54 protein-coding genes (1 of these 54 running past the window's edge) are annotated in these 56,128 nt (G+C 65.5%); 25 read left to right on the top strand and 29 right to left on the bottom strand.

Annotation, left to right across the window (positions count from 1 at the left end; all coding sequences use genetic code 11):
• Window positions 1-164: 164 nt before the first annotated feature.
• Complete coding sequence (locus AB4Y94_RS07650) at window positions 165-1,031, bottom strand: DUF4097 family beta strand repeat-containing protein (RefSeq protein ID WP_441726985.1); 867 nt, start codon at window positions 1,029-1,031, stop codon at window positions 165-167.
• A gap of 210 nt (window positions 1,032-1,241) precedes the next feature.
• On the opposite strand from AB4Y94_RS07650, the gene AB4Y94_RS07645 reads away from it, so the two are divergent.
• Window positions 1,242-1,586 (top strand): UBP-type zinc finger domain-containing protein, encoded by a 345-nt coding sequence (locus AB4Y94_RS07645; RefSeq protein ID WP_441726983.1) that lies wholly within the window; start codon window positions 1,242-1,244, stop codon window positions 1,584-1,586.
• Window positions 1,587-1,601: 15 nt separating this feature from the next.
• On the opposite strand, the gene AB4Y94_RS07640 is transcribed toward AB4Y94_RS07645, so the two are convergent.
• A complete protein-coding gene (locus AB4Y94_RS07640) occupies window positions 1,602-3,275 on the bottom strand; it encodes an FAD-dependent oxidoreductase (protein WP_441726981.1) in 1,674 nt (557 codons plus the stop codon).
• A 133-nt stretch (window positions 3,276-3,408) separates the two neighbouring features.
• The gene (locus AB4Y94_RS07635; protein WP_441726979.1) at window positions 3,409-5,106 is read right to left on the bottom strand and encodes a BCCT family transporter; all 1,698 of its coding nucleotides are present in this window, start codon (window positions 5,104-5,106) and stop codon (window positions 3,409-3,411) included.
• A gap of 133 nt (window positions 5,107-5,239) precedes the next feature.
• Here AB4Y94_RS07635 and AB4Y94_RS07630 point away from each other — a divergent pair, with 133 nt between their 5' ends.
• Window positions 5,240-5,908, top strand: coding sequence for a cob(I)yrinic acid a,c-diamide adenosyltransferase (locus AB4Y94_RS07630; RefSeq protein ID WP_441726977.1), 669 nt, complete (start codon window positions 5,240-5,242; stop codon window positions 5,906-5,908).
• A 26-nt stretch (window positions 5,909-5,934) separates the two neighbouring features.
• On the opposite strand, the gene AB4Y94_RS07625 is transcribed toward AB4Y94_RS07630, so the two are convergent.
• The 3 genes from AB4Y94_RS07625 to AB4Y94_RS07615 all read right to left on the bottom strand — a co-directional run bounded on the left by AB4Y94_RS07625 (window position 5,935) and on the right by AB4Y94_RS07615 (window position 9,861).
• Window positions 5,935-6,819: a hypothetical protein gene (locus AB4Y94_RS07625; RefSeq protein ID WP_441726976.1), complete on the bottom strand. Its 885-nt coding sequence runs from the start codon at window positions 6,817-6,819 to the stop codon at window positions 5,935-5,937.
• 256 nt (window positions 6,820-7,075) lie between these two features.
• Window positions 7,076-8,458 (bottom strand): LLM class flavin-dependent oxidoreductase, encoded by a 1,383-nt coding sequence (locus AB4Y94_RS07620; RefSeq protein WP_441726974.1) that lies wholly within the window; start codon window positions 8,456-8,458, stop codon window positions 7,076-7,078.
• Between the two features lie 83 nt (window positions 8,459-8,541).
• On the bottom strand, window positions 8,542-9,861 hold the full coding sequence (locus AB4Y94_RS07615; RefSeq protein ID WP_441726973.1) for an HNH endonuclease family protein: 1,320 nt from the start codon (window positions 9,859-9,861) through the stop codon (window positions 8,542-8,544).
• 195 nt (window positions 9,862-10,056) lie between these two features.
• Between AB4Y94_RS07615 and AB4Y94_RS07610 the strand changes: the two genes are divergently transcribed.
• From AB4Y94_RS07610 to AB4Y94_RS07570, 9 genes are all read left to right on the top strand, one after another.
• Window positions 10,057-10,881: a nuclease-related domain-containing protein gene (locus AB4Y94_RS07610; RefSeq protein WP_441726972.1), complete on the top strand. Its 825-nt coding sequence runs from the start codon at window positions 10,057-10,059 to the stop codon at window positions 10,879-10,881.
• 465 nt (window positions 10,882-11,346) lie between these two features.
• Window positions 11,347-12,090, top strand: a complete 744-nt coding sequence (locus tag AB4Y94_RS07605; protein ID WP_441726971.1) for a FadR/GntR family transcriptional regulator — start codon at window positions 11,347-11,349, stop codon at window positions 12,088-12,090.
• Window positions 12,091-12,200: 110 nt separating this feature from the next.
• Window positions 12,201-13,058 (top strand): 2-keto-4-pentenoate hydratase, encoded by an 858-nt coding sequence (locus tag AB4Y94_RS07600; RefSeq protein WP_441726970.1) that lies wholly within the window; start codon window positions 12,201-12,203, stop codon window positions 13,056-13,058.
• Window positions 13,055-13,852 carry a 2-keto-4-pentenoate hydratase gene (locus AB4Y94_RS07595; protein ID WP_441726968.1) on the top strand — a complete coding sequence of 266 codons (798 nt, stop codon included), beginning with the start codon at window positions 13,055-13,057 and terminating at the stop codon, window positions 13,850-13,852. Before AB4Y94_RS07600 ends, AB4Y94_RS07595 begins: the two co-directional genes overlap by 4 nt.
• The gene (locus AB4Y94_RS07590) at window positions 13,849-14,685 is read left to right on the top strand and encodes an ABC transporter permease (protein ID WP_441726966.1); all 837 of its coding nucleotides are present in this window, start codon (window positions 13,849-13,851) and stop codon (window positions 14,683-14,685) included. The genes AB4Y94_RS07595 and AB4Y94_RS07590 overlap by 4 nt, the downstream gene beginning before the upstream one ends.
• The gene (locus AB4Y94_RS07585) at window positions 14,685-15,539 is read left to right on the top strand and encodes an ABC transporter permease (RefSeq protein ID WP_441726963.1); all 855 of its coding nucleotides are present in this window, start codon (window positions 14,685-14,687) and stop codon (window positions 15,537-15,539) included. Before AB4Y94_RS07590 ends, AB4Y94_RS07585 begins: the two co-directional genes overlap by 1 nt.
• 16 nt (window positions 15,540-15,555) lie before the next feature.
• Window positions 15,556-16,350: an ABC transporter ATP-binding protein gene (locus tag AB4Y94_RS07580; protein WP_441726961.1), complete on the top strand. Its 795-nt coding sequence runs from the start codon at window positions 15,556-15,558 to the stop codon at window positions 16,348-16,350.
• A gap of 59 nt (window positions 16,351-16,409) precedes the next feature.
• Window positions 16,410-17,426, top strand: a complete 1,017-nt coding sequence (locus AB4Y94_RS07575; protein WP_441726958.1) for an ABC transporter substrate-binding protein — start codon at window positions 16,410-16,412, stop codon at window positions 17,424-17,426.
• A 156-nt stretch (window positions 17,427-17,582) separates the two neighbouring features.
• Window positions 17,583-19,055, top strand: a complete 1,473-nt coding sequence (locus AB4Y94_RS07570) for an aldehyde dehydrogenase (protein ID WP_441726955.1) — start codon at window positions 17,583-17,585, stop codon at window positions 19,053-19,055.
• A 939-nt stretch (window positions 19,056-19,994) separates the two neighbouring features.
• Here the strand turns inward: AB4Y94_RS07570 and AB4Y94_RS07565 are convergent.
• From AB4Y94_RS07565 to AB4Y94_RS07535, 7 genes are all read right to left on the bottom strand, one after another.
• Window positions 19,995-21,095: an ABC transporter permease gene (locus tag AB4Y94_RS07565; protein WP_441726952.1), complete on the bottom strand. Its 1,101-nt coding sequence runs from the start codon at window positions 21,093-21,095 to the stop codon at window positions 19,995-19,997.
• Entirely contained in the window at window positions 21,092-21,976 is an 885-nt protein-coding gene (locus AB4Y94_RS07560; protein WP_441726949.1) for an ABC transporter ATP-binding protein, read from the bottom strand. Before AB4Y94_RS07560 ends, AB4Y94_RS07565 begins: the two co-directional genes overlap by 4 nt.
• 85 nt (window positions 21,977-22,061) lie before the next feature.
• The gene (locus tag AB4Y94_RS07555; protein ID WP_441726945.1) at window positions 22,062-22,829 is read right to left on the bottom strand and encodes a response regulator; all 768 of its coding nucleotides are present in this window, start codon (window positions 22,827-22,829) and stop codon (window positions 22,062-22,064) included.
• Window positions 22,826-24,094 carry a sensor histidine kinase gene (locus AB4Y94_RS07550; protein WP_441726943.1) on the bottom strand — a complete coding sequence of 423 codons (1,269 nt, stop codon included), beginning with the start codon at window positions 24,092-24,094 and terminating at the stop codon, window positions 22,826-22,828. Before AB4Y94_RS07550 ends, AB4Y94_RS07555 begins: the two co-directional genes overlap by 4 nt.
• 248 nt (window positions 24,095-24,342) lie before the next feature.
• On the bottom strand, window positions 24,343-24,537 hold the full coding sequence (locus tag AB4Y94_RS07545) for a tautomerase family protein (RefSeq protein WP_441726941.1): 195 nt from the start codon (window positions 24,535-24,537) through the stop codon (window positions 24,343-24,345).
• Window positions 24,537-25,442, bottom strand: a complete 906-nt coding sequence (locus AB4Y94_RS07540) for a VOC family protein (protein ID WP_441726939.1) — start codon at window positions 25,440-25,442, stop codon at window positions 24,537-24,539. Before AB4Y94_RS07540 ends, AB4Y94_RS07545 begins: the two co-directional genes overlap by 1 nt.
• Window positions 25,442-26,140 carry a class II aldolase/adducin family protein gene (locus AB4Y94_RS07535; protein ID WP_441726937.1) on the bottom strand — a complete coding sequence of 233 codons (699 nt, stop codon included), beginning with the start codon at window positions 26,138-26,140 and terminating at the stop codon, window positions 25,442-25,444. The genes AB4Y94_RS07540 and AB4Y94_RS07535 overlap by 1 nt, the downstream gene beginning before the upstream one ends.
• Before the next feature lie 92 nt (window positions 26,141-26,232).
• Here AB4Y94_RS07535 and AB4Y94_RS07530 point away from each other — a divergent pair, with 92 nt between their 5' ends.
• From AB4Y94_RS07530 to AB4Y94_RS07515, 4 genes are all read left to right on the top strand, one after another.
• The gene (locus AB4Y94_RS07530) at window positions 26,233-26,817 is read left to right on the top strand and encodes a PadR family transcriptional regulator (RefSeq protein WP_441726934.1); all 585 of its coding nucleotides are present in this window, start codon (window positions 26,233-26,235) and stop codon (window positions 26,815-26,817) included.
• 95 nt (window positions 26,818-26,912) lie between these two features.
• Window positions 26,913-27,707 carry a hypothetical protein gene (locus AB4Y94_RS07525; RefSeq protein WP_441726931.1) on the top strand — a complete coding sequence of 265 codons (795 nt, stop codon included), beginning with the start codon at window positions 26,913-26,915 and terminating at the stop codon, window positions 27,705-27,707.
• 65 nt (window positions 27,708-27,772) lie between these two features.
• On the top strand, window positions 27,773-28,825 hold the full coding sequence (locus AB4Y94_RS07520) for an NAD(P)-dependent alcohol dehydrogenase (protein ID WP_441726928.1): 1,053 nt from the start codon (window positions 27,773-27,775) through the stop codon (window positions 28,823-28,825).
• Between the two features lie 263 nt (window positions 28,826-29,088).
• On the top strand, window positions 29,089-29,328 hold the full coding sequence (locus AB4Y94_RS07515; protein WP_441726925.1) for a hypothetical protein: 240 nt from the start codon (window positions 29,089-29,091) through the stop codon (window positions 29,326-29,328).
• Window positions 29,329-29,372: 44 nt separating this feature from the next.
• Here the strand turns inward: AB4Y94_RS07515 and AB4Y94_RS07510 are convergent, their stop codons facing one another.
• Window positions 29,373-29,627, bottom strand: a complete 255-nt coding sequence (locus AB4Y94_RS07510) for a Txe/YoeB family addiction module toxin (protein ID WP_441726922.1) — start codon at window positions 29,625-29,627, stop codon at window positions 29,373-29,375.
• Window positions 29,624-29,869 (bottom strand): type II toxin-antitoxin system Phd/YefM family antitoxin, encoded by a 246-nt coding sequence (locus tag AB4Y94_RS07505; protein ID WP_441726919.1) that lies wholly within the window; start codon window positions 29,867-29,869, stop codon window positions 29,624-29,626. The genes AB4Y94_RS07510 and AB4Y94_RS07505 overlap by 4 nt, the downstream gene beginning before the upstream one ends.
• 109 nt (window positions 29,870-29,978) lie before the next feature.
• Here AB4Y94_RS07505 and AB4Y94_RS07500 point away from each other — a divergent pair, with 109 nt between their 5' ends.
• Window positions 29,979-31,538, top strand: coding sequence for an HD domain-containing phosphohydrolase (locus AB4Y94_RS07500; protein WP_441726916.1), 1,560 nt, complete (start codon window positions 29,979-29,981; stop codon window positions 31,536-31,538).
• A gap of 79 nt (window positions 31,539-31,617) precedes the next feature.
• On the top strand, window positions 31,618-32,418 hold the full coding sequence (locus AB4Y94_RS07495) for a hypothetical protein (protein ID WP_441726913.1): 801 nt from the start codon (window positions 31,618-31,620) through the stop codon (window positions 32,416-32,418).
• Here AB4Y94_RS07495 and AB4Y94_RS07490 read toward each other — a convergent pair.
• On the bottom strand, window positions 32,367-33,383 hold the full coding sequence (locus AB4Y94_RS07490) for an NADP-dependent oxidoreductase (RefSeq protein WP_441726910.1): 1,017 nt from the start codon (window positions 33,381-33,383) through the stop codon (window positions 32,367-32,369). The genes AB4Y94_RS07495 and AB4Y94_RS07490 overlap by 52 nt on opposite strands.
• A gap of 542 nt (window positions 33,384-33,925) precedes the next feature.
• On the opposite strand from AB4Y94_RS07490, the gene AB4Y94_RS07485 reads away from it, so the two are divergent.
• Window positions 33,926-34,555, top strand: a complete 630-nt coding sequence (locus tag AB4Y94_RS07485) for a hypothetical protein (protein WP_441726908.1) — start codon at window positions 33,926-33,928, stop codon at window positions 34,553-34,555.
• 10 nt (window positions 34,556-34,565) lie between these two features.
• Entirely contained in the window at window positions 34,566-35,303 is a 738-nt protein-coding gene (locus tag AB4Y94_RS07480) for a hypothetical protein (protein ID WP_441726905.1), read from the top strand.
• A gap of 579 nt (window positions 35,304-35,882) precedes the next feature.
• Here AB4Y94_RS07480 and AB4Y94_RS07475 read toward each other — a convergent pair.
• From AB4Y94_RS07475 to AB4Y94_RS07440, 8 genes are all read right to left on the bottom strand, one after another.
• Window positions 35,883-36,890, bottom strand: a complete 1,008-nt coding sequence (locus tag AB4Y94_RS07475; protein ID WP_441726904.1) for a phosphotriesterase family protein — start codon at window positions 36,888-36,890, stop codon at window positions 35,883-35,885.
• A gap of 75 nt (window positions 36,891-36,965) precedes the next feature.
• Window positions 36,966-38,099 (bottom strand): substrate-binding domain-containing protein, encoded by a 1,134-nt coding sequence (locus tag AB4Y94_RS07470; protein ID WP_441726901.1) that lies wholly within the window; start codon window positions 38,097-38,099, stop codon window positions 36,966-36,968.
• Between the two features lie 48 nt (window positions 38,100-38,147).
• Window positions 38,148-39,239, bottom strand: a complete 1,092-nt coding sequence (locus tag AB4Y94_RS07465) for an SIS domain-containing protein (RefSeq protein WP_441726898.1) — start codon at window positions 39,237-39,239, stop codon at window positions 38,148-38,150.
• Window positions 39,236-40,009, bottom strand: a complete 774-nt coding sequence (locus AB4Y94_RS07460) for an ATP-binding cassette domain-containing protein (RefSeq protein ID WP_441726895.1) — start codon at window positions 40,007-40,009, stop codon at window positions 39,236-39,238. The genes AB4Y94_RS07465 and AB4Y94_RS07460 overlap by 4 nt, the downstream gene beginning before the upstream one ends.
• A 7-nt stretch (window positions 40,010-40,016) precedes the next feature.
• Window positions 40,017-41,252 carry an alanine racemase gene (locus AB4Y94_RS07455; RefSeq protein WP_441726892.1) on the bottom strand — a complete coding sequence of 412 codons (1,236 nt, stop codon included), beginning with the start codon at window positions 41,250-41,252 and terminating at the stop codon, window positions 40,017-40,019.
• Between the two features lie 14 nt (window positions 41,253-41,266).
• Complete coding sequence (locus AB4Y94_RS07450; protein ID WP_441726889.1) at window positions 41,267-42,238, bottom strand: ABC transporter permease; 972 nt, start codon at window positions 42,236-42,238, stop codon at window positions 41,267-41,269.
• Window positions 42,235-43,188, bottom strand: coding sequence for an ROK family protein (locus AB4Y94_RS07445; protein ID WP_441726886.1), 954 nt, complete (start codon window positions 43,186-43,188; stop codon window positions 42,235-42,237). The genes AB4Y94_RS07450 and AB4Y94_RS07445 overlap by 4 nt, the downstream gene beginning before the upstream one ends.
• A 5-nt stretch (window positions 43,189-43,193) precedes the next feature.
• The gene (locus AB4Y94_RS07440) at window positions 43,194-44,345 is read right to left on the bottom strand and encodes a substrate-binding domain-containing protein (RefSeq protein WP_441726884.1); all 1,152 of its coding nucleotides are present in this window, start codon (window positions 44,343-44,345) and stop codon (window positions 43,194-43,196) included.
• Between the two features lie 217 nt (window positions 44,346-44,562).
• On the opposite strand from AB4Y94_RS07440, the gene AB4Y94_RS07435 reads away from it, so the two are divergent.
• The 4 genes from AB4Y94_RS07435 to AB4Y94_RS07420 all read left to right on the top strand — a co-directional run bounded on the left by AB4Y94_RS07435 (window position 44,563) and on the right by AB4Y94_RS07420 (window position 49,637).
• A complete protein-coding gene (locus tag AB4Y94_RS07435; RefSeq protein ID WP_441726882.1) occupies window positions 44,563-45,789 on the top strand; it encodes an ROK family protein in 1,227 nt (408 codons plus the stop codon).
• 251 nt (window positions 45,790-46,040) lie between these two features.
• Window positions 46,041-46,187, top strand: coding sequence for a hypothetical protein (locus tag AB4Y94_RS07430; RefSeq protein ID WP_441726879.1), 147 nt, complete (start codon window positions 46,041-46,043; stop codon window positions 46,185-46,187).
• A 268-nt stretch (window positions 46,188-46,455) separates the two neighbouring features.
• The gene (locus tag AB4Y94_RS07425) at window positions 46,456-46,815 is read left to right on the top strand and encodes a hypothetical protein (protein WP_441726877.1); all 360 of its coding nucleotides are present in this window, start codon (window positions 46,456-46,458) and stop codon (window positions 46,813-46,815) included.
• Between the two features lie 107 nt (window positions 46,816-46,922).
• On the top strand, window positions 46,923-49,637 hold the full coding sequence (locus AB4Y94_RS07420; RefSeq protein WP_441726875.1) for a UvrD-helicase domain-containing protein: 2,715 nt from the start codon (window positions 46,923-46,925) through the stop codon (window positions 49,635-49,637).
• A 283-nt stretch (window positions 49,638-49,920) separates the two neighbouring features.
• On the opposite strand, the gene AB4Y94_RS07415 is transcribed toward AB4Y94_RS07420, so the two are convergent.
• Complete coding sequence (locus AB4Y94_RS07415; protein WP_441726873.1) at window positions 49,921-51,117, bottom strand: type II restriction endonuclease; 1,197 nt, start codon at window positions 51,115-51,117, stop codon at window positions 49,921-49,923.
• A gap of 158 nt (window positions 51,118-51,275) precedes the next feature.
• Entirely contained in the window at window positions 51,276-52,547 is a 1,272-nt protein-coding gene (gene dcm / locus AB4Y94_RS07410; RefSeq protein WP_441726870.1) for a DNA (cytosine-5-)-methyltransferase, read from the bottom strand.
• Window positions 52,548-52,841: 294 nt separating this feature from the next.
• Here dcm and AB4Y94_RS07405 point away from each other — a divergent pair, with 294 nt between their 5' ends.
• A complete protein-coding gene (locus AB4Y94_RS07405) occupies window positions 52,842-54,374 on the top strand; it encodes an HNH endonuclease (protein WP_441726867.1) in 1,533 nt (510 codons plus the stop codon).
• A gap of 58 nt (window positions 54,375-54,432) precedes the next feature.
• Entirely contained in the window at window positions 54,433-54,891 is a 459-nt protein-coding gene (locus AB4Y94_RS07400; RefSeq protein WP_441726864.1) for a very short patch repair endonuclease, read from the top strand.
• Here AB4Y94_RS07400 and AB4Y94_RS07395 read toward each other — a convergent pair.
• The 3 genes from AB4Y94_RS07395 to AB4Y94_RS07385 form a co-directional block, all read right to left on the bottom strand.
• On the bottom strand, window positions 54,867-55,376 hold the full coding sequence (locus AB4Y94_RS07395; RefSeq protein ID WP_441726862.1) for an NAD(P)H-binding protein: 510 nt from the start codon (window positions 55,374-55,376) through the stop codon (window positions 54,867-54,869). The genes AB4Y94_RS07400 and AB4Y94_RS07395 overlap by 25 nt on opposite strands.
• A gap of 303 nt (window positions 55,377-55,679) precedes the next feature.
• A complete protein-coding gene (locus AB4Y94_RS07390; protein WP_441726859.1) occupies window positions 55,680-56,048 on the bottom strand; it encodes an SRPBCC family protein in 369 nt (122 codons plus the stop codon).
• Window positions 56,041-56,128 carry the end of an ArsR/SmtB family transcription factor gene (locus AB4Y94_RS07385; protein ID WP_441726856.1) on the bottom strand. The gene runs 290 nt beyond the window's last position, so 88 of the gene's 378 nt are visible here — the last part of the coding sequence; its start codon lies beyond the right edge, outside the window; it ends in the stop codon at window positions 56,041-56,043. The genes AB4Y94_RS07390 and AB4Y94_RS07385 overlap by 8 nt, the downstream gene beginning before the upstream one ends.

The raw sequence follows: 56,128 nt of genomic DNA, 5'->3' as shown, positions 1-56,128 counted from the left end.
CGGCACGCCGGCATCCGGCCCACCAACGGCTAACCGGTGCATGCCCCTCGCACTCCGTGAGGTGCCAGCAAGTCCCGGTCGCGGGCATCCGTGACCAGGACTTGTTGGCACCTCATCTGAACGGTCGGGGCTCGGCGATGCGAGATCACACTCGCAGCCGCTGGCTACCGGCCGAAGGGCACGATGGTGACCGACCCATTGGTGGTGCGGGCCACGATGGTGCGGGGAGAACCGGGGTCGGAAGGGACGGCATCCGTGTGGACTCCACCATTCGTCGTGTCGGTGTCCAGGGCGTACGCCGTGCCGTTGTCCGGCACAACGATGTGGATGGCACCGTTCGTGCTCGACGCCTGTGCACTCGTCGGCGCCTCGGCGAACTGGAGCTCGACGCCGCCGTTGGTGGTGTCGGCGAGAACGTCGGTGGAGGCCGAGTCGTGCACCCGAATCGCGCCGTTGGTGGTGCGCAGGGCGACCTGGCCGACCGTGCCGGTGGTCTCGATGCGTCCGTTTTCGGTGGTGAAGTCGAGGTCGCCGGTGAGGCCCTCTGTCGTGATCGAGCCGTTGTCGCCGCGCACGGTGACGGCGAGGTCGGCCGGCACGTTGATGTGAAGGGTGACGCCGCAGCGGGCGAAGAGGAACCAGCCGCTGGGGCAGCCGCCGGTAATGCGGGATTCACCGTTGACCGTGGTCAGGCGGAGCGTTGGCTTGCCGCCCGCGTAGCTTCCGGTCATGGTCACGTGCACCTGGCCGTCGCTGCTCGGCGCGAATTCGAGCGCCGCGTTCGGCACGTTGACGGAGACGGACGTCCCGGCCACGGCCTGCTCAGCGGCCGCGGCGGTCGCGCGGGTGAAGACGCTCAGGCTGACCGCGACGGTGCCGACCACGAGCGCGATCACGAGCAGGGGCACACCGATGAACAGGAGCGCCTTGCCCAGGGTGCGGCCGGGCCGTGTGGGCGCCAGGGCCGGGGTCTGTCCGGGCGCGGGCGCGGGTGCGGATGCCGGTGGTTGCGGGGGGATGCTCGTGGACATGATGTTCGGGGTCTTCCTATGCGGTGGTGGGGTGCAGTTCCCTGCGTATGAATTCAGCGTATGAGCCGCGGACTTCCGGTCGACAGGGGGCGGGCACACCGGTATTCGGCGGGTAAACCCCCGTACATGTTCAGGCCCCGCGAGCGCCGTGAGCCTCGGCCACGGCTCACCTTCCGGTCGTAGAATCGACGGCACGCCGGAAGGAGAATTGTGAGCGACAGCGTGATCGACCCGATCGTCGCCCCGTCGGGCACGGGCTGCGTCGAGTGCCTGGAGCACGATGGTTGGTGGTTCCACCTGCGGCGCTGTGCTACCTGCGGGCACGTCGGCTGTTGCGACTCGTCGCCGATGCAGCATGCCAGCGCCCACGCGGCCGAGACGGGGCATCCGCTGGCCCGGTCGTTCGAACCGGACGAGAGCTGGTTCTGGAACTACCAGACCAACGAGTTCGCCGCCGGTCCTGAGCTGTCGCCGCCGGCCCACCGCCCGCGCTCGCAGCCGGCGCCCGGGCCCGCCGGCCGGGTGCCGTCCGACTGGAGAAAGCACCTGCACTAGACGCTCCGACATCGTTCAGGTGGTGCGCGTGCCCATCGCCACATGCACGGATGCGACGGCGCTGGCACCTTCGCCGACCGCTGCTGCAACGCGTTTCATCGACCCTCGCCGAACGTCTCCCGCGGCGAAGACGCGCGGAATGCTCGTCTCGAACGGCAGCGGCGACCGGCCCAATGCTGACCAGGCGTCGCCGAGATCACTGGGCTCAAGTTGCACGTCGGTCTTGATGAACCCGTTCTCGTCGGTCGCAATGTCGGCCAGCCAGGTGCTGGCAGGGTCGACGCCGATGAAGCAGAACAGACCCCGGCAGGCCTTCCGGTGCACGCCGCGGGAGCGGTCGGTGATCGTGATCCCCTCCAGCGAGGTGTGACCTTCAAGGCGCGTGACCTCCGCGGATTGATGAATCGTCACGCGCGGTTCCACCAGCAGCCGGTCGACCAGGTAGCTCGACATGCTGGCGCGGATGTCGGGGGCCCGGACCACCAGGCTCACCTCGCTCCCGCGCGAGGCGAAGAGCAGGGCCGCCTGCCCCGCTGAGTTGGCTCCGCCGACGACCGTGACCGGACCCGCGTCGATCAGCCGCGCCTCCAGCTCGGTGGCCGCATAGTAGATTCCGGTTCCGACGAAGTCGTCCCAGCGGTCCAGCGCCAGCGACCGGTAGTGCGCTCCCGTCGACACCACAATTGCGTGGGCGTGCAGTTCAGCGCCGCCTTCGAGGAGGACAGCCATCCGTTCACCGTCGACGGAAAGGGCGATCACCTCACACGGACTGTAGATCCTGGTGCCGAACTTCTGCGCCTGCACCGTGGCCAGACCGGTCAGCTCGCCGCCGCTGATGCCGTTCGGAAACCCGAGGTAGTTCTCGATCCGTGAGCTCGCTGCCGCCTGGCCGCCCGGACCGATCCCGTCGAGCACGACGGTGGTGAGGCCCTCCGACGCCCCGTACACGGCCGCGGCGAGTCCGGCGGGACCACCGCCCACCACGACCAGGTCCACCTCTTCGTTGTTGCCGATCGGCAGGGACAGGCCCAGTCGGGCGGCGATGAGTCCCGGGGTGGCGTTCCTGATCACGTCGTCGCCGATCAGCACGGCGGGGAAGTCGGCGCTCTCGACGCCGGCTGACGCCGCGAGCGCGAGACCGGAAACCGATTCGTCGTGGAGCCACAGGTACGGCAGCTCCAGGCGCAGCAGGTAGGACTTCAGTGCGAAGCCGCCCGCCGACCACGGGCTGCCGATGACCTCGATGCTGCGTGCGGCGGGTCCGTTGCGGATGAGTTCCCTGCGGGTGCGGAACGCCCGGAGCAGCAGGTCGGAGAGTTCCGGATCCTCTGCCATCAGCTGGCGGAAGCGCGCGGGGGAGATTCGGTGGATGCGCCCCGGGTGGCTGGCCCGAGCCGTCAGGTAGACGGTTTGCCCGGTCAGGAGACTCAACTCGCCGAGGAACCGGCCGGCTCCATGCCGGGCGACAAGTTCTTCCGGCGCGTCCCGGGTCCGCTCGCGCACAACCTCGATTTCACCGGAGTCAACCAGAACGAGGTCGTAACTGAGGTCGCCGCTTCGGAACAGGACATCGCCGGTCTCGACGTCTTCCGGCGACCCGTATGCACGCATCCGGGTCAGCTGGGCGTCGGTCAGCTGCGGGCTTCCCGGGATCGGACCGGTCGCCGGGGCGAGTTGTGGCATGGTCATGGTCGTTCCTCCTCCGCACGTTGGGCGGGAACTGCCAGTTCGCGTACCGAACTGCGGGGATTTTCGCCACGGATGCGCAAAAGGACCGATTTTCGGCCCGGTGGAGTGAGAATCCCAGCGGTTATGTACACGGCTACGTGCCGTCCCCGTCCAGCGGGGACGCGGCCGCTTCGGCCGCCGGGCTCTCCGCGGTCGGATTCGTGAACGGGACCGCCCCGAGCGCCTCCGAGGAGGTGCGGACCGGCCCGAGCGTGCGCTGCCGCAGCGGATCACGGCGCAGGTCGACATAGAGCGAGACGCACAAGCCGATGATGATCAGCACGAACGGGCTGGCCGCCAGGATGGTGAAGGTCTGCAACGCCCCGAGCCCGCCGACGAACAACAGCACGGCGGCCACGGTGCCGGTGAGGACCGCCCAGAAGATCACCAGCGGCTTCCACGGCTCCTTTCGCCCGCGGCTGGAGAGCGTGCCGAGCACGAGAGCGCCCGCATCCGCTCCGCTGACGAAGAACACCGCCGTCAGCACCATCACCACCAGCGCCGACCCGATGAAGAACGGGTACTGCTGCAATGCCGCGAAGAATCCCGCGGCCTCACTGCCGGTGCCGGCGATGTCAACGCCGTTCAGTTGCAGCTTCAGCCCCGCCCCGCCGAAGACAACGAACCACAGGATGCTGACCGCGGTGGGCACCAGAAGCACCCCGAGCACGAACTCGCGGATGGTGCGGCCGCGAGAGATCCGGGCGATGAATGTGCCGACGAACGGGGTCCAGGAGATCCACCAGGCCCAATAGAAGATCGTCCAGCTGGCCAGCCAGCTTCCGCCGCCGAAGACCGCGGAGTGGAAACTCATCGGGACCAGGTTGGCCAGGTACGCCCCGACCGATGATAGCAGCAGGTTCAGGATGAACACCGTCGGGCCGACCACGAAGACGAACACCACGAGCACCGCCGACAGCACCATGTTCGTGTTACTCAGCCACTTGATGCCTTTCGCCAGCCCGCTCGCGGCGGAGAACACGACTCCAACGGTCAGCACGCAGATGATGATGATCGGCAGGGTCGTCCCCGGGTCGTCGCTGAACTTCCCGGTGGTGAGCAGTGACACCCCGGCCGCGATCTGCAGCGCACCCAGCCCCAGCGAGGTCGCCGAGCCGAACTTGGTGCAGATGATCGCCAGGATGTCGATCGGCTTGCCCCAGCCCTTCGTCTCGATCCGCTCCTTGCCGAACAGGGCCTGGAACGGGGCGCTCATCAGGTTGCCCCGGCCCATCCGGTAGGTCGAGTAGGCGAGGGCCAGGCCGACAACGGAGTAGATCGCCCAGGGATGAAGCCCCCAGTGGAACAACGTGTACGCCATGGCCGCGTTGGCCGCATCCGCACTGTTCGGCGCCGCGTCGACGAACGGGGGAGGTGACGCCAGGTGGGTGACCGGCTCGTACACCCCGAAGAACATCAGCCCGATTCCCATCCCGGCGCTGAACATCATGGCCACCCAGGAGAGCGTGGAGAATTCGGTGCCCTGTCCCTCACGGGAGAGCGGGATGCTGCCGTACCGCCCGAACGCGAGCACCAGGGAGGAGATGACGAAGCCCGATGCCCCGAGTATGAACAGCCAGCCCGCGTTGCTCGTGACCCAGCCGAGAGCGGATGCCGCAGCGTCGCCCACCGGCTTGGTGAAGACCACGCCCAGCACACACACCACCAGGATGATCCCAGCGGATACGCCGAAGACGGTTTTGTCGACCGTCGCCCAGCCCGTTCCGCCGGGTTCGCTGACCGCATCCCCCAGGGAGGACCCGATTCCCTCGTCAGGCTGACCCCTCGACATGTCGCTCCTCGCTGATCGACTACTCGCCGATCGAACACTCCCGGTCACGGAAAGGCGCCGGGGTGCGCGAAGAACCTGCCCGCGGCATCCTTCACGCTACGCGGATGACGGGGCCATTACTATAGTTGCCGCTATGGCTGAACTCGACGATCCCGGATCGGCTGAACCGGCCCTGTACACCGGCCGGGGGGATTCCGGGCGCACCACCTTCGGCCGCCACGGCGAAGTCGCCAAGACCGACGTGCGCGTCGCCGCCTATGAAGACTGCGACGAGGCGAATGCGGCGGTGAGCGTCGCGATGGCGGTGGGCGGCTTGCCCATCGAGGTGACGTCGACCCTCGCCAGCGTGCAGAATGACCTGTTCGACCTGGTCGCGGACCTGTCGGTTCCGCTCGACGATCCCGTGCCGGCGACCGCGCGCATCCGCGAATCACACCTGACCCGGCTCGAGCGCGCGGTCGACCACTTCGCACAGGAAGCGGACGACCTCAGCGGTTTCGTGCTGCCGGGCGGCACGGTCGCCGCGGCCCTGCTCTACCAGGCGCGAGCCGTTATCCGCAGGGCCGAGCGAACGGTGTGGGCCGCCGTCGAGGCGCACCCGCAATCGGTCAGCCCGTGGGCCGCGCGGTACCTCAACCGGCTGTCGGCGCTGCTGTTCGTGCTGGCCCGCGGCGCCAACGCCGAGCACGGCGACGTGCGGTGGGTGCCGGAGGCGTCGGCGCGGGCGATGGCGCAGGAAGACGTCGGCGATGCGGGTCCGGCAGCGGCGCCAGACTCGGATGGTGAGGCAGCCCCGGCCTAGTCGAGTCTGTGCCCGAGCAGGCCGCGTCAGCCCACTTTCGTCAGCGCGGTCATCGACATCGACGAGGACTGCCCGTTCTGGCAGGTCTGGTAGAGCAGGTCGAAGCCGCGCGGCAGGTCGGCGGTGGTGGCCGTGTCCTGGTTGAGCATCGCCACGATGCCCTCAACCCGGTACGTGCCGGCACGCAGCCCGGTCAGGGTGATCAGCGTTCCGGGATCGTCGGGAAAGTCGCGCCCGCCGCACGACCAGTGTTCGGCGATGGTGGGCACGCCGCCATAGCGGGCGGTGAGGTCCACGGAGCCGAGGCAGGCGTCCAGTTCGGGATACCAGCCGGCGGCATGCACGTGGTTGGTGTAGCGCTCGCGAAGAATGCGATCCTGTTCGGCGGTCCAGGCCGCGACGGCGTCGGTGACGGCCTGCCGCGGCCCGGCGAGGTCGGTGGCGACGGCAGCGAGATCCTGGGCGGCCGGGAATCGCAGCGCGGCCAGTCGGCCGGCCGCCTCGCGGAGGGGGATGCCCGCCGACAGCAGGCCGTCGTCGGGGACGTGCGCGGCAGCATCCGTTGCCGTCTTCAGCGCCGTTATGGTGGGGCGGATGCGCGCGGTCGCGTCGTCGATGGCGGTCGCGAGCGTGAGCCGCGGTTCCTCGGTGAGCACCTTCCCGGCGCTGTCCGCGAGCAGCCGCTGGGCGTCATCGATCGCTGCCCGGGCGGAGGCGGCGACGGTGGCGGACCCCGCCTGGCGGCTCGCGAGCCCGGCCGAGGCCGAGGCGTACTGGGCCTGGGCGGTGGCGCGGAGCGCGAGCAGCGTGCCGAAGCAGACGAGGACGGCCGTCACGGCGAGGGCGGCGACCAGCAGCGCCCGGCGGCGGCGAGAGCGAGCGCCGACGATCGGCGGCTCTGGCTGGGGCATCACGGTCGGTCAGCGGATGTTGTTGGGACGGTCTTCATGGTCGGGTCTATCCTCGCAGACCGCGACGCGCTTCTTTGAGCGTTGCTGGGGGCGTGCGTGACACCTCGAACAGAGTGTCATGCAAACGTGTGCATGGCAACAACTCTCACGCGACCTTTGCCCACCGGGCCGGTCGCGTAGGGGAATCCTGGTACCGATTGGCGTGCGGCACAGGTGCCAAACGGCGTGCGGTGACCGCCCGAAAGGGCGAGCGGGATCAGACCCGAGTCGCCGCACCCAACCGGTATCGGGCGCCGTGGTGCTCCTCGGGCAGGCGGTCGCCGCGCCCGTGCAGCTTGTTGCGCAGGGTGCCGGCGACGTACTCCTCCGGGTAGGCGCCGCGACGGCGGAGCTCCGGGATCACGAACTCCACAATGTCCTCGAACGTGCCCGGCGTGATCGCGTAGGCGAGGTTGAAGCCGTCGACATCGGTGTCTTCCACCCATTCCTGCAGGTGGTCGGCGACCTCTTCGGGCGAGCCCACGATGAACGGCCCGAGCCCGCCGATCACGCCGAGCTTCGCGATGTCGCGGACCGTCCACTCGGAGCCGTCATCGTTCGCCGCCTGGAAGTTCGCCACCGCCGACTGGATGGCGTTGTTCTTCACATTGCCGATCGGCTCGTCGAGGTCGTACTGGGAGAGGTCGATGCCCATCCAGCCCGACATGAAGACGAGGGCGCCTTCCTCGCTGGCGTAGGAGAGGTACTCCTGGTGCTTGGCGTGTGCCTTCTCGCTGGTCTCGTCGGTGATGATCGTCAGCAGCGTGTAGATCTTCGCGGAGTAACGGTCGCGACCGGCCTGCTCGAGCGCATCCCGGATCTTGCCCACGGTCGCGGTGAGGCCGGACTTGGTCGACGAGGCCACGAAGATCGCCTCGGCGTTGCCTGCCGCGAAGGCGATGCCGCGCGGTGACGCCCCGGCCTGGTAGATCACCGGCGTGCGCTGGGGGGACGGCTCGGACAGGTGGATGCCCGGCACCGTGAAGTTCTTGCCGTAGTGCCCGATCTCATGCACCTTGCTCGGGTCGGTGAACACGCCGGTTTCCCGGTCGCGGATGACGGCGTCGTCTTCCCACGAGCCCTCCCACAGCTTGTACAGCACCTCGAGGTACTCGTCGGCGACGTCGTAGCGGTCGTCGTGTTCCAGCTGGTCCTCGTGCCCCATGTTCCGGGCGGCGCTGGGCAGGTAGCCGGTGACGACGTTCCACCCGACGCGACCCTTCGTCAGGTGGTCGAGCGTCGACATCCGTCGTGCGAACGGGTACGGATGCTCATACGCGGTTCCCGCCGTCACACCGAATCCGAGGTTCTCGGTCACTGCGGCCATGGCGGAGACGAGCAGGATCGGGTCGTTCACCGGCACCTGGGCGCCGTGCCGGATCGCCGCCTCGTTTGAGCCGCCATAGACGTCGTAGGTGCCGAGAACGTCCGCGATAAAGATGCCGTCGAAAGTGCCCCGCTCGAGGAGCTTGGCCAGTTCGGTCCAGTAGGAGAGGTCCTTGTAGCGCGAGGACTGGTCAAGCGGATGCCGCCACATTCCGGACGACTGGTGGGCGACGCAGTTCATGTCGAAGGCATTGAAGCGAATTTGTCTGGGCACCCAACCATCCTGAGGCCCGGCGTTCCGCACCGCTACAGCGCCGCCATTTCGCGTAACAAACGGCTTGGTCCACTGGCGCATGGTTACTGCTGGTGCCACCTCGCGCGGTCGGGGCTGTTAGGCGTCGTCCCGCAAACCATTGCGGTGCCCTTCGAGGTGACGCCCGTTGCGCCTGATGGAGCGCAGAAAGCTCCGGGATGGACGACTCCCGGCGCCGGGGCTGGTGCGACAGGGGCCGGCGCCGCGGGTGCCGGGGCGGCCGGAGCGGGCGCTGGAGCTGGAGGTGCTGGTGCCGGCTCGGGCACGATGACCGGCGCAGGCACCGGCGCCGCGACCACCGGCGCCGGCGGGGGTGCGAACGCCGACGTCACGGCCCGTTCGTCCGGGCAGGCCGAGAGCACGCGGGCCATCGCGTCATGCTCGGCCGGCGCCACCCAGAGACCGTAGGTTGCTTTCACAGAAACCTGACGGGAGACGTAGGTGCATCTGAACGCCTTGGCAGCGGGAAGCCACGTGGCCGCGTCGCCGTCCCCCTTTTGCGCGTTCGCTCGGCCATCGGCAGCCAAGAGGTTCAAGGGATCGTTGGCTAGCGAGATTCGCTGTGCCTGGCTGAGCTGCTGTGCGCCGGTCTGCCAGGCGTTGGAGAGTGACACAACATGGTCGATCTGCACGAGCGTTGAGGTGTCGTTGCCGCGCACAAAGTCAACGATCTTGCCGGTGTATGGTTCTGCGAAGCTGCCGCTCAGCACCTTGCATGGCCCAGAGCGCACCACAGCGGTGAGGTCGCGGGCGAGGATGTCGTTGCGGGTGTCGCATCCGTTTCGGTCGACGTCGAGCCACGCCGTGCCGAACACTGCCGTGCGCGCGTAGCCGGTCTTGGGGGCCTTGCCCTTCACCGGCAGAGTGGCGAGCAGGGCCAGTGCGGTTGTGTCCGTGACCGACTTGTCAAGGACCGCTACGGCTGGCGCTTCGCTCGGTTCCGTGGCGGTTGCTGGATCGACAGGTGACTCGTCGGTGAATGCGACGGAGGCATCCGGTGCGGACGTCGGCGTCGGGGTGGGGCTGGGCGATTCCACGGCGGGGATAGCGGCGACGACATCCGCTTCATCGGCACGGCTGCTCGCGACGAACGACGCACTGACGACAGTGACGATCATGCATGATGCGAGCGTGATCGCCGCGACTCGCCGCGACGCCAGGCGTGCCCATGAGCCACGACCGGTGGCGAGCGCGTAGACGCTCGTGACAACGCCCACCAGTGCTGCCATGAGTATGAGGCCGGCGACGCCGCCGGATGCCGTCCCGCCGATGATCAGAAGAGCCGCCACCACAATCATCGCCAAGGTCAGCGGTTTGACGCCCCGAGGCGCGGAAGCACGATCTGTCGGTGCAGGGGTTTTCACGAGAGACTCCTTCAGAATGCACGATCATGCAAACGTATGGGAGTTGTTCGGTGGGAGACCAGACCCAGTACGCGTGTCACGCAATGCGCTGGGGCGGGCCGTCGCGTGTCTTCCTGGTGCTACTCGTAGCGGCCCGTTCTGGGGCTGCAGCCCATCCCACCGCTCGGGCTAAGTTCGACACGGAACGGGGGATCCATGTACATCGACGCGCCAAGCATGCGGAAGCAGCTGCCCGCCCAGGCGGTCATCGAGGAACTCCTGCGGCAGCACAGCACGACCCTGCCCCGCTCCGGCTTCGGCCGGTTCTTCGGCTACTCGCCGCTCGCCGCAGACAGCGTCAGCTGGTACCAGGGCGCCAAGGGGGAGATCGTCGTCGGCGAGATCCTCGCGAGGCTCCCTCCGGAGTGGACGGCGTTCCACGCCCTCCCGATCGGGAAGAACGGCTCCGACATCGATCACCTCGTCATCGGCCCCGGCGGTATCTTCACCATCAACACCAAGCATCACGCCGGCAAGTCCGTGTGGGTGGCCGGACGCACCCTGATGGTCTCCGGGCAGAAGCAGTCCCACATCCGCAACGCCGACTACGAGGCCGGGCGGGTCACGAAGCTCCTCCGGCAGCGGATGCCGCAGCTCCCGTCCGCGCAACCGGTACTCGCCATCGTCAACCCCAAGTCCCTGAAGATCAAGGCCAGGCCCGACCAGGTCAAAGTCCTGGACGCGACGGCGCTCCGCCGGTGGCTGGTGGGGCACCGGCCGATGCTGGGCCGCGCCGAACTCGACGAGCTCACGGCGCTCATCGACGACCCCGCCACGTGGCCGCCGGCATTGTTTCCGCCGACCATCGATGCACGGGCACAGTTCGACGTGCTCGACGTCGAGGTGCGCGCAGCCTACATCCGGCGGACCCTCTGGAAACTGTGTGCTTCGATCGGCGCCGGCGCTGCGGTCATCCTCGCCGGGCCGCCGATCATTTCAGCGGTGATCAGCGCATACATCGCAGCCGTGGTGGGCCCATGACTCCGACGCGAGCGGCCTGATGGTTGAGGGATTATTCAACGGGACAAGCGGGAGTCGCCCTTCCCGGTGGAACTGATCCGCCTGGTGGAACTGAGCCGCGACCAAGGGTCGTGCGTACCAACCCCAGCCCCTTCGGTGAGGTGTCGGATTCCGTGGTCTGCCCGAAGTGCGGCCGTGCAGAGCCCGCACCCGTTCATAACTCCTGCATTTTCGCGCGGGGCTGCCCAACGAGCCCAGTTTTCCGGGCCCTTCCGTCCCCAGGGCGACCGTTTTGCAGGAGTTATGAACGGGGTCGAGGGGGCAACCACGCCCAGGCCCTGCGCCCGGTGGGTAATTCCTGGGATTTCGGCTTGGAATTGCGCGCGACCGCGGAAATACGCGGGGCGGCGGCGAGACACCCGCGAATTCCGAAGGGCCGCTAAATAGTCTCCTATTCAGCATGTTCAATGCTACGATTCGTCAACCATGATTGATTCCCTCGACGGCGGTATCAGCCTCACGTTCGACCGGGTGAGCACTGATCGGGTGTCACGAGCCGAGTCGGTTGCCCACCAGGTCAGCGAGCTGATCTCGCGGCAGAACGTGCAGCCCGGAGCCCGGCTGGGCCGCAAATCCGACCTGCGTGACCAGTTCGGCGTCGCAGCCTCGACCCTGAACGAGGCGATCCGACTGCTGGAAAGCCGTGGCCTGGTCGAGGCGCGTCCCGGCCCCCAGGGCGGTATTTTCGTCGCGAAGCCCACCGCTCAGATTCGACTCAGCCATCTGATCCTCGGGCTCGACGCCACCTCTCTCTCGATCGCCGACGCGCTCGAGATCCGCAACGCGCTCGAACTCCCGCTGGCCGCGCATGCCGCTATCCACGCGGATCGGGAGGGCCTGGCCCGCCTGGAGCGCATCGTTCGCCGGATGGGCGAGTTGCAGGACGACCCGGCCGAATACCTGCGGCAGAATTGGCAGCTGCACGAGGCAATCGCCCTCCTGTCGAGCAATGAGATGCTGCGCACCATCTATCTCTCGCTGCTCGACACCGCCCGGCACTCGCTTCGCGACGTCGCGCCCGACGCGCACTTCCGCGAAGCCTGGCAGGAGAATTGGGCCCTGCATCGTGAACTCGTCGATGCGATTGCCTCAGGCAGCCCCGGGCGCGCGCGCATCGCGGCCGAGCGTCACGCCCCGTACGCGGAACGGCTCAACGACACCATCGCCTGATCGGCCCCCGTACTGGGAGGCCCTATTGTTATCAACATATTCGACATGATGAATAATATGGACTAGCGTAATCCGGAACGCAGCCCGCACCACGACAACGAGGTCAGCACTTGAACGACATTGAGTACTCCACCGCAGACATCGGCACCCTCGCCGATGCCCTGCTCGAGGCATACGCAACGGGCCAGCCGGTGCGCCCCCTCACCGAGGCCCACCCCGACCTCCGGCTCGAAGACGCCTACCGGGTCCAGTTGCACCAGGTGGAGCGGTGGAAGCAGCAGGGCCGCGTCGTCGCCGGCTACAAGGTCGGCCTCACCTCGCTCGCCATGCAACGCCAGCTCGGTGTGGACCAGCCCGACTTCGGGCACCTGTTCCGCGACATGATCCTCGACGGCACAGGCTCGGGCCTCGACGCCGGCGCCTTCATCAGCCCCCGGATCGAACCGGAGATCTCCTTCGTTCTCAAGCACGACCTCCGCGGTCCCGGCCTCAGCACAGCGGATGTGATCGGTGCCGTCGATTACGCCATCGCGTCGCTCGAGATCATCGACTCCCGCATCGCCGACTGGAAGATCCAGCTCTCGGACACCATCGCCGACAACGCCTCCTCCGGCGCGCTGGTGCTCGGCACCCGCCCGGTGCGGCTCGATACCGCAGACCTCGGGCTCGCCGGCTGCGTGCTCGTGAAGAACGGCGAGGTCGTCGCGACCGGTGCCGGAGCCGCCGTGCTCGGCGACCCGATCAACGGCGTGCGCTGGTTGGCGAACATGCTCGGCTCCCTCGGGCAGACGCTCGAGGCCGGCTCGGTCGTGATGGCCGGCTCGATCACCGCCGCCGTCCCCGTCGCCCCCGGAGACACCATCACCGCCACGTTCGCCCACCTCGGTTCGGTCAGCGCTCGTTTCGCTCCGGCAGCGGCAGCGGCAGCGGCAGCAGCATCAGCAGCATCGACGGAGGTCGCAGCATGACGACAACAGACTGGTCGACTGAGAAGGTCGCCGACATCCTCCTCGACGCCGAGGCGACCCGCACCGACCGCGGCCGCATCACCGACGAATGGCCCGGCCTCGACCTGGAGACCGGCTACGCCGCCCAGCGTGTGCTGATCGAGCGCAAGCAGGCCGACGGCCACACGATCGTCGGCGTCAAGCTCGGCCTCACCTCTCGTGCCAAGCAGCAGCGGATGGGTATCGACTCCCCGTTGACCGCCGTGATCACCGACAAGATGGTGCTCGAAGCCGGCGTCCCGATCGCGCTCGACGAGCTCATCCACCCCCGGGTGGAACCCGAGATCGTCTTCGTGCTCGGCGAACGCCTCGAGGGCCCCGGCGTGACCGCCGCCTCCGCGATGCGCGCCGTCGCGTCGGTGCACGCCGGCCTTGAGGTGATCGACAGCCGATACCGCGACTTCAGCTTCGCGATGCCGGACGTGGTCGCCGACAACGCCTCCAGCGCTCGGTTCATCGTCGGCGCGACATCCGTCTCACCGGTCGGACTCGACCTCGCCCTGGAAGCCTGCGTGCTGCGCATCAACGGCGCCGTCGTCGACACCGCGACCGGCGCCGCCGTGCAGGGTCACCCGGCAGAGGCCCTCGCCCTGGCCGCAAACGCCCTGGCCGCCCGCGGTGAGGCCATCGAGGCCGGGTCGATCGTGCTCACCGGCGGCATGACCGACGCCGTGTTCATCCACGACGGGGACGAGGTGTCCGTGGAGTTCACCACGCTCGGCCGGATCGTAGCACCCGTGCGGAGGTCAGCATGAGCACCGACACCCGCACCGAGACCAGCACCGGCACCCCTACCGTCGCCACCCTGCCCGTGCGCCGCCGCGTAAGCCCCAAGGTCACCCGCGGCCTGACCGGCGTCGCGGTGCTGCTGGTGCTCGCCGAATCGGTGTCCCGGTTCGGCATCGTGCCGGCGAACATCCTGCCGCCGATGTCCCGGGTACTGCTGGACACCGCCGGGCTGCTGGTCGACCCCGAGTTCCTCGGCGACGTCGGCGCCACGCTCACCGCATGGGCGATCGGCCTCGGCCTCGCGATCATCGTCGCCGTTCCGCTCGGGCTGGTGCTCGGCTCCTTCCGCATCGCCTACGAGGCGTCGTCGGCGGTGGTCGAGTTCATGCGGCCGATCCCGTCGGTCGCCCTCATTCCGCTGGCCATCCTGGTGTTCGGCCAGGGCGCCGACATGAAGATCGCGCTCGTGGTGTACGCCTCGCTCTGGCCGATCTTCTTCAACACCGTCTACGGCGTGCGTGATGTCGACCCGGTCGCCAAGGAGACCGCGCGCACCTTCCGGCTCGGCCGGATCGGCATCCTGGCCCGGGTGAGCCTGCCGTACGCGGCGCCGCTCGCCGCCACCGGTGTGCGCATCTCGGCCGCAATCGCCCTGATCGTGACGATCAGCGCTGAGCTCCTCGCCGGTTCGGCCAGCGGCATCGGCTCATACATCCTGCGGATCAGCTCGGGCGGCGGTGACACGTCGCTCGTGTTCGCCGGGACCATCGTCGCCGGGCTCATCGGCGTCGTGGTGAACCTGGTGCTCGTCGCCATCGAGCGGAAGATCTTCGCCTGGAAGAAGGAGGGGGTGGCGTAATGGCGCTCACTGCACCAGTGACAACGGCCAACCGGCCCCGCGGAACCGAACAGCAGGCCGCCCGCCGCCAATGGTGGGGACGCTTCGCCCTGCGCTGGATCGTGCTGGCCGTGCTGATCACAGTCTGGCAAGTCGCGACCGTCGCGTTCCCCTCCCCGTTCTTCCCGCAGCCGATCCGCATCTTCGAACGGGCCGCGCTGCTCTGGCTTCCCGGCGCGAACGGGATGCTCACGCCGAGCATGCTGAACGACGTGTTGCCGAGCCTGGCCCGCGTGCTCCTCGGCTTCGGCATCTCGGTGGTGGTCGCGATCACCGTCGGCACCGCGATCGGGCTCAGCCGCAAGTTCGGCGACTACGTCGACCCGATCATCCAGTTCCTGCGGGCGGTTCCGCCGCCGGCGCTGCTGCCGATCTTCCTGGTGCTCTTCGGCACCGACGACCAGATGCGGGTCATGCTGATCGCCTTCGGCACCGCCTGGCCGATCCTGCTGAACACCATCGAGGGCGTTCGGTCGATCGAGGAACTCAAGTACGAAACCGCCACGGTGTTCCGCATCGGCTTCGTCGGCCGGCTCACCCGGATCGTGCTGCCGGGCGCCGCGCCGAAGATCCTCGCCGGAGTGCGCACCAGCCTCTCGCTCGGGCTGATCCTGATGGTCATCTCCGAGATGGTCGCCGCCTCCAGCGGCATCGGCTTCTCGATCGTGCAGGCCCAGCGCGGCTTCGGGTTCCTCGACATGTGGGCCGGGATCGTGCTCCTCGGCATCATCGGCTTCCTTCTCAACACGCTCCTCACCGTCGTCGAGCGCCGCATCCTCGCCTGGCAGCGCAGCTCCGGTCGCGAAACCGCCTAGTCCGTAAGGAAGAAACATGCTCAACGTCACACACCTCACCCACACCTACGGCACCGGCGCGAAGGCGCACCTCGCGCTCAAGGACATCACCTTCACGGTCGAGCCCGGCGAGCTGGTCTCCATCGTCGGCCCGTCCGGCTGCGGCAAGACGACCCTGCTGCGCACCATGGCAGGGCTGATGCGGCCCACCGGCGGCGACCTCACCTTCCTCGGCGACCAGATCACCTCGGTCCCCGAGGGGCTCGCGATGGTCTTCCAGGACTACCGCGGCTCGCTGTTCCCCTGGCTCACGGTCGAGGCGAACGTGCGTTTCCCGCTCACCCGGCTCGGCCTCAGCAAAGCGGATGTCGACGAGCGCGTCGGCGAGTCACTCACAGCCGTCGGCCTGACCGGCTTCGAGGACCGCTTCCCGTCGCAGCTGTCCGGCGGCATGCAGCAGCGGGTCGCGATCGCCCGCGCCCTCGCCTACCGCCCGAAGATCCTGCTCATGGATGAGCCGTTCGCCTCTGTCGACGCGCAGACCAGGGAAGACCTCGAAGACCTGGTGCTGTCGGTGAAGAAGAAGTTCAACATGACCATCCTCTTCGTCACCCACGACATCGACGAGAGCGTTTACCTGGCCGACCGCGTAGTCGTGCTCTCCAAGCCGCCGACGTTCGTCGTCACCACCCTCGACATCCCGCTTTCCGCCGATCGAGACCAGATCGAGACCAAGGAAGACCCGGAGTTCATCCGGCTGCGCGGTGAAGTCGCCCGCCTCATCCGCCACCCGAAAAACGACGACGTGGCCGCGGTGGCCGACGTCGCCTAACAGCGCAACACCCCAACACACGCACCACCATCACGCACCGCACCATTCAAGGAGGAACCGTGCCCATCACATCCGAAACAATCAGTCGTAAGAAGACCTGGCTGGCCATCATTGCGGCATCCGCTCTGACGCTCGGCCTCGCCGCGTGCTCCGGCGGCACCGCGGCGGCCCCCGCCGACGCGGCGGCCCCGGCCGGCACCGGCAAGCCGGAGACCACCGACCTGCTCGTCGGCATCACGCCGGTCGCGGACCAGGCATCCGTGTTCATCGCCATCGCCGAGGGCTTCTTCAAGGAGGAGGGCCTGAACGTCACCGCCCAGCCCGCCCAGGGTGGTGCCGCCGCGGTTCCGGCCATGATCGCCGGCGATATGCAGGCCGCATTCGCGACCTACCCGTCGTTCCTGCTCGCGCAGAGCGGTGGAATCGGCATCAACATCGTCGCCGAGGGCGTGCGTGGCAACGAGGAGAGCAACGGCGTCTTCGTGAAAGCGGATTCCGGCATCAAGTCGATCAAGGACCTGGAGGGCAAGAAGGTCGCCGTCAACACGCTGAAGAACACCGGCGAACTGACCATCAAGGTGCTGATGAAGGAGGCCAAGGTGGACGTGAGCAAGGTCGAGTTCCTCGAGCTGCCGTTCCCCGACATGGTGCCGACGCTGCAGTCCGGCGGCGTTGACGCGGTATGGCTGGTCGAGCCGTTCCAGACCGCGGCGTACGAGGCCGGCGCCACGAAGCTGTTCGCGAACTTCTCCGGTCCCACCGCCGGTGTTCCGCTCTCCGGCCTCGGCATGACCGAAGAGTTCGTCAAGGCGAACCCGAACACCACGGCCGCGTTCATCCGCGGCCTCGAGAAGGCCAACGCGCTGCTCGCGGAGAACCCCGACGCGGCCCGTGAGATCGTTCCGACCTACAGCAAGACCACCCCGGAGCTCGCCGCCAAGATCAAGCTCCCGGTCTGGGTTGCCGGTTCGGCCAGCGCCAAGAACCTCGAGGTCTGGAACAAGATCATGGTCGACCAGGGCGCGATCCCCGCACCCGTCGACCTCAAGAAGATGGTCTACGTTCCCGGCAAATAGCCGTCACGCAACGCAGCACAACAATGCCGGGCGGGCGGATTCGTCCGCCCGGCACGTAAGACTCGCGACATCCGCGACACCTGCGACACCTGCGACATCCGCGACGCCCGCAACATCCGCGACATCCGCACCACCACACCACGAAAGGCCCAGGCCATGCAGAGATTCGGTCACATCATCGATGGCCAGGAAGTCCAGTCGATCTCGGGGGAGACCTTCCCGAGCATCGACCCGTACACCCGCGAGCCGTGGGCCGACGTCGCCCTCGGCGCCAAGGCCGACGCCGACCTCGCCGTCGCCGCCGCACGCCGCGCATTCGACGAGGGCCCCTGGCCGCGAATGACCGCCGGCAAGCGCCGCGAGCTGATCAACAAGTTCGCCGACCTCATCATCGAGCACGGCGAGGAACTCGCCATGGCCGACACCCGCGACATGGGCAAGCCGATCACGCAGAGCCTCGGCAACGACGTCGCCCGCACCGCCCAGAACTTCCGCTTCTTCGCCGACCACGCGCACCTCAGCCCCGCCGACGTGCTGCCGATGGACTCCGGCCACCACACCTACACCCGCTACGAGGCCGCCGGTGTGGTCGCCGCGATCGCCCCGTGGAATTTCCCGATGATGCTTGAGAGCTGGAAGGTCGCCCCAGCGCTGGCCTGGGGCAACACCGTCGTGCTGAAGCCCGCCGAGGACACGCCGGTATCCGCTACGATCATGGCCCGTCTCGCCCTCGAGGCAGGGATCCCCGCCGGCGTCTTCAACGTCGTGCACGGCTACGGCCCGGACTCGGTCGGCCAGGCGCTCACGGAGAACCCCGACGTCGACCGGATCACCTTCACCGGCGAATCGAACACCGGCCGGACTATCGCCCGCGCGGCCTCGGCGAACCTCACCCCGGTGAGCCTCGAGCTCGGCGGCAAGGGCGCGAACGTGGTCTTCGCCGACGCCGACCTCGACAACGCCGTCAGCTGGTCGATCCGCGCGATCTTCACCAACGCCGGCCAGGTCTGCCTCGCCGGCAGCCGCATTTACGTCGAGCGCTCGATCCTCGACGAGTTCACCGAACGCTTCACGGCCGCCGCCGACGCCATGGTTGTCGGAGACCCGAAGGACCCGGCCACCGAGATCGGCCCGCTCGCCAGCGAAGAGCACTACACCAAGGTGCGCAGCTACTTCGACACCATCGAAGAGGTCGGCGGCACCACGGTAACCGGCTCGCTCGGCGACGGCTGGACGGTGCGACCGACCGTGGTCACCGGCCTCGGCCGCGACGCCCGCCACCAGCGCGAGGAGATCTTCGGTCCGATCGTCACGATCACCCCGTTCGACAGCGAGGACGAGGTCGTGCACGAGGTCAACGACAGCCCCTACGGCCTGAACGCGATGCTGTTCACCGAGAACCTGGTCAGGGCGCACCGCGTCTCCGGGCTGCTCCGGGTGGGCACGGTCTGGGTGAACTGCTTCTTCATCCGCGACCTGCGCGCCCCGTTCGGCGGCGTCGGCGCCTCCGGCGTCGGCCGCGAGGGCGGCAACTTCAGCCGCGAGTTCTTCACCGAACCGAAGGCCGTCGTGATGCAGCTGGTGCCGCCGACACCGCACCCGCCCGTAGTGCTCACCGGGACGTACTGACCCGCATCACCACAGCGGATGCCGCGGCGCGGGCTTCCGAAGCCGGTATTCATGGGGCAGCCTGGCGGGTTCCGCTGCCGGGGGTTACGGGACAGCCCGTGGACTTCCGGTGCCGGGGGTTACGGGACAGCCTGGAGGCGGCCGGTGCCGGAATCGTGCCACGCCCCGCCGCCCCAGTCCTCGCAGTTTGGACCATCGGCCGCCGTCAGGCTCGCGGCCCGGCGCGCGAAAGTGCGCTGGGCGCGCGCTATATCGGGTGCCCGGTGGGATTTCGGGTGCCTGGCTTCGGCATCAGCGTCCTGTCTGGCCTCGCAGTCGCTTGGCCGGCGAAGCGCTCGCTCCTCTGAGCCCTCGGTGCCGGCGGAGCGCCCCGGAGCCCGCGGAGCCTTCGGAGCCGGCGGAGCGCTCGCTCCTCGGAGCGCCTGGCTGTGGGCCGCCSGGCGCGCGAAAGTGCGCTGGGCGCGCGCTATTTCGGKTGCCCGGTGGGATTTCGGGKGCCCGGCTGCGGCATCAGCGTCCYGKCTRGCCTCGCAGCCGCTTGGCCGGCGGAGCGTTCGGTCCTCGGAGCACTCGGGCCGGGCGGAGCGTTCGGTCCTCGGAGCACTCGGGCCGGGCGGAGCGCTCGGGCCCCGGAGCGCCTGGCTGTGGGCCGCCGGGCGCGCGAAAGTGCGCTGGGCGCGCGCTATTTCGGTTGCCCGGTGGGATTTCGGGKGCCCGGCGGGATTTCGGGGGCCGGTATGCGGCATCCGTCGCCCGCGGATCGACCGCCCGACTCCGTCGAGCGGCACCGACCGACCGATTCAGTCGAGCGGCACCGACCGCACCTCATTGTCGCGGCCCATGTTTGTGGTCGCGGCGGATGTTCTAGGTGGGCCGCGACCAGGAAGGTCAGCCGCGAGCGCCCAACGTGCGGGAGTGCGTTGGGCGCTCGCGACGCGCTCAACCGCGCAGCGCCTCCTTCAGGCTGACCCGGGCGCCGGTGCGCAGCAGTGAGTTGGAATATATGCGCGCCCCGAGCGCGATCACCGCGAGGGTCGACAGCACCAGTACCAGCAGCGCCAGCACCGGCTCCCACCACATCGCGTCGCCGAGGAATACCCGCATCGGCATCCCCACCGGAGCGGAGAACGGCACGTACGACATGATCGTCAGCACCACCGGGTTGTCGTAGAAGAAAATGATCAGGAAGTACGGGATCATCACGAGCATCGTCACCGGCGTGGTGGTTGAGCTGATGTCTTCCTGGCGCGACACCATGGCGCCGGTCGCGGCGAACAGTGCGGCCAGCAGCACGAAGCCGAACAGGAAGAACACCACGAACCAGATGATGGATGGCCCGATGTCGGCCAGCAGCAGGTCTTGACCGGTTGCCAGCATGCCGACCGCGGTCACGGCTGAGACGAGCACGATCTGGCCGAACGCGAGCAGGCTGTTTCCGATGATCTTCCCGGCGAGCAGCACGCGCACCGGCACGGTGGCCATCAGGATCTCCACGATGCGCGTCTGCTTCTCTTCGACCACGCTCTGGGCGATGATCGAGCCGAAGGTCAGCGCTGAGACGAAGAAGATCAAACCGAACGCGATCGCCACGAGATAGACCAGCCCCGGATTCTGGCCGGACGGATCGAGCAGGTCGACGCTCGGCGCGACGCTGAACAGGCCGACGATCGACGAGGGCGTCTCGTCGAGCGCGATCACCGAAACCTCCAGGGGAGAATCGCCGGTCGACGGCACCAGCGCCGCCTCGACCTTCTCTGAGCGCACCAGCTTCTCGGCCTCCGCGACCGAGGCCACTTCGGTCACGTCGAGCGCGCCGGTCTGCTCTGCGATCGCGACCGCCGAGCCAACGGCGGCGACCTTCGGCGCCGACGTGTTTCCGCCGAGCAGCGGCGGCAGGATCACTCCCGCGAGCACGAGGAGCAGCAGGATGCCGCTGGAGAAGAGGAACACCTTGCTGCGCAGGCGCATCCGCACCTCCCGTTCGGCGACGAGCCAGGTGGCCGGCAGGAATCCGGGGGTGTCGTAACGTGTTTTGGTCATTTGATGACCTCCTTGAAGATCTGGGCGAGCGACGGATGCTGCGGCGTGAACTGGCGGACCGGTGCGGTAGCGACGGCGCGCTGCAGCACCCGCTGGGCGGTGTCGCCGCTGTCGACCTCGAAGAGCGCGTAACCGCCGTCGAAGTCGAGCACGGTGACACCGGACTCGTGGCGCAGCCAGCCGGCGTCGCCGTCGAGTTGCAGCTCGAACTGGTCCCGCGAATGCGCCGCCCGGAGGCCTTCGCGGGAACCGTTGGCGCGGATCTCGCCGTCCGCGATCACGACCAGGTCGTCGCAGAGGCGCTCGACGATGTCGAGTTGGTGCGAGGAGAACAGCACCGGTGCGCCCTTCGCGGCGAACCCGGTGAGCACCCCCTGCACCACCTCCACCGCGATCGGGTCCAGGCCGGAGAACGGCTCGTCGAGGATCAGTACCTCAGGGTCGTGCACCAGGGCGGCGGCGATCTGCGCGCGCTGCTGGTTGCCGAGGGAGAGGGTCTCGATCGTGGAGTCGGCGCGTTCGGCCAGCCCGAGCTGGTCGAGCAGGTGCAGGGTGCTGCGCTTGGCGGCATCCGTTGTCATGCCGTGCAGCCGGCCGAGGTAGATGATCTGCTCGGCCACCTTCATCTTCGGGTACAGGCCGCGTTCCTCCGGCATGTACCCGAAGCGGGTGCGCATGCCAGGGGTGAGCGGCGAGCCGTTCCAGGTGACCGTGCCGGCGTCGGCGCTGAGCACGCCGAGCACGATCCGCATGGTCGTGGTCTTGCCGGCGCCGTTGCCGCCGACGAAACCGGTCATCCGGCCGGGCGCCACCGTGAACGAGACATCGCGCAGCACGCGTCGGTCGCCGAATGAGCGAGTGATTCCAGTGAGTTCGAGCATGCTTCCACGCTAGGGACGGTGCTCGCCCACGGCATCCGTCGTGAGTCGGGTCTTGGACCTCCGCCCTGAGGGGGAGACGGGGACGTCAGGCTCTCCTTCTCGACGCCAGCCCGTTCTCGTAGGCGTAGACCACGGCCTGCACCCGGTCGCGTACGCCGAGCTTCATGAGCACCTTCGACACGTGGGTCTTCACGGTCGCCTCCCCGACGAACAGTGCCGTCGCGATCTCCGCGTTCGACCAGCCCTGGGCGACGAAGGAGAGCACTTCGGCCTCACGATCGGTGAGGCCGGGGTCCGGCGCCGCGGGCGCGACGGGCGCGAGAGGGACAGCAACGGATGCAGCGGCCGTCGCCGCAGACGCCGCTGTGTCCGCCGTGTCCGCTGTGTCCACTGTGGCAGCAGCGGCAGACGGCGTCGATTCCGCACCCGCCGCGACGCCGAACTGGGCGATCACTCGCGCGGTGACTTTCGGTGACAGCAGGGCGTCCCCGCGGGCAATCACCTGTACCGCCTCGACCAGGTCCTCCGGGGAGGCGGTCTTCAGCAGGAAGCCACTCGCTCCGGCGCGCAAGGCCGAGAACAGGTAGTCGTCCCGGTCGAAGGTGGTGAGGATCAGGATGCGGCTGGTGACGCTCGCATCGGCGACCAGTTGCCGCGTCGCCTCAAGCCCGTCGACGCCGGGCATCTGGATGTCCATGCAGATCACGTCGGGAGCCAGCTCCCGGGCGAGCCGCACGGCGTCGGCGCCGTTCGCGGCCTCGCCGACGACGTCGATGCCCGGTTCGCTCTGCAGGATGATCCGGAAACCCGCGCGCACCAGTTCCTGGTCGTCGACCAGCAGCACCCGCGTCATCGGGCGGCATCCGTTGCAAGCGGGATTCGGGTGCGTACCAGGTACCCGCCGCGGGATCGCGGGCCGATCTCGAGTTCGCCGCCGATCGCGGTGACCCGCTCCCGCATCCCGACCTGGCCGAGGCCGCCGGTGGCGGCGAGGCTGTGCCCCACGCCGCTGTCGACGACTTCCAGTTCCACGCTGTCCGGCGCGAAGCGCAGCCGCACGTCGGCGGTGGCGCGGCTGCCGGCGTGCTTGCGGGTGTTGGTGAGCGCCTCCTGCGCCACGCGATACAGGGTGAAACCGACCAGCGCGGTGACCGGGCGGGGCTCGCCGATCACGCTCAGTGTGGCCGGCGTGCCGGCGGCCCTCGACTCGTCGACCAGCTCAGCCAGCTGGTCAAGCCCACGCGTCGACGCGCTCTGGCTCGCGGCATCCGAGTCGTCGCTGCGGAGCGTGGTCAGCAGTTGTTGCAGTTCCTCGACGGCGCTGCGCGCGCTCTGCTCGATCACTTCCAGTGAAGCGGATGCCTGCGCCGGGTCCGTCTGTAACACCCGCCTGGCCGCTCCGGCCTGCACGCCCATCACCGAGACGTGGTGGGCGACCACATCGTGCAGTTCCCGGGCGATATTCACCCGGTCGAGGGCGACGGCCTGCGCGGCCCCGCGCTCGCGCTCCTCGGCGAGTTCGGCGGTACGGGCCTCGAGGGTCGCGTGCTCGGCGGCGGCCGCGTAGGCGAAGTTGCCGAAGTAGTACGCCGCGCCGAAGTACAACAGGTTCATCAGCACCTGGATGACCGCGAGGGCCGCGAGCTGGGAGAAGACGCCCGCGCGCGACAGGTCGGGCAGCTTTCCGGGGTCGCCCACGGTCACGAGCAGGTTGACGATCACCCAGACGAACATGGCCGCGATGATCGCAGCGCGTGTGATCGCGGCTCGGCGTCGATTACGTCCCCACGCGCCGATGGTATAGATCGCCACGAACAGTGTGATGTTGCAGAACAGCAGCTCGGGCACCGAGAACTGGCCGACGACGAAGAAGGCGATGGCGACTACGATCGCCACCAGCTCCGGCGCCCGCCGACGAAAAGCCAGCGGCACCGTCATGCCTGCAACCGCAATCACGCTCAGCCACACCGGCGCCGGCTCCGAGTACCAGCCGACGCGGGCATAGAGCACCGCGGACACCGTCGCGCCGATCCCGAGCAGCCCGGCCGTGAGGGCATCGCGCCGGTATCCGCGCGTCGTGGGGCGGGGACGCGTCCACTGGGTCAACTGATCAATCACCCCCCAACGCTATCGAGCGGCCGACGCGTTGCCATCCGCCGCAAGGCGGAGTCGCCGCGCGGGAAGGCGCAAGGGCCCGCAGCCCAACGGCTGCGAGCCTCTTCCCGACGACCGCGGACAGCGCGTCGTGCGCCGTGCGCCGCGCCGTGCGTCGTGCGTCGTGCGTCGTGCCGTGCGTCGTGCCGTGCGTCGTGCGCCGTGCGCCGTGCCGTGCGTCGTGCGTCGTGCGTCGTGCCGTGCGCCGTGCGTTATTTCGCGGCGGCCTTCTCGGCCAGGGTGACCCCGCCCGACAGCCACAGTGTCTTCGGCACCTCACGCACCAGCACTCGAATGCTCTGCCCGGGCGCCCCCCACTCCTCGACCGCGGAGTGCACACGGCCCATCAGGTCCCGCAACTGTTCTTCGGTGCGCCCTGCGGCGACGCTGATCTCAACGAGCGGCATTAGGCCTCCTGCAATTCTGATGAGCCCAGCGGACGGCGGATCTGCTTCTGGGTCTGCGCCCGCTGGGTGACGCCGCCCCACATGTCGATCGACTTGGGGTGCAGCGGATCGAAGGTGCGGGGCTGCCAGGCGGCGTCGTCCTCGATCCGGCGCACACCATACGAGTACTCGTAGGTGAGCCCCTCCGGTCCCTTGAAGTAGAGGAAGATCGCGGTGGACTGCGGGTGACGGCCCGGGCCCTGCTCGATTTCGACGCCCTGCTCGAGCAGGAAGTTCCAGCTGCGCATCACGTCGTCGATCGATTCGACCTGGAAGTTGATGTGGCAGAGCCCGGGTTCGCTGCCCTTGAACACGGCCAGCTTGTGGTGCACCGGGTCGAAACGCATGAGGGCCGCCCAGTCGCCGATCCAGTCGCTGATCTTGATGTTGAACAGTGAGCTCCACCATTCGTAGGCGACCTTCACGTCCGGTGCGTCGACGCAGAGGTGGCCGAACTCGATGATGCCGGCCTGTCGGCCCCAGTGCACCGTGTCGGCGTCGTAGACCTGCCCGACGACCAGGTCGAAGCGGTTGCCCCACGGGTCGTCGAAGCTGATGAAGCTGCTGACCCGGCGCGAGCGCGCTTCTTCGGCGGTGCCGCGCACGACGTTCACTCCGGCGAGTGTGAGCTCGGTCTCGGCCAGCCGCAGGGCGTCGTCGTCCTTTAGGGTGAGGCCGGAGCTGATCACGCCGGCTTCGCCCTCGACGAAGGCGAGGCAGTGGTGACGGTGATCGGCGCGCAGGTAGTGCACGCCGTTGTCGTTGCCGGCGTACTGCATGCCGACGATGTCCACGGCGAAGCGCACGGCGGCGTCGACATCCGCTGACCCGGATCGCACGTAGGCGATGTCGGTGATCTCGATCATCAGTGACCCTTTCGGTAGGTGTTGGTGAGGTAGGTATAGATTCTGGGCAGCAATTCGGTGGCCCGGTCACGCCACCAGGACTGTTCGCCCGGGGGCAGCGGATGCGGTGTGCCGGCGGCCAGGGCGCGGAGGTTCAGTTCCGCGGTCTTCTCGAGCACCCACATCAGGGCGACTGCGCTGGCAAGGTCGGGCCCAGTGGTGACGGCGCCGTTGCCGCGCAGGATCACGGCGTTCGAGCCGCCCATTGCGCGGCGTACCGCCGCGGCGCTGTCGGCATCGCGGATGAGGCGCGAGTCGTCGTAGACCGGAACGGTCTCGCCGAGGAAGGAGCCGTGCCCGTTGAGCGGCAGCACCGGCTGCCCGGCGGCGACGAGCGCGGCGACGGCGGGCGGCTGGGCGCGGCAGATCGCCCCGATATCGGAGCGGCCCTCGGTCAGGGCGAGGTGGATCCAGGCTTCCTTCGGCGCCGCACTCGGCAGTTCGGCAGACCCGAGGGTGAGGCTGGCAAAATTGTGGTCGGCGGTCAGCGCGGACAGGGCCACCGGCGGCGTGATCGTCAGTTCGGTGGCTGAGGTGCGCACCGAGAGGTGACCGAACGCATCCGTCAGTCCGGCGCCGGCGACGACCGCCGCGGCGTCGAGCAGTTGCGACTGTGCTCCTGAGATCCGAGCATCTGTGGTCACGGCATCCGTTTTCACGCGTCATCCTTTACGACTCTGTAGAACATGCTCAGCCTACCTGTATGAATAGAAATGTCAACGTAGGAGTGTTGACGCATAGGATGGGGCGCATGTCCCTGCAGTATGCGGTTCTTGGAGTCCTCGAAGCGCGCCCGATGAGCGGCTATGAGCTCACCCAGTTCTTCGAGTCGACGGCCCGATGGGTCTGGACCGCGCCACAGAGCCAGATCTACCCGCTGCTCGCGAAGATGGCGAACGACGGGCTGATCTCGGGGGAGGAGCAACTGCGCGGGAGCAAGCTGAAGCGCACCTCATACTCGATCACCGAGGAGGGGCTGGACGACCTCCGCCGCTGGCTGGCCGAGCCGCACGCCGAACCGAGCGTGCGGGACGCGTTCCTGCTGCAGACCCTGTTCCTCGACATGGTCCCGCCCGCCCAGGCCGAGTCCGTGCTCCGGGCGCACATCGGCGCGATCCAGGAGCACCGCGAGCAGTGGGCGGCGCACCGCGCCCGGCTGGCCGCCGCCGACACGCCACTCATCCAGGAGCGGCTGGCGCGCCGCGACCCCGCCGATCACGCCCGGATCGTGCGCCTCAAGACCCACGTGTTCGACTATCTGATCGACTCCGCGACGCATCGGATCGAGTGGGCGGAGCAGGCCATCAAGATCGTGCGGCAGCCGGCGGAGGGCTGACCTTCACGGCGGTTGGCCGTGCGCATCGCGGCACTCACGAGGACTCACGAGGACGAGACGTTGACGGCGGATGCCGCGAGCAATAACGTGTGGCCATGCAGAAGCCTCTGGCGGGCATTTTCGCGGTTCTGATTGCCGCAATGCTGGTGGCATGCACGCCCGCCGGCGGTCCTGACGCCGGAGGCATAGGCAATGCCGGAGCGACCTCCTCCTCCGCCCCCAGTGCACCGTCCGACACACCTGTACCAACCAGCGATGAGGGATCACTGGACGGAGTGTGGGCCGTGCAGCTGGCCGACCCGCAGTCGTCCTGCATCGTGGTGACCGATCGTCTGCTGCACATCGCGGGCGGGACTGCGTCGATCAGTCCGGGCGTGGCGGGGCTCGAAGACGGCGACCCCGAGCTGACCGGCCCGGCGACCCTTGACGGTGAAGCGGTCATCATCCACATGCAGAACCCCGCGCCGACGAAGGATTCCATCGACTTTTCCGGCACCCGCGCCGCCGATGGAACGGTGCTGGGCATAGCCAAGGCCGGCGGCATCCATCCCAGCCTGACCAACGGATACACCTGCGAATTCGCCGCGACCCTCGTGCCGGTGGCGGCGCCCACAACGGCGGACTGCACCGTCGCGGTCGTGCAGGCGGCGCTGAATTCCGCGCCCGGTCGAACGCGATTCGTCACACTGCAGAACCAGGCGACACAACTGGTGTGCGCGGGGGAGTGGGCGCTCGCCTTCGCCCAGACCGATCTCGACACCGGCAGCCCGACGCTTGAGCCCAACCTGCTGCACGCGGAGGCGGGCGTGTGGGAGGTGCGTGACTTCGCGGCGGAGTGTGCATCGCGTGCAGCTCCCGACGAGGTTCTCTTTGCGTGTCCCGTCGGCTGACGAGTGCCGGGCGGCGAGCATACTGGTTATGAGGGCATGTCTTGCATGCCAGAAAGAAGTACACAATGCGCGCTGTTGTTTTCGAAGCCTGGAAGACCTTTCCGTCCCTGACTGAGTGGGAGAAGCCCAAACCGGGTCCGGGCGAGGTGCTGTTGAAGGTGGCCGGCGCTGGCGCCTGCCACTCGGACGTCGCGGTGTACAAGGACTACGAGGCGGCGACAGCTCCTCCACAGCTTGCGCCCAGCTACGTGCTCGGCCACGAGAACTCCGGTTGGGCCGAAGAGCTCGGCGAAGGCGTCGAGGGTATCGAAATCGGAGCCGCATTCCTGGTGTACGGCCCCGTCGGCTGCGGCCATTGTGCCGCGTGCTCCCGCGGTGAGGACACCTACTGCGAGAACGTCGCCTCGATGTCGTACCTGGCCTCGGGCCTCGGCCGCGACGGGGGAATGGCCGAGTACATCACCGTTCCGGCACGCAACCTGGTGCCCCTCGGCGACGCCGACCCGATCGCGGCGGCCCCGCTGTCGGACGCCGGCCTCACGCCGTACCACGCCATCAAGAACTCCCTTCCGAATCTGGCCGGGGGCGGCAAGTTCGCGCTCGTCGTCGGGCTCGGCGGCCTTGGCCAGATCGCCGTGCAGATTCTCCGCGCGCTCACCGGGGCGACGATCATCGCCACCGATTCCAAGCCGGACGCGATGAGGCGCGCCGAGGCATCCGGTGCCGTCACCGTCCCCAGCGGCCCCGACCAGGCGGCACAGATCCGTGCACTGACCGGCGGTCGAGGCGTCGACGCAGCCTTCGATTTCGTGGGGGTGGCACCGACGATCGCGATGGCGGCATCAGTCATGGCCACAAAGTCGCGCCTCACCGTGGTGGGGATCGCCGGCGGAGCGTACGAATGGTCGTTCTTCAACACTCCGTACGAGTCGACCCTCACCAACACCTACTGGGGGACCATCGCCGACCTCTACGAGGTCGTCGCCATGTACAAGGCCGGACAGATCAAGCCCGATGTGGAGCTCTTCGCGATGGACGATGCGCTGGAGGCGTACCGCAAGCTTGAAGCGGGCGAGCTCTCCGGACGCGCAGTTGTGGTCCCGCACATGAAGAAGTAGTTCACAGAACGCTGGGCAGGTCAGGGCGTCGACGCGCTCCTGATCTGCCCAGTTCCGTGCCCGCCGCGGCGCGTCGTCAGCGTGAGTCACAGTCGTAAATGACTCACAGCCGTAAGTGAGTCACAGCCGTAAGTGAGTCACAGCCGTGAGTGAGTCACAGCCGTGACGGATCCCCCTACGACGACCCGCCCTGCCTCGGGTGTGCATAACTCCTGCAGATCGGTAGCCCACCACGGCGACATCGGCGTGATTCCGCGGCCGGGATGAACTACCAGCCGCATTCTGCAGGAGTTGCGCACGCGGCGGCCGGCTCGGGGCTGACCGCACAGGCCGAGCGGAGTGCATGCGAAGCCCGCATTCCGCTCGGCCGCCTGGGCACACGCGGCGACGTTGCTGACACGTCCTCGTACCTCGAGGGCGACCTGAGTGAGTTCATGCTGCATGTGCTGCACATGCGGCCGGAAGTGGACCTGTGGATAAGTGTTGATCCCGCTCGCGACTAGGACCGGAGGTCTTCTGCGGCCATCCCGCCCGCCGACGCGCCGGTTTAGTAGTGGTGGCCCGCCGCTACAATCACGATCTGCTCCGCCTCGACGGCATTGACGAGTCGATGCTCGTCGGTGATTCGCCGTGACCAGTAGCCGGCGAGTTGGTGCTTCAGCGCCTCGGGCTTGCCGATCCCGCTGGTTGGTGTGCGCTGAATGTCGGCGAGGAGGCGGTTGATGCGCTTCACCATCGCCCGATCGGTGGCAACCCAGTACTGGTAGTCGTTCCAACCGTTCTCGGTGAAGAGCACGTTCATTCGGACAGCTGCCTGGCAGCGACGCTTCCCGCGCGGTGCTGGGCGATGCTCTCCAGTAGGTGTGCCGCGTTGGCGGGTGTGCGCAGGAGGTAGGCCGTCTCCTCGAGTGCCTCGTAGTCGGCAAGCGACATCAACACGGCGCTGCCCTTCTTGGAGACGATCTCAATCGGCACATGGTCGTCGTTGACCTTTTCGATCAAGGGAAAAAGCTGCGCGCGAGCCTGTGAAGCGGTGATTGCCATGGCGGGCCTCCGAATCGAAAATCACGCTGTGTGGTACCGGATATCGTACCACCTGCATGTAAAGGTGAGTGGAGCCCGCTCATAACAATGGCAGTTCTACACTCGGTTTATGGCCGACTCCGCACGCGGACCGTTGCGCAGCGAACTCCTCGCGGGGCTCTCGCTGGCGATCGACCTCGGCCTCGGGCAGCCGATGGATCACATGCTGCGTTCGTCGATCCTGGCCCAACGGATCGCCGCCGAACTGCACCTCGACACGGACACCCGCGAACGGATCTTCCACAGCACGGTGCTCGCCTGGATCGGCTGCCACGCCGACTCCTTCGAACTGGCACACTTGTTCGGCGACGACATCGACTTCCGGGCCGCCACCTACACGATCGACAACCGCGGTCTCCCGCTCGCGGGGCTCATGCTCGGCCACTCCGGCGCCGGGCAACCGGCGCTGCAGCAGGCCGGCGCGAAGGCCCGGTTCCTGGTCAACGGACGCTCCTCCGTGCAGAACCTGATCGCCTCCCACTGCCATTCCGCTGCGACACTGGCCGGGGCACTCGGCATGGACCCGCAGATGGCCGACATCCTGATCTGCACGTTCGAACGCTGGGACGGCAAGGGCCTCCCCGAGGCACGCTCGGCGGCGGAGATCCCGCTGGAGATGCGGGTCACCCAGCTGGCGGACGTCGCGGAGATCTTCCTCCGGACCGGCGGGCTGGAGTCCGCCGTCGAGATGGTGCGGCGGCGGCGCGGCACCCAGTTCGACCCGGCGCTGGCCGACCTGTTCTGCGACCGGGCGCACGACCTCACCGACGGGTTGATGGCGACCGACCCGTGGACGGACGCCCTCGCATCCGCTCCGCCCGGGCCGCCGTTGGCCGGCGTCGAACTCGACGCGGTTCTGGCGGCGATGGGCGACTTCGCCGACCTCAAGTCGCCGTATACGTCCGGGCATTCGCGTGGGGTGGCCGAGCTGGCCGACGCCGCGGCAGGCGCCGCCGGCTTGTCGACCGCCGCGCGGGACGCGGTGCGCCGAGCCGGCTGGGTGCACGACCTCGGGCGGATGGGCGTGTCCAACTCCGTCTGGGACAAGACCGGGTCGTTGACGGATGCCGAGCTCGAGCGGGCGCACATGCATCCGTTCTTGAGCGAACGGATCCTCGGCCGGATCCCCGGCTGTCGCCGGCTGTCGGCCGTGGCCGGGGCACACCACGAACGCCTCGACGGGTCCGGGTACCCGCGGGGCGTCGGCGGCGAGGCGCTGGATGCGGAGCAGCGCATCCTGGCCGCGGCCGACGCCTTCCACTCCTGGCTGGAACCCCGGCCGCACCGCGAGGCCGTGCCCGAAACGGATGCCGTCGCCCGTCTCCAACATGAGGCCGCGGCCGGCCGGTTGGACGGTGACGCCGTCGACGCGGTGCTCGTCGCGGCCGGCGTGCGGAACCACCGCCGCACCGCGCGGCCCACCGGCCTGACCGACCGGGAGACGGAAGTGCTCCGCCTGCTCTGCCGGGGTTTGGGCAGCCGCGGCATCGCAGAACTGCTGGTCATCTCGCCCAAGACCGTGCGTAACCACATCGAGCACATCTACGAGAAGATCGGCGTCACGAATCGGGTCGGGGCGACCCTGTTCGCCCAGCGGAACGGGCTGCTGGAGCTCCCGGTGCGCGGGTAGAAATACGCGGGTAGAAATGGGGCGCCTGCCCCATGCCGAGACCCTCCGCCCCTCCTTACGCTCAGGTCATGAGCAGCACATGCTGCACGAGCTCAAGGAGATGAGCACCATGGCACCGATCCACCCGCAGGACGTCGCGGAGGCCGCAGCAGCGGCATCCGTCGACCCGTCAGACCCCGCCGAGAACTTCTTCGGCTACGCCGTAATGGGCGTGCCGTTCGAGTCCGGCCACTACTTGGCGTTCCGGCACTTCCCGGCCAGTTCTATCGGCCCCGGGTACCGGGCGGTGTGGCTGCGAGAACCAGACGGCGTCTGGACGATCTTCGCCGACGCGCCGCCCGACGTCAGCTGCATGCGGTACGTCGGCACAGGCATCACGCATTCGGTCACCGGCCCGGTGGAGCTGCACTGGCTCTCGCCGACCAGTGCGCGCATCGAGGTGCCGGATGCAGTGGACTGGCGCATCGACATGGGCAACACTCCGGCCACCAGGGTCGCCGGAATCACGGCCCGCCTGATTCCCGCGCCGCTCTGGCAGAGTGACGCGTTCCTGGCGGTGATGGGCGCGATGATGGGTCCGATGCTGCGCGCCGGGCGGATGCGCCTTGCCGGCCGGGTGCCCAACGGCCAGACGTACCGGATGCGCCCGTTGCGGGTCTGGGCACTGGCCGACAGCGCGGCCACCGTCTTCGGGCGGGATGCCGGTCGGCCGCGGGGGCTGCCGGAGCAGGAGCATCTGGCTGACCTGTGGCTGCCCCAACGCGGGCTGTTCGTCGCCGACGTCGTTGCGCGCTACCCCTCGACGGCTGGCCGCGGGGACGTGACAGATCAGGTTCGAACAGTCAGCACGACCTTGCCCGGCTCGCGATGGGGATCGTGACCGCTCTCGTAGGCCCGCCGCGCCTCCTCCAGCGGGAACCGCGCGGCAACCCGCACGGAAAGGTGACCGTCGGCCACCAGGCTGGACAAATGCTCCATTTGGGCAGAATCCGCGCGCACGATGAAGAACGCGCCAGTGATCTTGTGCTTTTCCAGCAGCTCCGCGTCGGCAGGTGCGTTCAACGTGACGAGAACTCCTCCTTCGTTCAGGGTTCCATACAAGCGTTCGTCGGGAGCGCCAGGCACGGAGTAGAGCACCACGTCGTATTCCCGGCCCCCGCCGTCGAGCTCGTCGTTCTCGAAGTCGATGGTTCGGTCGGCGCCGAGCGATGCCAGCAGTGCGATGTCCTTGCCGCGCGCCGTTGCCGTCACATGTGCACCCAGGAGTCTCGCGATCTGCACCGCGAACTGCCCCACGCCTCCCGCGGCCCCGAGAATCAGCACCCTGCTGCCCGCGGTGACGTGACCGTGGTCGACGAGCGCCTGCCAGGCAGTCAACGCCGCCAACGGCAGCGCCGATGCGTTCACGTGATCGATGCCTGCCGGCTTATGCGCAACACAATCTGAAGGAAGCACCGTGAACTGGGCGGCGGCACCGTTCCTGTCGAAGGGGAGGAGCCCGAAGACCTCATCGCCCTTCTTATAGCCGACGACGTCGGCCCCCACGTCGATGATGCGTCCCGAGGCCTCATGCGACGGAATGGTTGGGGTGCGGGGCTCACCGTCACGCAGCCAGGTTTCGTCCCAGAGCAGTTCGGTGAACGTGATGGCGGCCGCATACACCTCGAGGAGCAGTTCGTCGGGGCCGACCTCCGGCACCGGCGCGTCCTCATAGACCAGTACTTCGGGGCCTCCGCGCACGTGAGCCCGAATCGCTTTCATGGTTGTCATGGGTTCCCTTTCTCTGGTCTCTCCAGAGTGGCAGGTTATGAGCAGCGTGGCTTGGGTCATCTGACCGAACGGCACCCGCGGTCAGTGGCTCCGGCGGCGTCGATTCCGGCGGACCGGCCCGGCGACCAGCACAGCAGCGACAATGAGCGCGATGAGCGCCAGCCCGACGACCAGCCACCCGAGATCGATTGACATTGTGTCGTTGCAGACCGCAGTGGGGTCAACGCACGACATTCGAATGTCCAGTGCTCGCATGACGTCATTCAAGCATGTGCTCCCAATACATCACTGAACTTGCAGGTCATATGACCAGGAAGTTCAGGTCTCTGACTCGAGGATGAGCGCCGCTCCGCCGCGGGGTCGTCAACCAGCGGTACACCGCCCTGGTTAGGCCATCGGTCCCGGCGGTCGTACCCGGCCGTCTCAAATCCGGCTCTGGTAGGTTGGATGAGTGTCGCAGCTTATATCACGCGACATTCCTCTCCAGCAATAGTGTCGCCAACTTTTTTCTGCGACTGGCTGGAGACGATTTCTACCCCGCCACCGCGTCGGCGACCAATCATTACTGCCACGGGTGTGACGCATGAACTCAGGCTGGAAAGCCGGAAAGGTACCATTTGCGTAAGCGCGTCGCGATCATCGGAGCTGGACCCAGCGGAATGGCCCAGCTGCGGGCATTCGAATCGGCACAGAAGGCGGGTCGCGAGATCCCCGAAATCGTGTGCTTTGAGAAGCAGGACGATTGGGGCGGCCAGTGGAATTACAACTGGCGAACCGGCATCGACCAGCACGGTGAACCCGTGCACTCGAGCATGTACCGAAACCTCTGGTCGAACGGGCCGAAGGAAGCACTCGAGTTTGCCGAGTACACCTTCGATGACCACTTCGGCCGCGCGATTTCGTCCTATCCTCCTCGCGCCGTGCTCTGGGACTACATCGATGGCCGCGCCCGCAAGAGCGACGTGAAGAAGTTCGTGCGCTTCGCCACGGCAGTGCGCTGGGTCGAGTTCCACGAGCACACCCGGACCTTCACGGTGACCGTCGAGAACCTGGCGACCAAGACCACGTATTCCGAGGAGTTCGACCACGTCATCGTGGGCTCCGGTCACTTCACCGTTCCCAACGTGCCGAACTTCGCCGGAATTCGAGACCTTCACCGGCAGCCTGCGCCACGCGCACGACTTCCGGGGGGCCGAAGCCCTGGCCGGCAAGGACGTCCTGCTTGTCGGTGCCAGCTACTCGGCTGAGGACATCGGCGTGCAGGCACACAAAATGGGCGCCCGCTCGGTCACCATCAGCTACCGTTCACGGCCGATGGGATTCGACTGGCCCGACGGCATGTCTGAGGTGCCGCTCGTCGACCACTTCGACGGTCCGGTCGCGCACTTCATCGACGGCACGAGCAAACGGTTCGACGCCGTGGTGCTCTGCACGGGTTACCTCCACCATTACCCATTCCTCCCGTCCGATCTGTCATTGGACTCCCGCAACACGCTGTACCCCGACACGCTCTACCGCGGCGTCGTGCGTGAGAACAACGACCGGCTGTTCTTCCTCGGCGCCCAGGACCAGTGGTTCACCTTCAACATGTTCGACGCGCAGGCCTGGTACGTCCGCGACGTGATTCTCGGCGACGCGGTTGTTCCGGATGCCGCGGAGCAGCGCCGCAGCATGGACGAGTGGCTCGAACGCCTGGCTTCCCTCGACGGTGCAGAGGACGAGGTGCGATTCCAAGCGGACTACATCAAGGACCTCATCGCCGCCACGGACTACCCGATGTTCGACCTGGAGGAGGTCGGGAGGATATTCCTGGCCTGGAAGCACGACAAGCAGCGCGACATCCTGACCTACCGTGACGCGGTGTATCCGTCCGTGATGACCGGCACCATGGCAGCCGTGCATCACACTCCGTGGCTCGAAGAACTCGACGACAGCGCTGAGCGGTACCACTCGCGGCCGGAGATCGCGGCCGACGATTTCGACGTCGCCGCCTGATCCGCCGGGCTCCGGGGCGGGTAGGGATATCCGCCTCGGAGGTGCGCTGGCCACATCGAATCGGCGGAAGTCCCGATCGAGGGTCGCCACAGGGCTCGCGTGTGCGCGCAACGGATGTGATGTATGCGTCGGGAATGACATTGCCGAGGGCGTCCCCGGCGAGGCAAGTCTCTTTGAAAACGTTAAGGCCATCAGGGAGCCCTGGTATGGACCGGTATGCCCGGGAGGCGACGACCGCATCGAGGAATTCAAAGACTTCCGCGAGGGTCGATGGCAACTCGAAGATGTGAGTGTTTATGACCAGATGCAGGAATCCTACCCACACGAAATCAGGTACAACGACGCCGGTGTCGCTCGCGAATGCGTCGTCGAACCACGGGCGCACGTCTGTGTGGTGAGGGTGATCCGCGCGGAACGCTGCCAGCAGGACGTTGACGTCCAGTACGATCACGACAGGTCGTCGCCTGCGTCGAGGGTGTCATACATTAATCGGTTGGAGGCGGGGTCGATGCCCGGTCGCATGCCGTTCCCGCGCGTGAATACCGGGATCGCCGGGACGGCAGAAGGAGTCGGCGCGACTCAGGGAAGGGTGAGCATCCGGCCTGGGTTCGACCTCGTCATCTCGTCGCACTGCTCCATGGTGACTCCGCGCTCCAGCAGCAGTGGGATGAATACCTCGCCAAGGTACCGGTAGCCCTGCTGGCCATGGGTGTCGGGGTTCATCCACACCTCTGCACCGGTGAGGTCCTGAGCCAACAAGATGCGGGACGCGTGGCCTGCGGCTACCAGCGACGCCACCATGTCGGCACGGCTCTGGTCGGATCGAAAGTAGGATCGTTTCGAGAACTCACCTTCTGTTCGGTCAGTTGCGGGCGGCCCGAGGAAGAAGTCCCAGACCTGCTTCCCGATGGTGTCGATCGCGATATTCGCTCCTCGATCGAGGATCCGCTCGGCGTAATGCGGGTCCGCGTGGGTATCCATATGCCCGACGACGACCCGTTCCAGATCCGCGCCCTCTTCGACGAGAATGTCCAGTTGCTCGAGGCCCATTGTCCCATGGGTGGTGTGGGTGGCTATCGCCAGTCCCGTTTCACGGTGGGCCCGAGCTGTTGCCCGGAGACACTTCTCCTCATGGGGCGTGATTTCTCCGAGACTCGTCGCCTGTTCGCCGAAGATGCCCGCTCTTACCGTTGTAGTGCCGATGCCCATCGTCGCATCCGCCACGAGTCGTTGGGTGAGTTCCGCAACGTCCGCCTCGATCGACCACCGTGGCGAATGGGCCTCCATGTAGACGGCCGAGCCGCTGACGATGTTGAGGCCCGACCGGCGGGAGATTTCTCGTAGCGATTCCGTGTTGTCGCCGTCGGGGTCTCGTCCGACGACTCCGTAAGGACTCAGGTCCACAACAGTGCCGAAACCAAGGCCCGCCAAGCCGGAGAGCGCCGAGACGGCCAGATCAACGTCGTTGTAGCCGGTGCCTTCGGTGAGCCAGGGCCCAGGGACGAGGGAGAGCAAGTGTTCGTGCGGCATCACGCGTCCCAGGTCGTTTGGGTCGACTGGGCCGAGTACCGTTTCGACGTGCGCCATGAGGGCATCCTCTCTTCAGAGTCGTCTGGATGGGCGGTGGCCGGCGGAAAAGGTTCCACCGGCCACCGTTGAGTACTACTTCGTGACGCTGGCCGGCGGTTTCGTGCCGTAGTCGCCCTGCCAGCCTTCGACCAGGTTGTCCTTGGTGACCTTGGTCGGCTTGGACGCAACAAGGGCGGGTGCTTCCTTGCCGAGCATGCCGTAGGCGCCCGAGATGGCCAGTCCCTTGCCGATGCCGAGTGCGCCGTTCCCGACCATACCGAGAACGACTCCATCGCCCACCATGTCCGCCGCCAACGTGGCGTCGAGGTCATTGGTTACGACTTTGATGTCGGTACGTCCCGAATTGCGGATCGCGGACACGACGCCCTGAGCGGCGGTGGCCCAGGACACGTAGATGCCCTTGAGGTTCGGGTTCCGAGTGATCATGGCAGTGGCGATCTCCTCAGTCCTCGACTCGTCGGAAAAACCCTCTTCCGCGGCAAGCTTCATGTCCGGGTACTCATACGCAAGCCAGTCCTTGAACGCCTTGTCGCGCTGGTTGGTGAACCAGAAGTCGGCATCGTGGTACAGGTAGCCGACATCACCCTTTCCCTTGAGCGCGTCGCCCAGGATCTCAGCATTCGCGCGTCCGGCATCCGTGAGGGACTCGGTGACGATGGAGACGAATTCCTTGCCGGCGGTATATCCGGCCGGTGGCGTGGTCATGATCACAAGTTTAACGCCTTTGTCCACCGCCTCCTTGAAGGCGGATGCGGCCGAGGTGGGGTCGACCGCGATGGTCACGATGATGTCAGGGCTGAGAGCCAGCACGCTCTGCATGTTGTTGGCTTGCTTTGCGGCGTCGAAGTCAGCCTGCGTACTCGCCACCACCTCGATCCCGAGGTCTTCGAACTCCTGCCGGGCGCCCTTCTCAACGGCGGAGACGAACTCGGATGACGTGTGCCAGACGAAAGCTGCCGTGTAACCGCCCGTCTTGACCTTTGCCATTTCATCGTCGGTGAGCTTCAGTTCGTCGAGCGTGCCGGGCTTCTCCTTATTGGGGCCAACGAATTCGAGACTCGGCTTCCCTGCGGCAGTCGCGGATGTGCTGCCGCTATCGCCCCCGCCGGSGGGGGCGCCGCCGGTACTGCAGCCGGTCAGGCTCAAAGCGAGAACGAGGGCGAGTGCACCGACCTTTGGTGCCGTTAGGGTGTGGTTCAGTTTCATTTCTGCGCTTCCTTCGTTGGTGGTGCAGGAGTGGTGCTGTTGATTGGTTCAGGTGGTGAGGGTCACTTTGCTGAGCCCCGCAGGACGATCGGGGTCGCGCCCGAGCAGGGTGGAGAGTTCAAGGGCCAACAGCTGGAACGGGATGATCTCGAGGAGTGGTGCTGTGTCATCCTTGATGTCGGCTGGCAGGACATCGGCGAACGGGTGCGCCGCGTTCGTGGCTGGCTCCCCTGATCCCAAGACGAAGACCCGCGCGCCCTTTGCCTCGAAATCGGGGATAAGCGCCCGCACGGACTCGCGTCCTTGGGAGGAAGATGTGAGACAGAAGACCGGGGTTCCCTCAACTGCCTGGCCCAGCGGTCCATGCTTCGCGTCGGCAGCGCTCCAGCCGGACGCGGCAACGCTGGACGTCTCCATAAGCTTCAACGCAGCCTCCTTGGCCGTGGACATGGAGTAGCCGCGCCCCACGATCATCACGCGGTCTGATGCCACGAACTCGTTCGCGAAGGATGCTGCGGCATCCACCGACCGGGCGATGACCTGCTCACCCTGAATTGCGAGTGCACGGACGTCAGCCGACAGGTCGTCATATGACCGTCCGCCTGCCAGCTTGACCAGCAGATAGAGGGCGAGGATCTCTGCGGTGTACGTCTTCGTCGCGGCGACCGACAGTTCGGGACCCGCGGACAAGTCGATGTGCACGTCGGCGAGTTTCCCCATCGGGCTGCCCGGGTCGTTGGTGAGCGCAACGATCCTCGCACCGGCCCCACGGGCGCTCTCGAGCGTGCTGACGAGGTCAGGTGACGCTCCGGATTGGGAGACGCCGATCACCAGGTGTCGTGATGAATAGACGTTCCGTTCGAACACTGATGACACGCTCGGCGTGGCGAGGAACGTCGGCACACCAAGGACGACCTGCGACAGGTACTGCCCGTACATCGCGGCGTGGTCGCTCGACCCTCGCGCGACGAATACCATCGTGTCGGTGCTTCCGGCGGTGATGAGTGCTCGCGCTTCTTCGAAGGCCGACCGCTGGCTGTCTACCAGCCGCAGCCAGGCCGCGGGTTGTTCCATGATTTCGGAACGCATGAGGGCGCCCGGCGTGCCGGTGACGTTTCCTTCCTCCGTCAGCGGGTTCATGCGAGGCCCGTGATCATCGAAACCAGCTCGTTGTGGCTGGTGTCTGCGAGGCGTTTGACTCCCACCTGCGTTCCGCGCCGCAGGACGGCGACCCGGTCAGCGAGGCGGAAAACCTGGTCCATGTTGTGGCTGACGATGAGCACCGCAGCACCTCGTTCCCGCAGTCGCATGATGAGGGACTCCACCTTGGCCGTCTCGGCAACGCCCAGTGCGGCGGTCGGTTCGTCCATGAGGACCAGGCTCGACGCCCAGTGCGTGGCCCTGCAGATCGCGATGCCTTGCCGTTGGCCGCCGGAGAGGTCGCGGATCGTGGCCTTCGACGAAGGGATGCGGACGTCGAGTGAGTCCACCAGGGCTTGTGTCTGGCGGGCCATCTCCTTGCGGTCGAGGAGCCGCAGCGGTCCCTTGACCAGCTCGCGGCCAAGGAACATGTTCATGTACACCGGCTGGTCCTCGACGAGGGCGAGGTCCTGGTAGACGACCTCGACGCCTTTCGCCCTGGCATCTGACGCATCCCGGAATGACACCGGCTCACCGCCGAGGAATATCTCGCCGCCGGTGGGCTGGTAGAGCCCAGAGATCATCTTGACCAGGGTCGACTTGCCGGCGCCATTGTCGCCGACGAGTGCGACGATCTCGCCGGCGGCCACCTCCAGGTCGAAGGACTTGACGGCGATGACGCCGCCGAAATGCTTCTGGAGGTTGGAGATACGCAGAGCGGGTTGCCCTCCGGTCTGGGCAGGAAGCGTGGCTGGCGAGGTTTCGTTCATGACAGGCCTACCGATCAAGGGTTGAGGAGAGGGGACGAGCGTCGGACAGAGTAAGCGGAGCTGATCCGTTGGCAGACCAGATGCCTTCCACGCGGGGCGTGCCAGTGGAGAGACCGGATATGCCGGCGGTAAGGCCGCGGGTCACGAACACTTGCGGCCGGAACCCGAAGATGACGGTGTTTCCACTTGCGACGCGCCGCTCGTCGCCGATCGGAATTCTGCAGTAGTAGTCAATCGCGTCGGCTGCGGGCATCTCGACTCTCAGCGTCGGTGCATCATGGATGCCGCTATCAGGGTCGGTGATGACGATGGCCTCGGTCTCCACGCCCGGAAGAACAGGATCGGGATAGAGCCCCCCACCAAACACATAGGCCCGGTCATTCCACAAGTGCGAGACTTCGGAGATGTAAGCGATGGCCGGTTCCTCGACGAGGTCCTCGACCGCGTGCCACGGGGTGGTTCCGGTGAGACCGTGTCCAGGCTCCACCTGCGTGGCGCCGGATTCAGCCAGGCGGGCCAGCATGGCGGTGGACGTCGTTCCAGGGGCGTTGATCTCAATGTCCGTGCGGCCAGCCTTTCGAAGCGCATCGGCCGCGCGTTCCAGGGTGGTGAGGTTGGGCGTCGGCGCGACCGTACCGCGTTCCCGGTCGAAGAGCGTCGCAGGGAAAGTGACGACCCCGGCGAAGCGTGCTCCGTCCAGCCTGTCGAGTGAATCGGCGACCTCCACGATGGACTCTGCGTCGAACCCACCTTCGTGTCCCGGGTAGAAACGGTCTCCGGGAGCGATGATGCGCGCCAAAAGATCCTGTTCGCGTCCACGTCGCCTGTTCGCTTCGGCCGCCTCTTTCGCCTTTACCTGGTTAAACACGGTCCAGTAGAGCGGTTCGAGGGCCGCTGCAATGTCGGCCTGGTGGCGAGGGATCTGCACGAGGTGTCCGAGATGTCCGCTGGCAAGGCCTCCAGCGGATGCCGCGATCGCGCACTCGAGGTCGACGCCGACCGAGTGGGTGATTCCAGCTTGTGCAATGACCCGTGACGCATCACGGTTCCGGCCGATCTGCTTGGTCATCGCGAAAGCTTTGAGACCTAGCCGCTGGGCTTCCGCCGAGATTGTTCGAGCATTCCGTTCGACGGCGTCGAGGTCAATGGCATAACAGTTCGCGGGGAGGATGCCTTCACGGTGGAACCGGGCAGCCGTTCCCAGGAGTCCGGGGTTCCTGCGTTTCAGGAGTGGGAGGAACATGCGTAGCCTTTCTGTTAGCTGCTCTTCTTGCCGCGGAGCGACAAGGAGACCGCGACGAGGATGATGAGGCCGCGCACGATCATCTGCTGGGAGACGTTCAGCCCGGCCAGGATGAGACCGTTGTTGATCATGCTCATCAGGAGGCTTCCGACGAGTGCCCCGATGACGCTGCCTTTTCCTCCGAAGAGGCTCGTGCCTCCCACGATGACGGCGGCGATGACGGTCATGAGGTCGGCCTCACCGAGGGTGTAACGAGCGCCCTGCAGGCGACCGGCGTACAGGAGCCCGGCGAGCGCGGCGGTGGTCGCCGATCCCACGAGTACCATCATTCGAACGCGGTCGACCTTGATCCCGCTCACCCGTGAGGCGGAGGCGCTGTTGCCCACGGCAAGCACGTGGGCGCCGTAGCGCTTACGGCGAAGTAGCACCCAGCCCACAAGGACGGCTGCAGCGGTCCACCAGAGCAGGATCGGGATGCCGAGAAGCTGTCCGCCGCCGAACAGGAAGGCGAACACCGGATCGGTCACGGGCACTGACTGCAGGTCGGTGAGCTGACGCGCGATTCCCGCGACCAGGCCCATCGTGGCGAGTGTCACCAGGAAGGACGGGAGCCGGACAACGGTGACGAAGATACCGTTGACGAGCCCGACCAGAGCACCCACTGCGAGCCCCGCGAGCGCGGCGAGCCACCACTGGTCGGTCGCCTGGAGCACGACCGCCGCGGTGAGCGCCGAAAGAGCGACCACTGAGCCGATGGAGAGGTCGATCTCGCCGGCGCTGAGCACGAACACCATGCCGACTGCCATCACAGTGATGGGTGCGGCTTGGATGACGATGTTCGTCAGGTTCGTGGGGTTCAGGAAGTACTGTGCCTGCGTGACTGCGAAGAACAGAAAAACGAGGACGAAGCCGATGTAGACGACGTACTCGGACCAGGCCACGCTGCGAAGCCGACCTCGGTTGGCAACGCGAAGGGTGTCGCTCATGCGATGTGTTCCTTTCGGACTTGGGAGACGGCCGCGTGGATAGCGATGTCGACGGCGCCGATCGCAGAGGCGCGTTCGGCGAGCCGGCTGGTCTGCACGATCACGTCTGGGTGACCGAAGCGGGCGAGCCAGTTCTGGATGGGGGCGAGAAGCTCGGGTCGCGACCCGACGCCTCCGCCGAGGACGACCCGTTCGGGATCGAGGATCGCCACCACTGCGACGATCGACTGGGCCAGGAACCGCGCTTCAGCGTCGATGACGTCCGCCGCATCACGGTCCCCTTCGGAGGCGCGACGGAACACCTCGGCTGTGGGTACGTCGAGTCCGGTCCGGTGGGTGTAGTTGTCCGCAATGCTGCCTCCACTTGCCGCCTCCTCCAATGGTCCTCGCAGGTGGTTGGCCCGGTCCAGTGGGTCGGTGCCGAACGGGAGGAATCCGATCTCGCCGGCTGCCCCCCGGCTTCCGCGGAGCAGCTTCCCATCCAGGACGATCCCCATGCCGATCCCGGTTCCCACTGCGATGAAGACGAAATTGTTCCCCGGACGGTTCCGGTCGTGCGCGAGTTCGCTGACCGCGGCCGCATTGACGTCATTCTCCAGCAGGGTGGGGTGCCCGAGGCGGGCGGTGAGAGCGGAGGTGAGGTCATAGCCGGCGGTGTCACCGAGATTCGGAGCGAGGAGGAGCGTTCCATGCTCCGGGTGAGGGGCTCCGGCACCCGCGACCACCGTCGAGCAAACGGTCGCCGGAGCCACGCCCCCTTCTTCGCAGAGACGGTCGACGATCTCGGCAAGCTGGTCGACGAGCGCAGGACCTCCCTTCGGGTTCGTGGGGACCGTCAGTTCCGCGAGGATGTCTCCCGCCGTGGTGGCAAGCGCGCCGATGATCTTCGTGCCGCCGACGTCGATTCCGATGACGGCGGCTTCGATGACGGGGGCTTCGGTATCGATCATCGAATTCACTTGCCCGCTTTGACGACCGCGGCGGGCACTGACTCGTTCCAAGCGGCGTAACCCTCCGGGATGTTGTCCTTGGTGACGGTGATCACGTTCGCGACACCGTATGCGGGGGCGGGCTTGCCAAGAATGGCGTAGGCGGCCGAGATGGCCATGGCCTTGCCATAGTTGAACGCTTCGTCGGTGATGATAGCCGCAGTGTGGCCGCCGTCGCTCACCAGGTCGGTTGCCATGGTTTCGTCAAGGTCGACGGTCACGATTTTCGTCGTCGTATTGCCAGCGCCCTTGAGAGCGGAGAGCACACCCTGGGCGGGGACGGCCCAGCTGGTGTAGATCCCGCTGACGTCTGGGTGGTGCACCAGGATCGCGTTGGCGATTTCCTCGGCCTTGTTCGGGTCGGAGAAACCCTCCTTTGCCACAACCCGCACATCGGGGCAGGTGTCGGCGAGACTCTGCTGGAATACGGCATCACGGAAGTTGGTGACGTGGAAGTCTGCGTCGTAATACATGATCGCCACCGTGCCGGTGGAGCCCACTGCCTTGCACATGGCGTTCGCCGACTGTGTACCAATCTGGTACAGGTCGTCGGTCATGATCGCCTGGTACTGCTGGCCGTGCGTGTAGCCGTCAGGGGCCTGGTCGGCGAAGACCAGCTTGACGCCCGCGTCCACCGCTGGCTGGTACGCGGCAGCACCGGTAGTCGGATCGACGGCTTGGCCGAGGATGACCTCCGGAGCCGTGGCGAGGGCGCTCTGAATTTGGTTGGCTTGAGTCGCCGCGTCGAACTTGGCGTCAGCCGTTGCCGTGACCGTCACACCGAGTTCCGCGAACTCGGCGAGCATGCCGTCCTGGAGCGCCTGGGTCCATGCCGACAGCTCGTGCCAGAGGATCGCGACCCGGTGGTTGCCCGCCTTGATCTGGGCGACCTCCTCTTCGCTGAGCGTGATATCCGTGGCGGGAGTGGGATTTTCGCCCGAGGGACCGACCGTGGAAATGATGTGCCCGAATTTGTCTATGACCGTGTGCGAGGAGTTCTGCGGTGAGGACGACGACCCACTCCCTGCCGTGCAGCCCGCGAGGGCCACGGAAGCCGCGAGTAGGAGCGCGAGCTTGGGAAGAGTGCGAGTGAAGCTGCTGGTGCCTGAGGCTTGCATGAGGTCTCGTTGCCTTTCGTCCGACGCTGGAGGATGCTTCAGTGCAGCGATCTACCGTGGCTCACGGTTTGATTTCTGTCTGCAATCAAATCTAAATGAAGAAGCCTCCCTGATGCAAGCTCGAGCCTTGTTACAATTCGATCACGGGTGAAACGGCCCTGTCGCGGAGTGCGCGCTGAGTGTTTTCGTTCAGCGTGAACTGAAATGGTTCGGAGGCATGGTGGACTCGAAGTCGGTGAACCGATGTGCGGTCCTCGTCGAACTCTTAGCATCGAGCCCCACGACCCGGGTTGCGGTTGCGGAGGCCACCAAGCTGTCAGGCGCCACTGTTACCCGCGCAGTTGATGCGCTGATCGAGGAAGGGCTTGCTCGCGAACTGCGACTCGTGCCGGTGAGCGGGAGGGGCCGGCGGGCGGTATTGATCGAGGCCGTCGGCGAGCAGCAGTTCTCCATCGGGGTAGATCTCGGTGCCTCCAACACCCGGTTCGTGGTTATGGACCTGCTAGGAAATGTCGTCGTCGTGCATCGGGTGCGAACTCCGACCGACCTGGCTCCCTTGGCACTTGCGGCATGGCTCTCCGAGCTAATCATCTCCCGATTGGGCGATTTCCGCGATCACGTTGGTGGGATCGCCATCGGCCTTCCTGGTGCAGTGAACCCGGAGACACGGGTTGTGTCGAACGCTCCTCACCTGTCACAGATCGAAAACCCGGAATTCGTCACTGCGCTCAAAGAGTCGTTCGGCATGCCCATAACCTTTGACAACGACGCGAACTATGCTCTGCTCGGGGAACGCCACTTCGGCGTGGCTCGAGACGCGCCGAACGCCGTCATGTTTACCCTCGGTGCGGGCCTGGGAGCGGGCGTCGCGATCGAGGGGCGACTTGTCCGGGGAACGCATGGGCTCGTCGGCGAGTTCGGGTCGCTTCCCGTGGGCCCTCTCGGATCGAGGCTGGAGCATCTTGTGACCGGCCCAGGCATCATGCTGCGTGCGTCAGAACTCGGATTCGACCTCGGGAGCCCGGCCGATCTATTCCAGCTTCCCCTTCCTGAGCCGCTGCTTGCGCTGCGACGGCAGTTCGAGCAGGCGCTGCTCGTGGCCATCACCGCCGCGGTCGTTGCATCAGACCCCGAAATTGTCGTGCTGGGTGGCGGGATTGCGCCGTCACTGCACGGAAGCGTTGCGGAGCTGGAGGCCGCTCTCACACGGAACCTGCGTGTCTCTCCGCGAATTGCCATCGCCGAGCTTGGTGACCTCTCCGGCGCCCTGGGCGCCGGCGTCCAGGGCCTTTACACTATTTACTCTGCGATGGGCATTCCGTCTGGCGACCTTGCTCGCATCCCGCAGCGTCGGGAACTGGCGGCCCTACTTGCGGCACCAAGCATCGGCGACCGAGCGGACGAAGCTATTACGGTGCCGGCTGTTCCGAGCAAGACACCATAGCCATGCGCAAGGCATCGCCGCCGCCGAAGCCGGACAGGACGTAATGATGGCTCCGGAAGAGCAGACCTATTTCCTCCATCGCCAGTCGGATGACCCGTGCTCTGAGCCGCTCCGCTCCGAGCCGCCAGTGTCGCTGCGCGCCGTGCACAGGCTTTGACCCGATGCCGCCGGGTCTCTCGGCAGCGGCTGGCGACCACGTGGAGTGCCAGATGCGGAATGAGTTCGTGCAGTTGGACCGCAATATGCATCCAATGGCGTTCCCGCGAGTCTCCGCGCTCGCCGAGGCGATCTGGTGCCGGGAACGCGGGTCGTTCGATGAGTTCGAGGAACGGCTCGGCGCCCACCTCGTGCGATTGCTTCCGATAGGCATCGACGCTTACCGGCGAACCGCCAGCTGATCGCTTCCGTGGAGCGCCTGAACCTCTCGCGGCTATGCGACCAGGGAACTGGGTCGTTCGGTGCGTTACGGTCGGACATCTTTACCAGAAGTGCGGGTTTACCAGAAGTGCGGGGCAAATTGCTCGACTACTGCTCGGAGCGACTGCTCGCCAAATGCCGAACTGCGGCCGATAGTCCCGAACTGGGGTGTCGCCTTCGGGTCGCTGCGGTGATGGCGGCGGGCCGCCGCTGCTAATTTCGGCTTGAGATGGAGTGGAGGACCAACCCATGAACTCAAACGAGCTGCTGTCTGGGATTAGCTTGCTGATCGTCGCATACGGTGGAATCTTCGTGCTCACCGGTCTCCTACCGTTCGTGGCTACCTTCCTGTTCGATGGAGTGGTGCAGCTCCTGCGCCACAACGGTTTGCGGTACTTCCTCTTGGCATTGGGTATAACAGTCGTCGTTGCGGCCTTTGGATTACTCCTTTATCAGTACGGCATTAGCAGCCCCGCGGTAACGTCCGTGAGCCTTGCGAGCCTGACTATTCTCGGTGGCTGGTTTCTCACCTTCTCGGTTCCTCTGGCCGTCATAGCGTTCCTCTTCCGTACCGGGAAGCTCTTACTCAGGAACCGGCGCGCGGCGTGATCGCCGCATTCGGTGTTGCGCTTCGCGCCTGCGATGTGCTCGGTTACTGAATAAGCTCGCGATTCGACGGCCACCTGCTGCTGGCGTCGACACGAATTGGGGGAGCAATGGGGCAAAGCTGGCACCCGTCATACTGGGGCAAACTGGCAACCAAATGCACTGACTGGACGCTGACTTTCGATGGCGACGACCTGTCCGTCGAGGGCGACGGCAACTCCTTCATCACCAGCATCGGTGACGTCGGTGACGTGCGGGTCAACCGTGGCGCCGTGTGGTCCACCATCGAGATTTCCCATACGCTTCGGCGCATCCGTTTGCGTGGCATACCGAACCGCCGGGCGCGCAACCTGGTTCAGGTGCTCAACGCAGCCCAAGGCGACCTCGCTCACCGCGAAGAAGTCCAGGCGCTGATCGGCAGATTCGAAGCCACAGCAGCTCAGGTGCTCAACTGGGTGGACGAACTTTCGCTAGCCGCCGCCGAACAGCTCAAGAACCGGGGCTGGCTCAGCCGAGAATTTACGGAGGAGTGGGCGGCACGGAAAGCCGCCATCGGGTTCGACCGCGTGCTTCGGATGCCTGACCTCCAGGCGCACCTCGCCGCGCAGGGAAGCAGCAACCCGGCAATTCAGATGTGGCGATACGAACTGGCCGACTTCATCGCCCAGCAGAACGAACATCATCTGAACGCCCAACTCGAAGCCAACCGCGACTTCTTTGAGACGGTCGAGATAACTCCGCTCACCCCCGAGCAGGCCCGAGCCGTGATCTGTTTCGACAACCGGATGCTAGTTGTCGCCTCAGCGGGCTCCGGCAAGACCTCGACCATGGTTGCGAAGGCCGGCTACGCGCTGCGGCGTGGGCTGATCCCAGCCGATCGCATCCTCATGCTCGCCTTCAACGCCGACGCGGCGAAAGAATTGCAGCAACGTACGCGCGAGCGCTTGACGCCGTTGGGTCTCGATGCCGACCAGGTGGTCGCCAAGACATTCCACGCCTTCGGACTCGAAATCATCGGGCAAGCAACCGGCAAGAAACCATCGCTGGCGCCGTGGCTCGAGAACGGGGGAGACCTGGGCCAACTCGCGCGAATCGTCGATGTGCTCTGCGCGACGGAGCCGAACTTCAGTGGGCAGTGGGCCTTCTTCCGGGCGGTGCTCGCTCGCGACTACGACGACGTCGAAGCCGAGCCGGATGAGAAGCAAAGGGACGACAGGTTCAAGACGGCGCGAGGCGAGATGGTGCGCAGTCCGGCTGAGCGGATGATCGCGAACTGGCTCCACTTCAACAGCGTCGACTACGCCTACGAGCGACCGTACGAGATCGATACCCGTACCGCCGATCATGCTCAGTACAAGCCCGACTTCTACTACCCGGAGATCGACGCGTACCACGAGCACTGGGCGCTTGATGAGAAGGGGCAGCCACCGGAGGAATTCGAGGGCTACCTCGACGGCGTGGTCTGGAAACGCGAAACGCACCGGCAGCACGGGACCACGCTGCTCGAGACGACAAGGGCCGAATTGTGGCGAGGTGACGGCCTCAACAACCTGGCTAGGGAATTGACCGAGCGCGGCATCCGTTTGCAGCCTAACCCCGACCGTCTGCTCGCCGGCCAGCCACCCACCGAGTATGGCCGACTGCTGCAGACGTTCCGGTCATCCCTCACCCACGCGAAGAGCAACCGTCTAAGCGACGCGCAGCTCCGGGAACGCCTCGAGGAACAAGCGCACGGGGAGGTGCGCTACCGCGACGCGGCGTTCCTGCGCCTGTTCACGCCGATTCGGCGCGAGTGGGAGCGGATGCTGGCCGCCGACGGCTGCATCGACTACGAGGACATGCTCAACCTGTCCGCAGATCACCTCGAGGCCGGCGACTGGGAGAGCCCGTATGAGCTGGTAATGGTCGACGAGTTCCAGGATGCCAGCAATGCCCGCGCCCGATTGGCACGTGTGCTGGTCGACCGTCCCGGGCGGCACTTGTTCGCAGTCGGTGACGACTGGCAGAGCATCAACCGGTTCGCGGGCGCCGACCTGTCGGTTATGACGAACTTCGAGGGTTGGTTCGGGCCGAGCGAGGTGCTGCGGTTGGAGCGTACGTTCCGCTTTCCGCAGTCGATAGCGGATGTCTCCAGTCGCTTCGTGCTGCAAAACCCGGATCAGATCCCCAAGACGGTCGTCTCCTCCACCATGGAGTACCCGCCGACGATAGGTGCGGTGTCTGTCGACGTGGAGACGGCGGTGAAGCCGGCGATTCGTCACCGGCTGAAGGTGCTGCATGGCCAGGTGGCCAGTGGCGCAATTCCGATGGCAGCAGGGCGCAAGCTCACCGTGTTCATCCTGGGGCGATACCGACACCAAAGCGACTACCTACCGGACACGAGGGATCTCGCCGACCTGATCGACGTGAAGTTCATGACGATGCATTCATCCAAGGGAGCCGAGGCGGACTACATCGTGATTCCCGGTCTGACGCGGGGCCAATGGGGCTTCCCGAGCACAATCCCGACCGACCCGGTGCTGCGGATGGCGATGCCCGCCCCCGAGGAGTTTCCACGCGCCGAGGAGTGGCGCTTGTTTTATGTGGCGATGACCCGCGCGCGTCGCGGAGTGCTGCTGGTGACGGTCGAGAAGCGGGAGTCGCCGTTCCTGATGGAACTGATCCGCGACCACGGGATCGTGCGAACGAACGCGATCGGCGAGGCGCTGGAGTCGATCGTGTGCCCGAGATGCGGTCGGGCGTTTATGGTCGAGCGGAGCGGCAAGCGCGGCGCGTTCCTCGGGTGCCGGCGGTTTCCACGGTGCAAAACTACGATGCCGCTCTAACCCGCACCGCTCGCGTGTGGAATTAGTTGGTTGCCTCGCTCCGAGGAACCCCGTGCGGCATCAGCAGAAGGCATAACGTCGAAGACAATGACTTTTTCGCGCTCCCCGGCTTAATGTCTCGTTCTTGTGGAGCATTCGCATCATGATTTTGTACCAGCGAGAAACAGCGTTGTCGTTGGAGAGCTCTCGGCCCAAGCATGGGACTAGGACGGCAACGTTGTCCGACTGTTTCCAAACGATTAGCCTTAGTCGTTCGCACAATCACTGGGAGCATTCTAGCTGATCAACTTTTAATGAGTTCGGTGAATTCTTTGACAGTCATGAGCTGGCTTTGTTGCGCCGGGGTGAACGACGCGTGGAGCGAGGTGGGTAGTACAAGCTGCACTTTCTGCCTCGTCATCTCATCAGTTTGAGCATGGGAGATCGCTGCTTCGAGGGTGAGTAGGTGCTTGTTCGGGATGCGCGCTGCTTCAGCTAGAATTTGGCGCCAGCGGTCTTTGGCGGACCGCTTGGATGCGAGCATGTATAGCTTCGACTCTGGGAAGGTCATATCGCGGTATTCGGTGACGCCCGGAAACAAGAAATCGGGCTTCGAGTTTTCCTCTGTCTTCGCTCCTCTAACGTACGCTATGTGGTTGAGCTTCAGGATTTGCTCGATATGGTTCTCGAGCGACGACCCGCTTCGACTCTTTCGCCGATTTTGAACACTTAGTGAGTAAGAGAGAAAGGCTTCCACTGCACTCTCACCCGTGAAACCAGCGTTCAGCCGTTCGCTTATTAAATGTTTCTCAAGCGTTTGGAAGAGGATGTACTCGCAGTCGACCCAGGCAAGGAGCGCCGCATCCGGGTCGGCTTCGGCATCGACTTCAGGTGCGATAGATCGAGCGAATGGTGAAAACGCTTTTGTGTCGGGCCACGTTGCACCGAAATGGGCGAGGATTTGATCGAGATAGGAATCGTCTACGACTTCGACCTCGATCCCAATGTTCTCGAGGACTAACCGTGACGCCAGTGCGATTTGATCTTTCGCATGGTCGAGGTCTACGCGTATCGAAAACCCAGGCACCGTGTCGGCTTCTAATCCGAAGAGCCACTCGACTTGCGACGCGATGGTGGAATCGCTCTCCGCTACAAGGACTAGCAATCCGCCCTGACGTTGCTTCGCGATTACAAGGAGGTCCCCAGGCGACATGGTCTCAGTAACAGAGTTGTTCGCGAAATAGAACCTGTATTCCGGAGAGCGGTCGGACTTGAAACGGCGAGCGTCATAGAGCGTCAGGGACGCATCTACCACCATCGGTTCAATGGTTTCATCTGCTAAATAGAGGAACCGAGCGGGATAAGAGGTTGGGTCACTCGACCGGCCCATGAAGTCGACCATCGCGCGGACGGCTTGAAATTCGTGTTGATGAGATCTCGTCCGATCACTCTCGACCGCGCTGAGTCGCTTTGCCGCCACGCCATCGAAGTATTCGGACAAGTACCCGTGTCTCATTCGCCCACGCTACTATCAACAAGCTGGTGCACCCAACACAACGATGCGGTGCGAAATACGCCTTCCGTCTGCTCAGGAAGCAAGGCAGTTGGGTCCATAGAGCGGGGATACCTGTATGTCTCGAGGCTGTCGTCCATCGGCAACTAGCCCGCCATAAGCTCTACGTCGGCGCGTTCCCGCGTTGCCTTAACGGCGGCGATATGCGGCGTCATGATCCGAGCGACTTCAGTCATCACTGGCACGACGACGCTGTTTCCGAACTGCCGATACGCCTGCGTATCACTTACAGGGATTCGAAACGAATCTGGATAGCCCATAAGCCGTGCACATTCCCGGGGTGTTAGTCGTCGCGGCCTTTGGTTTGCGCCTTGGCTCACGAGGATTTCTGATCCGTCTTTGTGATAGCGCGCCGATAGCGTGCGCGTCACGCTGCCTTCTGTTACCAGCCCAAAGCCGAATCCATTCCCAGCAGCCTTGTGCTTCGCCGCGTACGCCTGGAGGTATTCCCATAATTTGGGGGTCAGGGTATATTTCGCAAGCACCGAGGAAGTCTCGTGATCAAAGAAGCGGTTGCCATCGTGTTCGAGAAACGGCTCGGTGCCGTCAGTTCTATGCAGGATGCTCCCAAGAAGAGGCCGCTCGGCTGGAAGGTCAAGATCATCCCACGTGAAGTTCGTTGGTTCTGCGAATCCGACGATGATAACGCGCTCTCGATGTTGCGGAGTGAAATGGCCACCGTCAATGATCTTGTAGTGCACCTCGTAATTCAGCTCGTCACGAAGGGTCTCAAGAACGATCCTGAACGTATTGCCCTTGTCGTGGCGCAGAAGGTTCTTCACGTTCTCAAGGAGAAATGCGGGGGGCCGCTTCTCAGCAATTATGCGAGCAACGTCGAAAAACAGCGTTCCTTGCGTGAGATCCTCGAATCCGTGTGCCCGGCCTAGGGAGATCTTCTTACTCACCCCTGCAATGGAGAAAGGCTGGCAGGGAAATCCGGCCAACAAGACGTCGTGGTTCGGGATTTTGGATGCGGGAAATGGAACGATGTCCCCGACGAACTCGTGGGTGTCGGTGAAGTTTTCGAGATACGTCCTTTTCGAGAAATCGTTCCATTCGCTGGTGAACACGCAGGACCCGCCATGCACCTCGAACCCTGTTCGGATTCCTCCGATTCCAGCGAAAAGGTCAATCGTCGAGAACGATTGCGATGCAACTTCCGTGGCAACGGGAGTCGACTGGTTAATGGCTTTCAATGCGTGCTCCAAATATCGTGGGAAAGACGTCTCGCGGCGCTCCCAGCGTCCGACTGTTTTGCCGCTCACGCTCAGCAGTTCAGCGAGTTCGCGTTGGGAGTAACGACTGCGCAGTACCGACAGCAGACGTAGACCTTCATTCTGAATTGCGTCCGAGACCATAGGGACAGTCTGTCCTATAGTCGTCCCAGGATCGGCTCTCTGCGCTGTGCGTGTCGGCGGTTGTGCTCATGCGTTCAAGCTACTGGGGACGTCCGACATTAACCTTTCGGCAGTCACTGGGAGTCGCGCCGAAGCGGCCTCACATCGGTTGGCATGAAGGTTCTAGGAGATTGTCTTCTTCGAGCAGTTCATCCGATAGGGATGCGGCGCTGGCGTGAGTGAGACGCGCCCTCTGTGATTCGGCGCAATCCCTCTGCTCGCATCCTCTTGCGCGGGCTCCGCTAGATTACGAATATGACTACAACATCGGCCGCCCCCAACGGATTCAAGCTGTCCGCCAAAATTCGCGATGGCCTGCCTGCCTCGCAAAAAGCAAATGCTCGCGAGTCGCTGTGGGAGAAGTCGCAAGGCCTTTGTTCGTTGTGTGCGGAGCCGCTTCCGGCGGACGGCTCGCTTGTCGACGTTGATCACATGGTTGCAAGCAAGGAAGGGGCCGGCGGTTCCGATGACCTCAAGAACCTCTATCTTGCTCATCGCTCCTGTAATCGCAGTCGAAAGAACCTTCCTTACGGCTTGGCATCGAAAGTGATTCGTTTTTCGAAATGGTGCACCGCCCACCCGCGTAGATCATTCGAGGACGTAATCGAAAAGTACGTCAGCGACGGCAACCAACGGGTCAAGGTTGATCTTTCGGGCGCGACAGCGTCGCTGACCTTCGGAACCGAGCACAGGACCGCGCCTGTTTATGAAGATCCGGCGACACAAGCGAAGTATTTCTTTATGAACGTCCCGATTCAATTCATTCAGAACGACACAGGGACTCAGCCGCGGTTCATCGAGCACGATCACGTGCGGACTCTTGCCACCGACTTTATCGACCGTCCGGTACACGAGCCGAGCAATTGCAGGCTTGTCACGGGGGACAACGGATTGGCTGATCTGAAGCAGTTCGACGGCCAGCACAAGACGACCGCACAGATCTTGCTGGAACGAACTGAAGTTCCGATGAAGCTTTATGTGGATCCGGAACTGGCGATGGTTCAGGAGCTTGTTGTTCAGATCCAACAAGGGATAAAGAAGCGTCCGCTGTCAACTACTGACACCTTGCAAAAGCTGGACGACGTGATTAGGGACAAAGTCGAGGACTTCAAACAGAAACACAATGGTCGATGCCCTACGGAAATCGAGCTGGTGAATTTCCAACCACTTCAAGATCAGAGTGAGTTCAAGAAGCGGCTCTTGAACAATTTCGAGTTTGCCGTGCTCAACGACAGCGCACTCGAAATCACGACGTATGTCAGCACGAAGGCTGATCGTCTGTTCCCGCTTACCGATCGGGTGCTGGTCACAAAGATCATCAAACCGCTTGTATGCCAGGAGCTTCTGGATGTCCCACTGGACGATTCGTTGGAACGGGAGACCGAACGGGAGATCTTGGTGCAAGTGGTCAATCGCATCACCGAGAACATGCTCACGGACAAATGGGCTCCAAAGCAGCAAGGAGAGAAGGAGGACACTGCCACATATCGCGCTCGGCTGTTCTTCATGCAAGGCGCGGTCGGTTGGTGGCTCGGATCAATCCTCATACCCGCGCTTCAAGGTCAGTTCTTGAAGCAGCACTGGAAGAAGCTCTTTGTGCAGCCGCTAACGGACATACAGCAAGAGCGCCTGGACGGTTATGTTGACATCATTTGTGGATGGGACATCTGGAGTAGCGAAGATACTTCCACCCTTGCTGCTATCCGCAGTAACACAGTAGGCAACGTCGAAAAGGCATTTCCGACTTACTCCAACGTTTCACTACAGACTGAATTCGCTCAGCCGTAGGGCGATCTGAATCGCAGTGACCCGTGTGCTTGGATGCAAAAGGAGACTTGGAGGAACAATGACTCATTCCCAAGCGCGGGGTGCTGATCCTGCCCGCTCTTGGGCGTCATCCGAGGGCGTTCGCAAGACGATGCAAGCGAACCGTGGACGCGACACCGGCCCCGAGCTGGCAGTGCGCCGCATCCTGCATAAGGACGGCTTTCGTTATTGGGTCAATCGCGCTCCTCTTGGAGGGCGCCGAACGGCAGACATCGTTTTCCCACGGCAGAGAGTCGCCGTGTACATCGACGGATGCTTCTGGCACGGCTGCCCGCATCACTACGTCGCACCGAAGTCCAATGTTGCCTTCTGGCTTGACAAGGTTGGGCGGAATCGGGAACGAGATGCTGAGACGACCTCCACGTTGACCTCCGCAGGATGGATAGTGCTCAGAGTCTGGGAGCATGAAAGCCCGACCTCGATAGCAGCGATCGTGGAGGCAGCGGTGATCGATCAGCGCGGTCGCGCAGGCATGTAGGGCAGGACCTCGGTGAGGTGGCGGATCATCTCGAACGAGGCCGAGCCGGAACCGATCACGACGCCGGCCCGAAGAACGATCGCGGGCATTCCCGAGGCAAGGAGTAACTCGCCGACTTCCTTTCGCGACGCCAGATGCGGTGAGAGTGCCGCGTGCTCAGGGAACAGGCCGCCGAGGTAGACGATCCGTTTCACGCCGGCGGATCGGGCAGCGCGAGCGACGTTCTGCGCGATGTCCCGGTCGATCGAGGAGAAGTGTTTTCCACTCGACATGGAGTGCACCAGGAAGTAGACCACGTCGCCGTCCGTCATCGCCTCGGATACGACGGACCGGTTCCGGGCGTCGCCGACTCGCCTCTTCACCGAGTCGGTCCAGGAGAAAGCGGCCAGGCGTTCGGGGGAGCGCACGAGCACTCTCACCGAATAGCCCCCGTTCAGAAGCCTCGGCACGAGCCTGCCGCCGATGTAGCCGGTGGCGCCCAGCACGAGCACAAGCGGTGCTGTGCGTCGTCGTTCGGCTCGGCGCTGAGCTCCGGTTCGCTGCCAGTGAACGAGCTGAGCGGTGCCGCCATACTTACTCCGCTTTTTCAGCATTCGGGGTTTGGTGGCCAGCACAGTCCCTGAGATGTGGCCCGTGACATCCGTTGCCTTTGCCTTGGGCTCGGACTGGCGTTTGGCGTCGGGGCTGGTTTTGCCCCTGCGCCGCACAGCGTCGTCAGTGCCAGTTGCTGATCTTGACGTCGCGCAGGTCGGGGTTGCCGGTGCCGCTCTCGAGGAGCGACTTCATGCTCAGCAGGAAGAAGGCCCACTTGGTGCTGCAATGTGCATGAACTCGACCGGCTCCTTCCAACCCTGGTGGCTGAACATCACGATGGTGTAGTCACCGTCTTGGGTGATCTGCCAGTTCACCGTGGTGCCGATCCACTCCGCCGGACCGTCGACGACCTGCCAGAGAACGCGCTCGCCCGGCTCGACCTCGAGAACCTGCATGTCAAAGCCACCGGGCCCGAAGCGGAACTCGATCACTCCGCCGACCTCGACGGATCCGCTGGTATCGGTCGCCCACCAGCCGGAGAGACCGTCGATCGTGGTCAGGGCGTCGTAAACCATCTGGGCGGATGAGTGCTGCACTCCGACCCTGTGGAGGATGTCAACCATGTTCTGCTCCTTCGTTCTTACGTTCCCGATCGGTTTGGTGCTGAGTGCGCTGGATCGCTTCGGCGAGGCGCTTGATGCGG

Source organism: Glaciibacter sp. 2TAF33 (assembly GCF_052114945.1).
Lineage (GTDB): Bacteria > Actinomycetota > Actinomycetes > Actinomycetales > Microbacteriaceae > Cryobacterium.
The sequence above is the reverse complement of the archived record's forward strand: the minus strand, read 5'-3'. Positions and strand labels throughout refer to the sequence as shown.

Excerpts from the sequence above, each read along its gene's own strand:
- AB4Y94_RS07530 (WP_441726934.1), top strand. The coding sequence starts at position 26,233 with ATGTCCCTGCAGTATGCGGTTCTTGGAGTCCTCGAAGCGCGCCCGATG.
- AB4Y94_RS07540 (WP_441726939.1), bottom strand. The coding sequence starts at position 25,442 with ATGATCGAGATCACCGACATCGCCTACGTGCGATCCGGGTCAGCGGAT.
- AB4Y94_RS07545 (WP_441726941.1), bottom strand. The coding sequence starts at position 24,537 with ATGCCGCTCGTTGAGATCAGCGTCGCCGCAGGGCGCACCGAAGAACAG.
- AB4Y94_RS07455 (WP_441726892.1), bottom strand. The coding sequence starts at position 41,252 with ATGTTCCTCCCACTCCTGAAACGCAGGAACCCCGGACTCCTGGGAACG.
- AB4Y94_RS07450 (WP_441726889.1), bottom strand. The coding sequence starts at position 42,238 with ATGAGCGACACCCTTCGCGTTGCCAACCGAGGTCGGCTTCGCAGCGTG.
- AB4Y94_RS07510 (WP_441726922.1), bottom strand. The coding sequence starts at position 29,627 with ATGAACGTGCTCTTCACCGAGAACGGTTGGAACGACTACCAGTACTGG.
- AB4Y94_RS07635 (WP_441726979.1), bottom strand. The coding sequence starts at position 5,106 with ATGTCGAGGGGTCAGCCTGACGAGGGAATCGGGTCCTCCCTGGGGGAT.
- AB4Y94_RS07425 (WP_441726877.1), top strand. The coding sequence starts at position 46,456 with ATGAACTCAAACGAGCTGCTGTCTGGGATTAGCTTGCTGATCGTCGCA.
- AB4Y94_RS07500 (WP_441726916.1), top strand. The coding sequence starts at position 29,979 with ATGGCCGACTCCGCACGCGGACCGTTGCGCAGCGAACTCCTCGCGGGG.
- AB4Y94_RS07650 (WP_441726985.1), bottom strand. The coding sequence starts at position 1,031 with ATGTCCACGAGCATCCCCCCGCAACCACCGGCATCCGCACCCGCGCCC.
- AB4Y94_RS07585 (WP_441726963.1), top strand. The coding sequence starts at position 14,685 with ATGGCGCTCACTGCACCAGTGACAACGGCCAACCGGCCCCGCGGAACC.
- AB4Y94_RS07475 (WP_441726904.1), bottom strand. The coding sequence starts at position 36,890 with ATGGCGCACGTCGAAACGGTACTCGGCCCAGTCGACCCAAACGACCTG.
- dcm (WP_441726870.1), bottom strand. The coding sequence starts at position 52,547 with ATGGTCTCGGACGCAATTCAGAATGAAGGTCTACGTCTGCTGTCGGTA.
- AB4Y94_RS07640 (WP_441726981.1), bottom strand. The coding sequence starts at position 3,275 with ATGACCATGCCACAACTCGCCCCGGCGACCGGTCCGATCCCGGGAAGC.
- AB4Y94_RS07570 (WP_441726955.1), top strand. The coding sequence starts at position 17,583 with ATGCAGAGATTCGGTCACATCATCGATGGCCAGGAAGTCCAGTCGATC.
- AB4Y94_RS07440 (WP_441726884.1), bottom strand. The coding sequence starts at position 44,345 with ATGCAAGCCTCAGGCACCAGCAGCTTCACTCGCACTCTTCCCAAGCTC.
- AB4Y94_RS07555 (WP_441726945.1), bottom strand. The coding sequence starts at position 22,829 with ATGACGCGGGTGCTGCTGGTCGACGACCAGGAACTGGTGCGCGCGGGT.
- AB4Y94_RS07625 (WP_441726976.1), bottom strand. The coding sequence starts at position 6,819 with ATGCCCCAGCCAGAGCCGCCGATCGTCGGCGCTCGCTCTCGCCGCCGC.
- AB4Y94_RS07400 (WP_441726864.1), top strand. The coding sequence starts at position 54,433 with ATGACTCATTCCCAAGCGCGGGGTGCTGATCCTGCCCGCTCTTGGGCG.
- AB4Y94_RS07610 (WP_441726972.1), top strand. The coding sequence starts at position 10,057 with ATGTACATCGACGCGCCAAGCATGCGGAAGCAGCTGCCCGCCCAGGCG.
- AB4Y94_RS07445 (WP_441726886.1), bottom strand. The coding sequence starts at position 43,188 with ATGATCGATACCGAAGCCCCCGTCATCGAAGCCGCCGTCATCGGAATC.
- AB4Y94_RS07505 (WP_441726919.1), bottom strand. The coding sequence starts at position 29,869 with ATGGCAATCACCGCTTCACAGGCTCGCGCGCAGCTTTTTCCCTTGATC.
- AB4Y94_RS07420 (WP_441726875.1), top strand. The coding sequence starts at position 46,923 with ATGGGGCAAAGCTGGCACCCGTCATACTGGGGCAAACTGGCAACCAAA.
- AB4Y94_RS07460 (WP_441726895.1), bottom strand. The coding sequence starts at position 40,009 with ATGAACGAAACCTCGCCAGCCACGCTTCCTGCCCAGACCGGAGGGCAA.
- AB4Y94_RS07525 (WP_441726931.1), top strand. The coding sequence starts at position 26,913 with ATGCAGAAGCCTCTGGCGGGCATTTTCGCGGTTCTGATTGCCGCAATG.
- AB4Y94_RS07580 (WP_441726961.1), top strand. The coding sequence starts at position 15,556 with ATGCTCAACGTCACACACCTCACCCACACCTACGGCACCGGCGCGAAG.
- AB4Y94_RS07430 (WP_441726879.1), top strand. The coding sequence starts at position 46,041 with ATGGCGTTCCCGCGAGTCTCCGCGCTCGCCGAGGCGATCTGGTGCCGG.
- AB4Y94_RS07520 (WP_441726928.1), top strand. The coding sequence starts at position 27,773 with ATGCGCGCTGTTGTTTTCGAAGCCTGGAAGACCTTTCCGTCCCTGACT.
- AB4Y94_RS07605 (WP_441726971.1), top strand. The coding sequence starts at position 11,347 with ATGATTGATTCCCTCGACGGCGGTATCAGCCTCACGTTCGACCGGGTG.
- AB4Y94_RS07495 (WP_441726913.1), top strand. The coding sequence starts at position 31,618 with ATGCTGCACGAGCTCAAGGAGATGAGCACCATGGCACCGATCCACCCG.
- AB4Y94_RS07595 (WP_441726968.1), top strand. The coding sequence starts at position 13,055 with ATGACGACAACAGACTGGTCGACTGAGAAGGTCGCCGACATCCTCCTC.
- AB4Y94_RS07630 (WP_441726977.1), top strand. The coding sequence starts at position 5,240 with ATGGCTGAACTCGACGATCCCGGATCGGCTGAACCGGCCCTGTACACC.
- AB4Y94_RS07565 (WP_441726952.1), bottom strand. The coding sequence starts at position 21,095 with ATGACCAAAACACGTTACGACACCCCCGGATTCCTGCCGGCCACCTGG.
- AB4Y94_RS07390 (WP_441726859.1), bottom strand. The coding sequence starts at position 56,048 with ATGGTTGACATCCTCCACAGGGTCGGAGTGCAGCACTCATCCGCCCAG.
- AB4Y94_RS07435 (WP_441726882.1), top strand. The coding sequence starts at position 44,563 with ATGGTGGACTCGAAGTCGGTGAACCGATGTGCGGTCCTCGTCGAACTC.
- AB4Y94_RS07590 (WP_441726966.1), top strand. The coding sequence starts at position 13,849 with ATGAGCACCGACACCCGCACCGAGACCAGCACCGGCACCCCTACCGTC.
- AB4Y94_RS07465 (WP_441726898.1), bottom strand. The coding sequence starts at position 39,239 with ATGAACCCGCTGACGGAGGAAGGAAACGTCACCGGCACGCCGGGCGCC.
- AB4Y94_RS07405 (WP_441726867.1), top strand. The coding sequence starts at position 52,842 with ATGACTACAACATCGGCCGCCCCCAACGGATTCAAGCTGTCCGCCAAA.
- AB4Y94_RS07560 (WP_441726949.1), bottom strand. The coding sequence starts at position 21,976 with ATGCTCGAACTCACTGGAATCACTCGCTCATTCGGCGACCGACGCGTG.
- AB4Y94_RS07515 (WP_441726925.1), top strand. The coding sequence starts at position 29,089 with ATGAACTACCAGCCGCATTCTGCAGGAGTTGCGCACGCGGCGGCCGGC.